At 71.1% G+C, this 55,334-nt stretch carries 54 protein-coding genes, 1 tRNA gene and 1 pseudogene (2 of these 56 running past the window's edge); 24 read left to right on the top strand and 32 right to left on the bottom strand.

The features are described 5' to 3' along the window. The 3 genes from FHP06_RS05520 to FHP06_RS05530 all read right to left on the bottom strand — a co-directional run. Positions 1-393, bottom strand: partial view of an NAD-dependent epimerase/dehydratase family protein gene (locus FHP06_RS05520; protein ID WP_147684581.1) — the 5' end (the start) only. It extends 492 nt beyond the left edge of the window; the window shows 393 of its 885 coding nt (coding positions 1-393); its start codon is at positions 391-393; the stop codon falls past the left edge of the window. Positions 394-461: 68 nt separating this feature from the next. Further along, positions 462-1,259: an HAD-IIA family hydrolase gene (locus FHP06_RS05525; protein ID WP_147684583.1), complete on the bottom strand. Its 798-nt coding sequence runs from the start codon at positions 1,257-1,259 to the stop codon at positions 462-464. Further along, complete coding sequence (locus tag FHP06_RS05530; RefSeq protein WP_147684585.1) at positions 1,256-2,218, bottom strand: alpha/beta hydrolase family esterase; 963 nt, start codon at positions 2,216-2,218, stop codon at positions 1,256-1,258. The genes FHP06_RS05525 and FHP06_RS05530 overlap by 4 nt, the downstream gene beginning before the upstream one ends. A gap of 40 nt (positions 2,219-2,258) precedes the next feature. Here FHP06_RS05530 and FHP06_RS05535 point away from each other — a divergent pair. From FHP06_RS05535 to FHP06_RS05545, 3 genes are all read left to right on the top strand, one after another. Then, positions 2,259-2,331, top strand: a tRNA-Arg gene (locus FHP06_RS05535). A gap of 60 nt (positions 2,332-2,391) precedes the next feature. After that, a complete protein-coding gene (locus FHP06_RS05540; RefSeq protein ID WP_222706372.1) occupies positions 2,392-3,105 on the top strand; it encodes an aquaporin in 714 nt (237 codons plus the stop codon). Beyond that, a complete protein-coding gene (locus FHP06_RS05545; protein WP_147684590.1) occupies positions 3,098-3,499 on the top strand; it encodes an arsenate reductase ArsC in 402 nt (133 codons plus the stop codon). The genes FHP06_RS05540 and FHP06_RS05545 overlap by 8 nt, the downstream gene beginning before the upstream one ends. On the opposite strand, the gene FHP06_RS05550 is transcribed toward FHP06_RS05545, so the two are convergent. Then, the gene (locus FHP06_RS05550; protein WP_147684592.1) at positions 3,496-3,843 is read right to left on the bottom strand and encodes an ArsR/SmtB family transcription factor; all 348 of its coding nucleotides are present in this window, start codon (positions 3,841-3,843) and stop codon (positions 3,496-3,498) included. The genes FHP06_RS05545 and FHP06_RS05550 overlap by 4 nt on opposite strands. 92 nt (positions 3,844-3,935) lie before the next feature. On the opposite strand from FHP06_RS05550, the gene FHP06_RS05555 reads away from it, so the two are divergent. Then, entirely contained in the window at positions 3,936-5,291 is a 1,356-nt protein-coding gene (locus FHP06_RS05555) for an FAD-dependent oxidoreductase (protein ID WP_147684593.1), read from the top strand. Continuing rightward, a complete protein-coding gene (locus FHP06_RS05560; protein WP_147684595.1) occupies positions 5,288-6,529 on the top strand; it encodes an MFS transporter in 1,242 nt (413 codons plus the stop codon). Before FHP06_RS05555 ends, FHP06_RS05560 begins: the two co-directional genes overlap by 4 nt. Here the strand turns inward: FHP06_RS05560 and FHP06_RS05565 are convergent. Next, a complete protein-coding gene (locus FHP06_RS05565; RefSeq protein WP_147684597.1) occupies positions 6,519-6,956 on the bottom strand; it encodes a MarR family winged helix-turn-helix transcriptional regulator in 438 nt (145 codons plus the stop codon). The genes FHP06_RS05560 and FHP06_RS05565 overlap by 11 nt on opposite strands. A gap of 29 nt (positions 6,957-6,985) precedes the next feature. On the opposite strand from FHP06_RS05565, the gene FHP06_RS05570 reads away from it, so the two are divergent. Both FHP06_RS05570 and FHP06_RS05575 read left to right on the top strand, forming a co-directional pair. Beyond that, complete coding sequence (locus FHP06_RS05570; protein WP_147684599.1) at positions 6,986-7,468, top strand: cupin domain-containing protein; 483 nt, start codon at positions 6,986-6,988, stop codon at positions 7,466-7,468. Positions 7,469-7,490: 22 nt separating this feature from the next. Next, positions 7,491-8,009, top strand: coding sequence for a maleylpyruvate isomerase family mycothiol-dependent enzyme (locus tag FHP06_RS05575; protein ID WP_147684601.1), 519 nt, complete (start codon positions 7,491-7,493; stop codon positions 8,007-8,009). Here the strand turns inward: FHP06_RS05575 and FHP06_RS05580 are convergent. Beyond that, positions 7,984-8,310: a TfoX/Sxy family protein gene (locus tag FHP06_RS05580; protein WP_147684603.1), complete on the bottom strand. Its 327-nt coding sequence runs from the start codon at positions 8,308-8,310 to the stop codon at positions 7,984-7,986. The two genes, FHP06_RS05575 and FHP06_RS05580, sit on opposite strands and share 26 nt — an antisense overlap. A 49-nt stretch (positions 8,311-8,359) precedes the next feature. Here FHP06_RS05580 and FHP06_RS05585 point away from each other — a divergent pair, with 49 nt between their 5' ends. After that, positions 8,360-9,352, top strand: coding sequence for a DNA topoisomerase IB (locus FHP06_RS05585; protein WP_147684605.1), 993 nt, complete (start codon positions 8,360-8,362; stop codon positions 9,350-9,352). On the opposite strand, the gene FHP06_RS05590 is transcribed toward FHP06_RS05585, so the two are convergent. Beyond that, positions 9,339-10,694 carry a dihydrolipoyl dehydrogenase family protein gene (locus FHP06_RS05590; RefSeq protein ID WP_147684607.1) on the bottom strand — a complete coding sequence of 452 codons (1,356 nt, stop codon included), beginning with the start codon at positions 10,692-10,694 and terminating at the stop codon, positions 9,339-9,341. The genes FHP06_RS05585 and FHP06_RS05590 overlap by 14 nt on opposite strands. Then, positions 10,691-11,185 carry a PGPGW domain-containing protein gene (locus tag FHP06_RS05595; protein WP_147684609.1) on the bottom strand — a complete coding sequence of 165 codons (495 nt, stop codon included), beginning with the start codon at positions 11,183-11,185 and terminating at the stop codon, positions 10,691-10,693. The genes FHP06_RS05590 and FHP06_RS05595 overlap by 4 nt, the downstream gene beginning before the upstream one ends. A gap of 69 nt (positions 11,186-11,254) precedes the next feature. Here FHP06_RS05595 and FHP06_RS05600 point away from each other — a divergent pair, with 69 nt between their 5' ends. From FHP06_RS05600 to FHP06_RS05610, 3 genes are read left to right on the top strand one after another with little or no spacing between them, the layout of a single operon-like run. Continuing rightward, positions 11,255-12,562, top strand: coding sequence for an SAM-dependent methyltransferase (locus FHP06_RS05600; protein WP_222706374.1), 1,308 nt, complete (start codon positions 11,255-11,257; stop codon positions 12,560-12,562). Beyond that, complete coding sequence (locus FHP06_RS05605) at positions 12,559-13,365, top strand: DUF1295 domain-containing protein (protein WP_147684613.1); 807 nt, start codon at positions 12,559-12,561, stop codon at positions 13,363-13,365. Before FHP06_RS05600 ends, FHP06_RS05605 begins: the two co-directional genes overlap by 4 nt. 3 nt (positions 13,366-13,368) lie before the next feature. Then, positions 13,369-13,839, top strand: coding sequence for an SRPBCC family protein (locus tag FHP06_RS05610; protein ID WP_147684615.1), 471 nt, complete (start codon positions 13,369-13,371; stop codon positions 13,837-13,839). On the opposite strand, the gene FHP06_RS05615 is transcribed toward FHP06_RS05610, so the two are convergent. After that, positions 13,836-14,522 carry a metal-dependent transcriptional regulator gene (locus FHP06_RS05615; protein ID WP_147684617.1) on the bottom strand — a complete coding sequence of 229 codons (687 nt, stop codon included), beginning with the start codon at positions 14,520-14,522 and terminating at the stop codon, positions 13,836-13,838. The genes FHP06_RS05610 and FHP06_RS05615 overlap by 4 nt on opposite strands. A 46-nt stretch (positions 14,523-14,568) precedes the next feature. Here FHP06_RS05615 and FHP06_RS05620 point away from each other — a divergent pair, with 46 nt between their 5' ends. Together FHP06_RS05620 and FHP06_RS05625 are read left to right on the top strand one after the other, a co-directional pair. Beyond that, complete coding sequence (locus tag FHP06_RS05620; RefSeq protein WP_147685056.1) at positions 14,569-15,912, top strand: cryptochrome/photolyase family protein; 1,344 nt, start codon at positions 14,569-14,571, stop codon at positions 15,910-15,912. Positions 15,913-15,921: 9 nt separating this feature from the next. Further along, on the top strand, positions 15,922-16,602 hold the full coding sequence (locus FHP06_RS05625; protein ID WP_147684619.1) for a hypothetical protein: 681 nt from the start codon (positions 15,922-15,924) through the stop codon (positions 16,600-16,602). On the opposite strand, the gene FHP06_RS05630 is transcribed toward FHP06_RS05625, so the two are convergent. Further along, the gene (locus tag FHP06_RS05630) at positions 16,592-17,860 is read right to left on the bottom strand and encodes an MFS transporter (RefSeq protein ID WP_222706375.1); all 1,269 of its coding nucleotides are present in this window, start codon (positions 17,858-17,860) and stop codon (positions 16,592-16,594) included. The genes FHP06_RS05625 and FHP06_RS05630 overlap by 11 nt on opposite strands. A 93-nt stretch (positions 17,861-17,953) precedes the next feature. On the opposite strand from FHP06_RS05630, the gene FHP06_RS05635 reads away from it, so the two are divergent. Beyond that, positions 17,954-20,887 (top strand): efflux RND transporter permease subunit, encoded by a 2,934-nt coding sequence (locus FHP06_RS05635; RefSeq protein ID WP_187271801.1) that lies wholly within the window; start codon positions 17,954-17,956, stop codon positions 20,885-20,887. A gap of 5 nt (positions 20,888-20,892) precedes the next feature. Next, a complete protein-coding gene (locus FHP06_RS05640; RefSeq protein ID WP_147684621.1) occupies positions 20,893-21,192 on the top strand; it encodes a hypothetical protein in 300 nt (99 codons plus the stop codon). Here the strand turns inward: FHP06_RS05640 and pdxH are convergent. Further along, a complete protein-coding gene (pdxH, locus tag FHP06_RS05645; RefSeq protein WP_147684622.1) occupies positions 21,189-21,821 on the bottom strand; it encodes a pyridoxamine 5'-phosphate oxidase in 633 nt (210 codons plus the stop codon). The two genes, FHP06_RS05640 and pdxH, sit on opposite strands and share 4 nt — an antisense overlap. Positions 21,822-21,848: 27 nt before the next feature. Between pdxH and FHP06_RS05650 the strand changes: the two genes are divergently transcribed. Together FHP06_RS05650 and FHP06_RS05655 are read left to right on the top strand one after the other, a co-directional pair. After that, complete coding sequence (locus FHP06_RS05650) at positions 21,849-22,976, top strand: citrate synthase 2 (protein ID WP_407921274.1); 1,128 nt, start codon at positions 21,849-21,851, stop codon at positions 22,974-22,976. Positions 22,977-23,012: 36 nt separating this feature from the next. Beyond that, on the top strand, positions 23,013-23,837 hold the full coding sequence (locus FHP06_RS05655; protein ID WP_147684626.1) for an aldo/keto reductase: 825 nt from the start codon (positions 23,013-23,015) through the stop codon (positions 23,835-23,837). Positions 23,838-24,049: 212 nt separating this feature from the next. Here the strand turns inward: FHP06_RS05655 and FHP06_RS05660 are convergent, their stop codons facing one another. The 3 genes from FHP06_RS05660 to meaB all read right to left on the bottom strand — a co-directional run bounded on the left by FHP06_RS05660 (position 24,050) and on the right by meaB (position 27,136). After that, entirely contained in the window at positions 24,050-25,012 is a 963-nt protein-coding gene (locus FHP06_RS05660) for a trypsin-like serine peptidase (protein ID WP_147684627.1), read from the bottom strand. A 62-nt stretch (positions 25,013-25,074) separates the two neighbouring features. Further along, positions 25,075-26,076, bottom strand: coding sequence for a trypsin-like serine peptidase (locus FHP06_RS05665; protein WP_147684629.1), 1,002 nt, complete (start codon positions 26,074-26,076; stop codon positions 25,075-25,077). 85 nt (positions 26,077-26,161) lie between these two features. Further along, positions 26,162-27,136, bottom strand: a complete 975-nt coding sequence (gene meaB / locus FHP06_RS05670) for a methylmalonyl Co-A mutase-associated GTPase MeaB (protein WP_147684631.1) — start codon at positions 27,134-27,136, stop codon at positions 26,162-26,164. 83 nt (positions 27,137-27,219) lie between these two features. On the opposite strand from meaB, the gene FHP06_RS05675 reads away from it, so the two are divergent. Next, on the top strand, positions 27,220-27,570 hold the full coding sequence (locus tag FHP06_RS05675; RefSeq protein WP_147684633.1) for a PadR family transcriptional regulator: 351 nt from the start codon (positions 27,220-27,222) through the stop codon (positions 27,568-27,570). Then, entirely contained in the window at positions 27,570-28,907 is a 1,338-nt protein-coding gene (locus FHP06_RS05680; protein WP_147684635.1) for a permease prefix domain 1-containing protein, read from the top strand. Before FHP06_RS05675 ends, FHP06_RS05680 begins: the two co-directional genes overlap by 1 nt. Positions 28,908-28,910: 3 nt before the next feature. Here FHP06_RS05680 and scpA read toward each other — a convergent pair. Together scpA and FHP06_RS05690 are read right to left on the bottom strand one after the other, a co-directional pair. Further along, positions 28,911-30,986, bottom strand: a pseudogene (gene scpA, locus FHP06_RS05685) (methylmalonyl-CoA mutase); the annotation flags it as partial. A 23-nt stretch (positions 30,987-31,009) separates the two neighbouring features. Next, the gene (locus FHP06_RS05690; protein WP_147684638.1) at positions 31,010-32,782 is read right to left on the bottom strand and encodes a methylmalonyl-CoA mutase family protein; all 1,773 of its coding nucleotides are present in this window, start codon (positions 32,780-32,782) and stop codon (positions 31,010-31,012) included. 270 nt (positions 32,783-33,052) lie between these two features. On the opposite strand from FHP06_RS05690, the gene FHP06_RS05695 reads away from it, so the two are divergent. Continuing rightward, a complete protein-coding gene (locus tag FHP06_RS05695) occupies positions 33,053-33,565 on the top strand; it encodes a gamma carbonic anhydrase family protein (protein WP_147684640.1) in 513 nt (170 codons plus the stop codon). Positions 33,566-33,690: 125 nt separating this feature from the next. Here FHP06_RS05695 and FHP06_RS05700 read toward each other — a convergent pair whose 3' ends face one another. After that, positions 33,691-35,142 (bottom strand): NCS2 family permease, encoded by a 1,452-nt coding sequence (locus FHP06_RS05700; protein ID WP_147684642.1) that lies wholly within the window; start codon positions 35,140-35,142, stop codon positions 33,691-33,693. 22 nt (positions 35,143-35,164) lie between these two features. Then, positions 35,165-36,166, bottom strand: a complete 1,002-nt coding sequence (locus FHP06_RS05705) for an esterase-like activity of phytase family protein (RefSeq protein WP_147684644.1) — start codon at positions 36,164-36,166, stop codon at positions 35,165-35,167. Positions 36,167-36,225: 59 nt separating this feature from the next. On the opposite strand from FHP06_RS05705, the gene FHP06_RS16190 reads away from it, so the two are divergent. After that, complete coding sequence (locus FHP06_RS16190) at positions 36,226-36,630, top strand: DUF2530 domain-containing protein (protein ID WP_230973417.1); 405 nt, start codon at positions 36,226-36,228, stop codon at positions 36,628-36,630. Here the strand turns inward: FHP06_RS16190 and FHP06_RS05715 are convergent, their stop codons facing one another. Further along, positions 36,631-38,163 (bottom strand): MDR family MFS transporter, encoded by a 1,533-nt coding sequence (locus FHP06_RS05715; RefSeq protein ID WP_230973418.1) that lies wholly within the window; start codon positions 38,161-38,163, stop codon positions 36,631-36,633. Between the two features lie 93 nt (positions 38,164-38,256). Further along, entirely contained in the window at positions 38,257-39,000 is a 744-nt protein-coding gene (locus FHP06_RS05720) for a DUF3027 domain-containing protein (RefSeq protein ID WP_147684647.1), read from the bottom strand. Between the two features lie 59 nt (positions 39,001-39,059). Here FHP06_RS05720 and FHP06_RS05725 point away from each other — a divergent pair, with 59 nt between their 5' ends. After that, positions 39,060-40,427, top strand: coding sequence for an MFS transporter (locus tag FHP06_RS05725; RefSeq protein ID WP_147684649.1), 1,368 nt, complete (start codon positions 39,060-39,062; stop codon positions 40,425-40,427). On the opposite strand, the gene FHP06_RS05730 is transcribed toward FHP06_RS05725, so the two are convergent. The 12 genes from FHP06_RS05730 to FHP06_RS05785 all read right to left on the bottom strand — a co-directional run bounded on the left by FHP06_RS05730 (position 40,424) and on the right by FHP06_RS05785 (position 52,797). Next, the gene (locus FHP06_RS05730; protein WP_147684651.1) at positions 40,424-41,254 is read right to left on the bottom strand and encodes a dioxygenase family protein; all 831 of its coding nucleotides are present in this window, start codon (positions 41,252-41,254) and stop codon (positions 40,424-40,426) included. The two genes, FHP06_RS05725 and FHP06_RS05730, sit on opposite strands and share 4 nt — an antisense overlap. A gap of 15 nt (positions 41,255-41,269) precedes the next feature. Beyond that, entirely contained in the window at positions 41,270-41,665 is a 396-nt protein-coding gene (locus tag FHP06_RS05735; protein WP_147684653.1) for a cold-shock protein, read from the bottom strand. A gap of 37 nt (positions 41,666-41,702) precedes the next feature. Further along, positions 41,703-42,713 (bottom strand): YihY/virulence factor BrkB family protein, encoded by a 1,011-nt coding sequence (locus tag FHP06_RS05740; protein ID WP_147684655.1) that lies wholly within the window; start codon positions 42,711-42,713, stop codon positions 41,703-41,705. A gap of 7 nt (positions 42,714-42,720) precedes the next feature. Beyond that, entirely contained in the window at positions 42,721-43,722 is a 1,002-nt protein-coding gene (locus tag FHP06_RS05745) for a class I SAM-dependent methyltransferase (RefSeq protein WP_147684656.1), read from the bottom strand. Between the two features lie 13 nt (positions 43,723-43,735). Continuing rightward, the gene (locus tag FHP06_RS05750; protein ID WP_187271802.1) at positions 43,736-45,322 is read right to left on the bottom strand and encodes an AMP-binding protein; all 1,587 of its coding nucleotides are present in this window, start codon (positions 45,320-45,322) and stop codon (positions 43,736-43,738) included. A 45-nt stretch (positions 45,323-45,367) separates the two neighbouring features. Beyond that, positions 45,368-46,177 carry an ABC transporter permease gene (locus tag FHP06_RS05755; RefSeq protein ID WP_147684660.1) on the bottom strand — a complete coding sequence of 270 codons (810 nt, stop codon included), beginning with the start codon at positions 46,175-46,177 and terminating at the stop codon, positions 45,368-45,370. Next, entirely contained in the window at positions 46,174-47,088 is a 915-nt protein-coding gene (locus FHP06_RS05760) for an ATP-binding cassette domain-containing protein (protein ID WP_222706376.1), read from the bottom strand. Before FHP06_RS05760 ends, FHP06_RS05755 begins: the two co-directional genes overlap by 4 nt. A gap of 19 nt (positions 47,089-47,107) precedes the next feature. Next, a complete protein-coding gene (locus FHP06_RS05765; RefSeq protein WP_147684662.1) occupies positions 47,108-48,292 on the bottom strand; it encodes an ROK family protein in 1,185 nt (394 codons plus the stop codon). A 2-nt stretch (positions 48,293-48,294) separates the two neighbouring features. Beyond that, a complete protein-coding gene (locus FHP06_RS05770) occupies positions 48,295-49,569 on the bottom strand; it encodes a sugar ABC transporter permease (RefSeq protein ID WP_147684664.1) in 1,275 nt (424 codons plus the stop codon). Beyond that, the gene (locus FHP06_RS05775; RefSeq protein WP_147684666.1) at positions 49,566-50,339 is read right to left on the bottom strand and encodes an ATP-binding cassette domain-containing protein; all 774 of its coding nucleotides are present in this window, start codon (positions 50,337-50,339) and stop codon (positions 49,566-49,568) included. Before FHP06_RS05775 ends, FHP06_RS05770 begins: the two co-directional genes overlap by 4 nt. Before the next feature lie 70 nt (positions 50,340-50,409). After that, on the bottom strand, positions 50,410-51,492 hold the full coding sequence (locus FHP06_RS05780) for a sugar ABC transporter substrate-binding protein (RefSeq protein ID WP_147684668.1): 1,083 nt from the start codon (positions 51,490-51,492) through the stop codon (positions 50,410-50,412). A gap of 126 nt (positions 51,493-51,618) precedes the next feature. Continuing rightward, entirely contained in the window at positions 51,619-52,797 is a 1,179-nt protein-coding gene (locus FHP06_RS05785) for an ROK family transcriptional regulator (RefSeq protein ID WP_147684669.1), read from the bottom strand. A 68-nt stretch (positions 52,798-52,865) separates the two neighbouring features. Between FHP06_RS05785 and xylA the strand changes: the two genes are divergently transcribed. Together xylA and xylB are read left to right on the top strand one after the other, a co-directional pair. Further along, positions 52,866-54,047 (top strand): xylose isomerase, encoded by a 1,182-nt coding sequence (gene xylA, locus FHP06_RS05790; protein WP_147684671.1) that lies wholly within the window; start codon positions 52,866-52,868, stop codon positions 54,045-54,047. Continuing rightward, positions 54,047-55,334 carry the 5' portion of a xylulokinase gene (xylB, locus tag FHP06_RS05795; RefSeq protein WP_330999606.1) on the top strand. 125 nt of this gene lie beyond the right edge of the window, so 1,288 of the gene's 1,413 nt are visible here — the first part of the coding sequence; the start codon lies at positions 54,047-54,049; its stop codon lies off the right edge, out of view. The genes xylA and xylB overlap by 1 nt, the downstream gene beginning before the upstream one ends.

The following is a 55,334-nucleotide window of genomic DNA, read 5'->3' on the forward strand; positions in this document are numbered from 1 at the left end:
CGAGCTGTGCTCGTCGACCCAGTCGTCGCCGTGGTCGGCGTAGACGAAGCTCAGGCTCTGGTGCACCAACCGGGGGACGCCGGCGTCACGCGCGGCGGCCGCGACGACGGCCGTGCCGTGGGTGCGGATGCGGTCGTTGGCGCGCCAAGCCCCCGGGCGGAGGGCCGACGTGCCGACCGGGACCCGCGTGGCGAGGTTCAGCACTGCGTCGCAGCCCTGCATGCCGGCGGTCATGCTCTCGCGGTCGAACAAGTGTCCGTCGTGCGGCTGGGCCCCGCGGGCCGTGACCACCTCGGCGGCACGCGCGGAGCGGGCGAGGCCGACGACCTCGTGTCCGGCGGCGTGGAGAGCGGAGATCGCCGAGCGGCCCATCACGCCGCTGGCTCCGGTCACGAAGACCTTCACACGGCACTCCGGGGGGCGAGCATCCGGTCATCATGCCACGGCTGCGATTCCAGCGGTTACGTTCCCTCGGCCAGCTCGTCGACCAGCGGAACCACGTCCGCGATCGAGTCCAGCACCCGCGTCGGGCGGAACGGGAAGCGGTCGACCTGGGCCGCCGGCGTGGACCCGGTGAGCACCAGGATCGAGCGGAGTCCGGCCTCGAGCCCGGACAGGATGTCGGTGTCCATCCGGTCGCCGATCATGATCGTGGTCTCGGAGTGCGCCTCGATCTGGTTGAGCGCGCTGCGCATCATCAGCGGGTTGGGCTTGCCGACGAAGTAGGGCTCGACGCCGGTGGCCTTCGTGATGAGCGCGGCCACCGAGCCGGTGGCCGGCAGCGAGCCCTCGGGCGACGGACCGGTGGCGTCGGGGTTGGTGGCGATGAACCGGGCGCCGCCCTCGACCAGCTGGATCGCACGCGTGATGGCCTCGAACGAGTAGGTGCGGGTCTCCCCCAGCACCACGTACTCGGGGTCGCGGTTCGTGAGCACGTAGCCCACCTCGTGCAGCGCCGTCGTCATGCCGGCCTCGCCGATGACGTACGCCGTGCCCTCCGGCCGCTGCTCGCTGAGGAACTTCGCGGTGGCGAGGGCCGACGTCCAGATGGCGTCCTCGGGCACGTCGAGCCCGGCGGCGTGGAGGCGGGCGCGCAGGTCGCGGGGCGTGAAGATCGAGTTGTTGGTGAGCACCAGGAACCGGCGACCGGTGTCGCGGAGCCGGGTGATGAACTCGGCGGCGCCGGGGATCGCCCGCTCCTCGTGCACGAGCACGCCGTCCATGTCGGTGAGCCAGCTCTCCACGGGCTTGGTCGTCATGGTCCCAGTCTGCCGTCCCGGTGCATCCGCACGAAGTCCCAGATGAGCTTCGACGCGTCGATCTCCTGCGTCATGATCCCCTGGTTCGGGTTGCGCCGGTTCGACGACCCCGGCGTCGGCACGTCGACGCCGCCCGGCCAGCGGTGACCGCCGTTCGTGATGACGTACGACTCGACCGTGCTCCCCGCGGCACAGCCGAACCAGCGGTCGTGCCGGACGTGCTCCGCCGCGCGCGTCGTGACAGCCGGCCGGACGCAGCGGTCGTGATCGGCCCAGGACTCCAGCGTGTCGGTCACTCCCGGAAGCGGGCCGATGACGGTCTTCTTCGCCCCGTTGAACGGGACGACGACGTCGCGGAGGCCGTGGAAGTAGAGGATCGGCCGCGGCGGCGCCTCCGCGCACTTCGGCTCGTAGTACGGACCGGAGACGGCGGCGAACGCGGCGAAGTCGCGGGACTTCTCGCAGGCCAGCGCGAGCGTGAGCACGGAACCGTTGGAGAAGCCCGCGGCGTAGACGCGGTTCTTGTCGACGCAGGCCTCCTGCTCGACCTTGCGCAGCAGCTCATGCGTGAACGTGATGTCGGCGGACGGCTGGCCGTCGCGGTCCTCGAACTGCCAGGACGGGATCAGCCCGGCACCCTGCGGCGCGACGACGGCGAAGTCCTCGTCGTCGGCGACGTCGGTCATCTTCGTGGTGTCGAGCAGCGTCTTCGGGTCGCCGCCGAAGCCGTGGAACAGGAACATCACCGGGATGGGCTCGGCACCGTCGTAGTCCTCCGGCAGGTGCATCACGTAGGTGCGCGCGCGCCCGTCGACGTCGATGGTGTGCTCCGTGGTGCCGGTCTCGAGCGAGCGCACCGGGTCGCACACGTCGTCGGCCGTCTTGAGGACGGTGGTGCGGCCGCAGGAGACGAGGGTCGCCGAGATGAGAAGGAGGGCGACCGCCAGGACGCGGCGCATGACCACGACCCTATGTGCGATGGGATGATGGCTCGGTGCCGCCCCCGTAGCTCAGGGGATAGAGCGTCGGTTTCCTAAACCGTGCGTCGCAGGTTCGAATCCTGCCGGGGGCACTGTCCCGGACTGTCGACGTCGTTCACCTGCTGTACACGCGCAGACGCCATGATGTGCCCGTGACTCAACCACTGCCCCGCAGGCTCCTGTCGGAGTTCCTGGGGACCGCGCTCCTGCTGGCGGTGGTCGTGGGATCCGGAATCGCGGCCAGTGACCTGTCCCCGGACGACGTCGGGCTCCAGCTGCTCGAGAACAGCACCGCGACGGCGCTGGGGCTGGCTGTCCTGATCCTGGTCCTCGGGCCGGTGTCGGGCGCGCACTTCAACCCGATCGTCACCCTCGCGGACTGGTACCTGTCACGTCGGGATCCGGAGGGCTTCAGCGCGCGCCATGTCGCGCCGTACGTGGCCGTCCAGGTGGCCGGCGCGGTGGCCGGGACCCTGCTGGCGAACGCGATGTTCGACGTCGGGACGACGTTCTCTGAGCACGAGCGGGCGAGTGGCGGACACCTGGTGGGTGAGGTGGTCGCAACCGCCGGGCTGGTCCTGGTGATCTTCAGCCTGATGCGCTCGAACCGTGCACCGCTCGCGGCACCGGCAGTCGGGGCCTACATCGGGGCGGCGTACTGGTTCACCAGCTCCACGTCGTTCGCCAACCCGGCGGTTGCGGTCGGGCGGATGTTCTCCGACACCTTTGCGGGCATCGCCCCCAGCTCGGTGCCGGCATTCGTGTCCGCAGAGATCGCGGGGATGGTCATCGGCGCCGTCCTGGTCCTCGCGCTCTACCCCGCGATCCCTGTTCATCACCGACACCAAGGAGAAGGCCGTGCCTGACCGTCCCACTGTCCTGTTCGTCTGCGTCCACAACGCCGGCCGCTCCCAGATGGCCGCCGGCTTCCTCACGGCATTGGCCGGCGACGACATCGACGTCCGTTCCGCGGGCTCAATGCCCGGTGACCAGATCAACCCCGTCGCGGTCGAGGCCATGGCCGAGGTCGGCATCGACATCGCCGGCGAGCAGCCGAAGAGGCTCACCGAGGACTCCATCCGAACCGCTGACGTCGTCATCACGATGGGATGCGGCGACGAGTGCCCGTACTTCCCCGGCAAGCGCTACGAGGACTGGGTACTCGACGATCCCGCCGGGCAGGATCTCGAGACCGTCCGGCCGATCCGGGACGAGATCAAGCGCCGCGTCGAGACGCTGATCGCGTCGCTCGGGCGCTAGACCTGCAGCGTGTCCGCGAGCGCGGGCAGCGCACCCGGCACCAGGGCGTAGTAGGACCAGACGCCGCGCTTGCTGCGGGTCAGCAGGCCGGCGTCGACCAGGAGCTTGAGGTGGTGAGAGACCGTCGGCTGCGACAGGTCGAGCTGGTCGTTGAGATCGCAGACGCACGCCTCGCCGCCCTCGGACGCTGCCACGAGTGAGAGCAGGCGAAGCCGGGTCGGGTCGCCCATCGCCTTGAACTTCGCCGCCAGCGACGTCGCCTCGGAGTCGTTCATGACGCCGCCGGTGATCGGCGAGCAGCACCCCGCGACCGCGGTGTCGAGAACTGGGAGCTCGGTGGGCATGTACCCAGCCTAGCCCATTCATTGACATTCTTCGATGTCTGGGTAGAGTCATATCCATCGACAAACGTCTATGAAACGAAGAAGGGCCGAACATGCCTGCGTCAGAACCGACCACCATTCTCCCCGTCGTCGTCATCGGAGCCGGGCCCAGCGGTCTCGCCGCCGCCGCGCACCTGCGCAGCCGCGACGTCGACGTCCTCGTGCTGGAGAAGGGTCCGACCGCCGGCGCTGCCGTAGCCGAGTGGGGGCACGTTCGCTTGTTCTCGGCGTGGTCCGAGCTCGTCGACCCGGCCGCCGAGCAGCTCCTGTCCCAGACGGGTTGGAGCTCCCCCGACCCGAGCACCTACCCCACGGGCGCTGAGTGGGTGACCGGCTACCTCCAGCCACTGGCCGACGCCTTGGGCGAGTCGGTCCGCTACGACTCCGCGGTCACGTCGGTGGCGAAGCAGTCCCGTGACCGGTTGGTCAGCTCCGGTCGCGACGAGGCGCCGTTCACCGTCCACGTGAGCACCCCCGACGGCCCAGCTCACGTGATGGCGCGCGCGGTGATCGACGCGTCCGGGACCTGGAGCGGCCCGAACCCGCTCGGCGGCGACGGCGTTCCGGCGATCGGCGAGCGCGAGGCAGGGGCGCAGGTCAGCTACCGCGTGCCCGACCTGCGCGACGAGGCCACCCGCGCCCGCTACGCCGGCAAGCACGTCGTTGTGGCCGGGACCGGCGCCTCAGCCAAGACGGCACTCATCGCCCTGACCAACCTGGCCAGGGACGAGCCGTCGACGCGGATCAGCTGGCTGGTCCGGCGCGGCTCCGTCGGCGAGGCGTTCGCCGGCAGCGGCCAGGACGAGCTCCCCCAGCGCGGCGCCCTCGGCCAGCAGGCCCAGCAGGCCGTCACTCAGGGGCCAGTCACGACCCTGAACGGCTTTCGCACCGCCACGATCGACCGGAACGACAAGGGTCGGTTGACGATCGGGTCCTTCGACGGCCAGACGGTCACCGACGTCGATGAAGTCGTCGCCCTCACCGGGTTCCGCCCTGACCTGGATCTCCTGTCGGAGATCCGGCTCGACCTGGACCCGGTCCTGCAGTCGCCGCGCGAGCTGGCGCCGCTGATCGACCCGAACGTCCACTCGTGCGGCACCGTGTACCCCCACGGGGCCAAGGAGCTCGCCCAGCCGGAAGCCGGGTTCTACCTCGTCGGCATGAAGTCCTACGGCCGGGCCACGTCGTTCCTCGCGCTGACCGGCTTCGAGCAGACCCGCTCCGTGGCCGCGGCGATCGCCGGCGACCACGAGGCCGCCGCTCGGGTCGAGCTGACGCTGCCCGACACCGGCGTGTGCGGCGGCACCGGGTTGTTCGACGAGGAGTCCGCCACAGGCGGCGGTGGGTGCTGCGGTGGCGTGGACGTGGCGCCGGTGCTGCTCACCATCGGCCGCCCGTCCGACCGGTGACGACACCGACGCAGCCCGGGTCGCTCGACGGGCCCGGGCTGCGTCGTGCCGTCACGACGCTCTGCATCACCGAGATCGTCAGCTGGGGCATCCTCTACTACGCCTTCGCCGTGCTCTCCTCCGACATCGTCGACGACACCGGCTGGAGCCAGACGGCCGTGACCGCCGCCTTCTCGCTGAGCCTCGTGGTCTCGGGCCTGGTCGGCATCGTCGTCGGTCGGCGACTCGACCGGTTCGGCCCGCGACGGATCATGACCGCAGGCTCGGTCCTGGGCGTGGCTGCCGTGGTCGTCATCGGCACCGCTCCCACCTACCCGGTCTTCGTCCTGGGCTGGCTGGTCGCCGGTGTCGCGATGGCCGGCACCCTCTACCCACCGGCCTTCGCCGCGCTCACCCGGTGGGCAGGCGCCGAGCGTGTCGGAGCCCTCACCACCCTCACGCTCGTCGCCGGGCTCGCCAGCACCGTGTTCGCCCCGCTCGCGGCCGGCCTCCAGGCGATCACCGACTGGCGCACCGCCTACCTGTGGCTCGCCGTCTTGCTTGCCGGCGTCACTATCCCTCTGCACTGGTGGGGCCTCGACCACGCCTGGGAGCCGGCGACCGAGCCCACCCATGAAGACAAGGCGCTCGCTCGCGAAGTTCGGTCCGTTCCTTTCATCGCGCTGATGGCGACCGCGACGATCTCCGCGTTCGTCGTCTACGCCGCCGTCGTCAATCTCGTCCCGATGTTCGTCGAGCGCGGCCTGACCACGACCGAGGCCGCCATCGGCCTTGGCATCGGCGGCATCGGGCAGGTCGCGGGACGTCTCGGCTACGCGCGCTTCTCCCGAGCCACCACGTCGGTCTCACGACTCGCCATCACCATCGTCGCCGTCAGCCTCACCACGACGCTCGCGGCCGTTGCTCCGGCCGAGGTCGCCATCCTGTTCGCGGTGTCCGCCGCCATGGGCGTGGCGCGCGGCATCTTCACCCTCATCCAGGCCACCGCCGTCAGCGACCGGTGGGGCATCGCCCGCTTCGGACACCTCAACGGCGTCCTCACCGCACCCGTCCTCATTGCATCTGCCCTCGCACCCTTCGCCGGTGCCGCCCTCGCCGACGGCCTCGGCGGCCAGCAAGAGGCCTTCGTCGCATTGGCCGTGCTCGCGCTCGTGGCGGTCCTCCCGGCGCTCGCGACCGGCACGTCGCTCAGCAAGTCTGCTCCACCTCCCGCCGGCGCACCACGACTCAGAGGGTGAGGTCGGCTTGCCGGATCTTCTCGAGGTCGGCTCGCATCGCCTTGGTGCGCTGAGCACCGATGATGCTGGTCACGAGTCCCTCGACGTCGGGTACGAGCGACTGCGCGATGTCCAGCACCTCGCGTCCTCGGGACGTGACGACGACGAGCTTGGCGCGACGGTCACCCGGGTCCGGGACGCGCTCGACGTACTGATGGCTCTCCAGGTGCTCGACGAGCTGGGCCATCGCCTGCTTGGTCATCCGCGCGCGCTGCGCGAGCGTGCTGACGGTGGTGCCGTCGTCGTCGAGGAACTGGAAGACCGCGGCGTGGGCCGGCCGGACATCGGCGTGCCCGGCCTCCTCCAGCCGGGTGACGACCAGGTCGTTGAGCCGGAGGTACGCCTCGCGGAGCAGCAGGACGACGTTGCTCGGCCGCGTCTTTGACATTAGACAGGTTCCTTGTCTATCTTTCTCGCATGGACAAGATACCTGTCGATATTGCCACAGCCGAGCGGATCCGACTGGGCACCGAGGACATCGCCGTGCTCGCGTCGAGCGCGGACACCGGTGGCGCGCTCTTCGCCGTGCAGACCACGATGCGTCCCGGCGGCGGTCCCCCGGTCATGCACCGGCACGGACCGGGCGAGGTCTACTACGTGACCGAGGGCGAGTTCACCTTCTACCTCGGCGAGGGCGGGGAGGCCCGCAGGATCGTCGCACGGGCCGGCGAGGTGGTGCCGCTCGCCGGTGACACCCCGCACACGATCCGCAACGAGTCGCAAACCGACGCTGTCGCGTTCGTGGTGCACGCTCCCGGGGCGCCGATGGAGGGCTTCACCCGCGCCGTCGCCGCGCTGGCAGCACAGGACGCACCCGCGATCGAGGACGTGCTCGCGGTCGCCGAGGCGCACGGCATCGAGCTGCTCGGACCGATCCCCTCACACGCTGCGCGCGTCTGACGCCTCCGGTAGACAGGGAGTCATGAGCGACGCCGACCAGATCGACCTGCTGTCCCGTGCCCTCGACCAGACCGCGACGCTCGTGGCGTCGGTGCGGTCCGAGCACCTGGACGCGCCCACGCCGTGCCGCGACTGGACCGTCCGCCAGCTCCTGGAGCACGTGTGCTCGGACCCGCGGAACTTCATCACGATGACGCAGGGCGGCGACGTCGACTGGTCGGCCCAGGTGCCGCTCCCCGACGACCCGGGCCGGGCGTTCCGGGAGGACGCCGACGAGCTGCTCGACGCCGTCAGCGAGGCGCCGGGCACGATCTCCATCCAGCTCCCGGAGTTCACCGTGCACTCCTGGGACCTGGCTCAGGCGCTCGGAGGCACCGAAGAGCTCGACGACGAGCTCGCCGAGGCGTCGCTCCGCATCATGACGCCCATGCTCAAGCCGGAGATGCGCGGCGGCGCGTTCGACCCGGAGATCGACGTCGCGGACGACGCGTCCGCCTACGAGCGGCTGGCCGCCTTCACCGGGCGGCGGCCGCTGCTCTGAGGCCGCGGTCGACCCACTGGTGCAGGGCGTCGTCGTCGGCGCAGCCCGCCGGGTCGACGCGGATCCAGCCGTTCATGTCACGGCCTCGCATCTCCATCGGGCGGGTGTGCTCCAGTGCGAGGAGCGCCTCGGTCTCGTCCGGACGGACGCGCAGCATCAGGCCGCCCTGGCCGCTGACGACGACGGCCATGCGGCCGCCCGCCATGAACGCGAGACCGCCGAACATGGCCTTCTCGGTGATGTCCGCCTCGCCCGCGAGCTGAGCCCGGACGTCGGCGGCGAGGTCGTGGTCGTATGCCATGAGCCGATGCTGACAGGCGGCACCGACAGATCGCCCGTACCTTTCCTGCATGGTCCGACTGCGCAGGGTGTCCGCGAGCATGCCCGGCTGGAGCCGCGTCGCGCACGGCAAGGGGTTCCGGTACCTCGACGAGGACGGCGCGCCGCTGCCCCCGCTCGACCGCGAGCGCTGCATCAACCTCGTCATCCCGCCGGCGTGGCGGGACGTCTGGATCTGCCCGGCGGAGAACGGGCACCTGCAGGCCGTCGGCACCGACGACGCGGGGCGGCGTCAGTACCTCTACCACCCGGCCTGGCGGGAGCGGCGCGACGCGGAGAAGTTCGAGCACATGGAGCGGTTCGCGCGGTCGCTCATCCGGAACCGCCAGGTTGCCCGACGGGAGATCGGTGACGAGCCCGACCTCACCACCGTCTCGGCCGTCGCGTTCTCGCTGCTCGACCTCGGCATGTTCCGCGTCGGGTCCGACCGGTACGTCGACGAGAACGGCAGCCACGGCCTCACCACCGTCGAGCGCGACCACGTCACGCGCGAGGGGCGCGGCGTCACGTTCTGCTACCCGGCGAAGTCCGGGCAGGAGGTCGAGGTGACGGTGCGCGACGACCGGGTGAACGCCGTGCTCGACATGCTGCGCCGGCGCCGGAGCGGCGGGGACCGCCTGTTCTCCTACAAGCACGCGGGCCGCTGGCGCCACCTCACCGCCGACGACGTGAACCTCTACGCCAAGGACACCCTCGGCCCGGAGTTCACCGCGAAGGACTTCCGGACCTGGCGCGGCACGGTCATCGCGGCTCACGCGCTCGCCCTGTCCGACGCATCGTCGAAGACCGCACGCAAGCGGTCGATCACCGGTGCCATGCGCGAGGTGAGCGAGCACCTGGGCAACACGCCGGCCGTCGCGCGGAGCTCGTACGTCGACCCCCGCGTCGTCGACCTGTTCCAGGACGGCATCACGGTGGCGGCCGGGAACCGGCGGATCAGTCCGGGGTCGCCGGTCAGCCGGACGCTGGAGCGTCAGGTGCTGCGGCTGCTCAAGAAGGCTTAGGCAGCGTGGACTCGATCGCGCGCCAGAACGTCGGGTAGGCGTAGATCGAGTTGCGCAGGGTGCTCACCGGCACCTCCGCGCGGACGGCGACGGCGAGCCCGGACACGGTCTCGCCACCGGACGGGCCGACGACGGTGGCGCCGACGACGACGTCGCGGTCGGTGTCGACGACGAGCTTGACCAGGCCCTCGTGGCCGGGCCCGTGGACGAAGCCACGGCTGCTCGCCGCGATGTCCGAGGTGGTGACCTCGACGTTCATGCCGCGGTCGCGCGCCTGCTGCTCGGTGAGGCCGACGGCGCCGACCTCCGGGTCGGTGAACGTGACGCGCGGGAAGGTCGGGTCGTAGGGCGGCTGGTCCTCCCCCAGGATCGACCGGGCGGCCCGCTCGGCCTGGTACATCGAGACGTGGGTGAAGGCGCCCCGGCCGGCGATGTCGCCGATCGCCCAGAGGCCGTCGGCGACGCGCTGGTCGTCGTCGACCTCGAGCGACCGGCCCGACCCGTCGACGCCGATGGTGTCGAGACCGATGTCGGCGATGCGCGGCTTGCGGCCGGCGGCCACCAGCAGCTGCTCGGCCTCGAACGTCTGGTCGCCGCAGGTGACGTGGAAGCGGTCGCCGTCGTGGGCGACGCCGTCGATGGAGATGCCGGCGTGCACGGTGAGACCCTCGGACGTGAGGAGGTCGGTGAGCAGCACGGAGGCCTCCGGCTCCTCAGGGCCGAGGATGCGCGGCGCGACCTCGAGCACCACGACGTCGGACCCGAACCGGGCGAACGTCTGCGCGAGCTCCAGCCCGATGGCCCCGCCGCCGATGACGACGAGGGACGACGGCGCCTCGGTGGCCGAGACCGCCTCGCGGTTGGTCCAGAACGGGGTGTCGGCGAGGCCGTCGATCGGTGGGACGGCCGCCGTGGTGCCGGTGTTGAGCACGACGCCGCGCGAGGCGACGTACCGGTCGCCGTCCACCTCGACCGTGCGATCGGCCACGATCCGGCCGCGGCCGCGCACGAACGTGACGTTCGCCTTGAGCAGCCGCTCGACGGCGACGGTGTCGTCCCAGTCGTCGGTGGCCTCCTCGCGGATGCGCTTGGCCACCGGCGCGAAGTCGGCCTGCACGTCGGCATGGCCGGCGACCTGGTCGACCCGCCGCGCCTCGGCCAGGGCGTTGGCCGCGCGGATCATCATCTTGGACGGGATGCAGCCCCAGTACGGGCACTCGCCGCCGACCAGCTCGGCCTCCACGGCCACGACCGACAGACCGGCGCCGGCCAGCCGGGTGGCCAGTGCCTCACCTCCGGGCCCGAGGCCCACCACCACGACGTCGCACGAAGTCTCGCTCATGAGGACATCGTCGTCTTGCTCGGCTCGGCCGCCGGCTCCGGGTCCGGGTGGCGCCACCGGATGATGCTGTACAGCAGCAGGCCCCACGCCGCGGCCGCCGAGGCCAGCAGACCCAAGGCCGTGCCCCAGCCGGCGGCCGGGAGGTGCGGACCGAAGCCGACGCCGAGCACGTCGAACTCCGGGATCTCCGGCGACTGCCACCAGATGACGGCCAGGACGACGAGCCAGACGCCGCCGAGGAAGCTGACGGTGATGCGCGGCCAGGTGGCGACGCCGTACTTGGCCGCCTCGATGGCCTGCTTGCGGAGGGGGTCGAGGATGCGCTGGGCCCACGCGTGGTGCGGGGCCAGCAGGGCGACGCCGGCCACGAGGACGAGGGTGCCGGGGCCGGGCGCGGGCATCATCACGATGCCGACCGGGATCAGGATCCACCCGAGGATCTCGCTGCCCGTGCGCTTGAACCAACGCCTCAGTCGCTCGCCGACCGCCATGTGGAAATCATGCCAGGCTGCGCCCACATTCAGATGGCGTACCGAAGACAGCACCGGGACACTGGACCGGTGAATCTCGCCGCCCGCCTCCTCGCGCTGGCCGAGGACGCCCTGAACCTCAGGCTCCCGGTCCGGCTCCGGGCCTGGGACGGCAGCGTCGCCGGACCGGCCGGCGCCCCGACCCTGGTCATCGCCGACCGGCGCGCCATCCGGCACGTCCTGTGGTCGCCCGGCGAGCTCGGGGTGGCCCGTGCGTACGTGCAGGGCTACCTCGACGTCGAGGGCGACCTGTCCGACGGGTTGCGCGCGATGTGGGAGGCCGTCCGGGTCGCCCGCGCCGCCGATCCCGACGCCGCCCGGCCGCGGATCACCCCGCGCCTGGCCCTGCGTGCGGCCCGCCTGGCCGTCCGGACCCGTGCCCTCGGGCGTCGTCCTGCGATCCCGGCCGCCGAGGCCACGCTCACCGGCGGGCTGCACACCCGCGAACGCGACCGCGCCGCGATCTCGCACCACTACGACCTGTCGAACGACTTCTACGAGCTGATCCTGGACCCGCAGATGGCCTACTCCAGCGCCTTCTTCGCCCGGCCGGACATGACGCTCGAGGAGGCGCAGACCGCGAAGCTCGACCTCGTCTGCCGCAAGCTCGGCCTGCAGCCCGGGATGCGGATGCTCGACATCGGCTCCGGCTGGGGCTCGCTGACCCTGCACGCCGCCGAGCACTACGGCGTCCACGTCACCGGCGTGACGCTCTCGTCGGAGCAGCGCGACTTCGTGCTGAAGCGGGCCGCCGAGCGCGGTCTCCAAGGCCGGGTCGACGTCAGCCTCCGGCACTTCCGCGATCTCGCCGGTGCCGGCGTCGCCGACGGCACCGTCGACGCGGTCGCGTCCATCGAGATGGGCGAGCACGTGGGCGACGCCGAGTACGTCGACTTCACCCAGGCCATCGCGCGCTACCTGCGGCCCGGCGGTCGGGTCCTGATCCAGCAGATGTCCCGGAGCAACAGCGCCAAGGGCGACCGGCCGGGCGGCGGCCCGTTCATCGAGACGTACATCGCGCCGGACATGCACATGAAGCCGCTGGCCAAGACGATCGGCCTGATCGCCGACGCCGGCATCGAGATCCGCGACGTCCAGGCGATGCGCGAGCACTACCCGCTGACGGTCGCCGGCTGGGCCGCGAACCTCGAGGAGCACTGGTCGACGGCCGTCGCCCTCGTCGGCGAGGAGCAGGCGCGCGTGTGGCGGCTCTACCTCGCCGGTGGTTCGCTGGCGTTCGAGGAGAACCGCATGGGCGTTGACCAGATCCTCGGCGTGAAGCCCTCAGCGTCCGGTGTCGCCGGGATGCCCCTGACCCCGATGGATTGGTTGGCATGAACACGAACGACGTCTCGCACAGCTTCATCACGCTGGGCTTCGGCCTCGCCACGGTCGTGGTGGTGATGGCCGTCTGCATGTGGATCTCGGTGCGACAGCAGAAGCTCACCGTCGTCGACACCGCGTGGGGCCTCGGCTTCGCCGCGGTCGCGATCGTCTCGGTGTTCGTGACGCAGCGCGGCGACGGCATGCCGGGCACGCAGACCCTCCTGCTGGTCCTCGTGGTCCTCTGGGGCGTCCGGCTCGCGCTGCACCTGCACGCCCGCAACTCCAAGCTGCCCGAGGACCCTCGCTACAAGGCGATGGCCGAGGCCGACGGCCGCTCGTTCGCGCAGGTCGCGCTGAACCGGGTGTTCCTGCCGCAGGGCATCGCGATGTTCCTCGTCGCCACCCCGGTGATGGTCGGCATGAACAACGTCGGCACCAAGCCGGTCCTCGGCTGGATCGGCGCCCTCGTGTGGCTGGTCGGGATGTTCTTCGAGACCGTCGGCGACCTCCAGCTCGCCCGGTTCAAGGCCGACCCCCAGAACCAGGGCAAGCTGATGGACCAGGGCCTGTGGAAGTACACGCGCCACCCCAACTACTTCGGCGACGCCTGCGTGTGGATCGGCATCTGGATCGTCGCGGCGTCGTCGTGGTTCGGCCTGCTCACCGTCATCAGCCCGATCGCGATGACGATCTTCCTCACCAAGGTCACCGGCGCGGCCCTGAACGAGAAGGGGATGCGCGAGACCAAGCCGGGCTACGACGACTACGTTCGTCGCACGAGCGGGTTCATCCCGCTGCTGCCGAAGAAGGGCTGACCGTTGGCTGAGTACGAGGCCGTCCTGGAGCAGAGCATCGACGTCGCGGCCCCGCCGGCCGCCGTCTGGGAGCTCGTCCGGGACGTCACCCGGATGTCGGAGTGGAGCCCGCAGGTCGTCTCGACCCGGCTGCGCAGCGGCTTCGACGAGGTCGCCCAGGGCGCCGAGTTCACGAACAAGAACCAGCAGGGCGAGATGGAGTGGGTCACCCACGGCGAGGTCGTGCGGTTCGAGCCCGAGCGGGAGCTGGCGTTCCGCATCCAGGAGAACTGGGTCGTGTGGTCGTTCCGCCTCGACCCCACGGACGCCGGCACGCGGCTCACCCAACGTCGCGACACCCCGGACGGCATCTCCGACCTGTCGCTCGAGCTGACCGACGGGTTCCTCGGCGGGCAGGAGGCGTTCACGCAGTCCTTGCGCGACGGGATGCGGCAGACGCTGGAGCGGATCCGCGACGCGGCGGAAGGCGCCTAGACCGAGACGAAGATGTGCGCCGCGGCGTCGGAGTCGATCTCCGCGGTCTCGGCCTGACGCGCGACGACCACGCCTTCGGGGCCCCGCGAGACCAGCACGTCGTTGCCCGGGAGGGCGCCGACGCGACGGAGCACGGACATGACCTGCGTGTCCTTCTGCAGCTCCTCGGCGATGCGGCGGACGGTGCGGCGCACCGGGTCGCCGGTGCCGACGGACGCCGTCAGCGGCTCCAGGCCGGCGAGGAAGTCGGTGGCGTCGTCGGCCTCGCCGAGCTCGGCCAGGCCGGGGATCGGGTTGCCGTAGGGCGACTCGGTGGGGTGCTCGAGCAGCTCGACGAGCCGGCGCTCGACCTGCTCGGACATGACGTGCTCCCACCGGCACGCCTCCTCGTGGACGTACTCGATCTCGAGCCCGATGACATCGGTGAGCAGCCGCTCGGCGAGCCGGTGCTTGCGCATGACGCGGGTGGCGAGCTGCCGCCCCTTGGGCGAGAGCTCGAGGTGCCGGTCGCCCTCGACGGTGAGCAGGCCGTCGCGCTCCATGCGGGCCACTGTCTGGCTGACCGTGGGCCCGCTCTGGTGCAGGCGCTCGGCGATGCGCGCGCGCAGCGGGACGATGCCCTCTTCCTCGAGCTCGTACACGGTGCGCAGGTACATCTCGGTGGTGTCGATCAGGTCACTCACGGGTCAAGTGTCCCACGAGGTGCCGAGCCGACGCGCCGCCTCGACAATGGGTCGCGTGCCGACGTCCGTGATGTGGTTCCGCCGCGACCTCAGGCTCGCCGACCACCCGGCACTCCGGGCTGCCGTGGACGCCGGCCCGGACGGTGTCGTCCCGCTGTTCGTGCTCGACCCGCACCTGTTCGACGCGGCCGGGACTCCGCGCCAGGCCTACCTCGCCGGATCGCTCGCGGACCTGTCCGAACGGGTCGGCGGGATGCACGTGACGCACGGCGACCCTGTCGACGAGGTCGTGCGCGTCGCCCGGCAGGCGGAGGCGTCCACCGTGCACGTCTCCGGGGACCGCGGCCCGTACGGGTCGGCGCGGGACGAGCGCGTGACCCGTCGCCTGGCCGAGCACGACATCGAGCTCGTGCGGACCGGATCGCCCTACGCCGTGGCGCCCGGACGCGTCACCAAGGACGACGGCAGCGGGTTCAAGGTCTTCTCGCCGTTCTACCGGGCGTGGCTCGAGCACGGGTGGCGCGACCCGGCTCCCGCGGTACGTGACGTGCCGTGGTTCTCCCCCGGCGGCCGCACCCATCGGCTGCCCGAGGTCAGCTCCGACGCCGACTTGCCCACGCCCGGAGAGGCGTCGGCCCGCGCGCGGTGGCGCGACTTCCTCGACGAGGACGTCGCCGACTACGGCGAGGAACGCGATCGGCCCGACCACGACCGCACTTCCCGGATGTCCGTCCACCTGAAGTGGGGCGAGATCCACCCGCGGACGATGCTCGCCGACCTCGGCCGATCAGCCGGGGCGGAGGCGTACCGCCGGGAGCTGGGGTTTCGCGAGTTCTACGCCGACGTGCTCCACCAGCGGCCCGACTCCGCGTGGGACTACTACGACCACCGGTTCGCCGCGATGGACTACGACGAGCCCGGCGACGACCTCGAGGCCTGGAAGGCGGGCCGCACCGGCATCCCGATCGTCGACGCCGGGATGCGCCAGCTGCTCGGCGAGGGCTGGATGCACAACCGGGTGCGGATGATCGTCGCCAGCTTCCTGGTGAAGGACCTGCACGTCGAGTGGCAGCACGGCGCGCGGCACTTCGCCGAGCACCTCGTCGACTTCGACCTCGCGTCCAACCAGCACGGCTGGCAGTGGGTCGCCGGCTGCGGCACGGACGCCGCCCCGTACTTTCGGGTCTTCAACCCGATGACGCAGGGCAAGAAGTTCGACCCCGACGGCACGTACGTCCGGCGCTGGGTGCCCGAGCTCGCCGACGTGCCGGTCAAGCACGTGCACGAGCCCTGGGAGATGGACGACCCGCCGGCCGACTACCCGGCACCGATCGTCGACCACGCCGAGGAGCGCCGCGAGGCGCTGCGGCGCTACGAGGCTCTTCGTTAGGTTGCTCCCATGGTGACCGTCCCGCGGCAGTTCAACGGCCCCGAACACTCCGGCAACGGCGGGTACGTCAGCGGCATGCTCGCGGTCGAGGTCGGTGCCGGGTGCGTGACGGCGACGCTGCGGCAGCCGCCCCCGCTCGACACCCCGCTCACGTGGGAGCACGACGGAAACGAGGTCCGCCTGGTCACCGCTGGTGGCGGTGTGATCGGCGAGGCGACGCCCGGCACGTTCACCCGCGACCCCGTGCCGTGCCCGACCGTCGACGAGGCCGAGGCGGCCGCCGCGAGGTTCCAGGGTCACGAGGTGCACCCGTACCCGCGCTGCTTCACGTGCGGCACCGACCGCACGGAGGGCGACGGCTTCCGGCTGTTCGCGGGGCCGACGGGCGACGGTCGCACCGCGACGCCGTGGACCCCGGACCCGTCGTTCGGCGACCTCGACGTGCCGCTCACCTGGGCGGCGCTCGACTGCCCCGGAGCCTGGACGATCGACCTCTCCGAGCGCGTCCTGCTGCTCGGCCGCATGACCGGTGAGGTCCTGCGCCCGCCGGCCGCCCACGAGCCGCTGCTGTCCACCGGCCGGTTCGACGGCGAGGACGGCCGCAAGGTCTACGCGTCCACCGCGCTCTACACGCGCGAGGGCGAGCTGCTCGGCCGGGCCGAGCAGACCTGGATCGCCGTCACGGCGTAGGCGTCCGGGCGTCGTACGTGAGGAACCGGCGCTGGAGCACAGTGGCCGTCAGCACGCCGACGACGCAGAGCGTCCCGCCGATGACCATCGCCCACTCCTCGTTCGTCAGGGCGGAGAGCAGGCCGATGACGAAGTCGCCCAGGCGCGGGCCGCCGGCGACCACCACGATGAAGACGCCCTGGAGCCGACCGCGCAGCTCGTCGGGCGCGGCGGTCTGCAGCATCGTCGAGCGGTAGGCGGCGCTGATCATGTCGGCCGCGCCGGAGCCGGCCAGGAACGCGACGGCCAGCCAGAGCCCGCCGGAGAAGCTCAGCGCGCCTACGCCCACCATCAGCACCGAGGCCCCGTACGCGACCACCGCGATGACGATCGCGACACCGTGCCGATGGATGCGCGAGATCCAGCCGGACACCGCGAACGCGATGAGCGACCCGATCGCGGGGGCCGCCTGCAGCAGGCCGAGCGTCGAGGCCGAGCCGGCGAAGACCGTCAGGGCCAGCGCCGGGAACAGGGCGCGCGGCTGGGCGAGCACCATCGCGCAGAGGTCGATGATGAACGTCATGCGCAGGTTCGGCGCGTTCTTGAGGAAGTGCAGGCCCTCGACCACGGACCGCAGTCCCGGCGCGCGGCCGCTGCTCTGCGCGGGTGGCATCGAGGGCAGCCGGACGACGGCGTAGAGCGCGGCGGTGAAGGTGATGACGTCGAACGTGTAGGCCGCCTCCACCCCGTGCCAGCCGATGATGACGCCGCCGAGCAGCGGGCCGATGGTGAAGCCGAGGTTGAACGACGCCATGCTCAGCGCGTTGGCCGCGGGCAGCAGCGGCGCCGACACCAGGCGCGGCAGCATGGCCGACCGCGCCGGGTTGTTGACCGCGAACAGCGCCGCCTGGACGGCCACGACGCCGTAGAGCAGGCCGACCGACTCGACGTCCGCCCACGCCTGCAGGACGAGCACGCCGGAGCAGGCCCACAGCCCGAGCGCCGACCACAGCGAGACCAGCCGGCGGTCGAACGCGTCGACCAGGGCGCCGCCGTACAGCCCGCCGAGCACGAGCGGCAGCAGCCCGCACAGGCCCACCAGGCCGACGGAGAACGATGACTCGGTGAGCACGTAGACCTGGTACGCGACGGCGATGACCGACATCTGCTGGCCGAGCTGGGAGATGGTCTGCCCGAACCAGAGCCGGCGGAACGCGGGCGACTCCCGCAGCGGCCGGATGTCCGTGAGCACCGCTCCGAGGGCGCGCCGTCTGCTCACCCGAGGATCATGCCAGCCCTCCGACCAGGGTCGGAGACCCGTTCCGACCGCAGAACGAGGTCCGCCGCGCACCGGTTCACATACTCTCGGTAGGTGAATCTCTCCGGCCTGGCCCGCTTCGCCGTCACCCGTGTCCGCTGGGTGACCCTGGCGTGGGTCGTCGTCGTGCTGGCGCTGACGACGCTGGTGCCGACCCTCGAGGAGGTCGTCTCCCGCGACAGCACGCCGTTTGTGCCGTCGTCGGCCCCGTCCATCCGCAGCGAGCAGCAGATGGACGACACGTTCGGCAACGGGAAGAGCTCGAGCTACATCGTCGTCGTGGCCGAGCGCGACGGCGGGCTGAAGGCTTCCGACCGCGCCTACGTCGACGCCCTCCAGGACCGGCTGCGCCGCGACACCGAGCACGTGACCTACGTGCAGGACCTGGGCGACACGAAGGAGCTGCGCGACGCCCTCACCAGCCGGGACGGCGAGGCGCTCTACTTCCAGGTCGGCCTGCCCGGCGAGACGGGCGCGCCCACGTCCAACGCCCAGGTCGAGGCCGTCCGCGACGCCACCGATCACGACCGGCCGGCCGGTCTCGACGTCGCGGTCACCGGCGCCTCGGCCACGATCACCGACATGGTGAACGTGGTGGAGCACAACATCCTCCGCATCACGATCGTCACCGTCGTGCTGATCGCGATCATCCTGTTCGTCATCTACCGCTCGGTCTCGATCACCGCGTTCGTGCTGTCGATCATCGGGCTGTCGCTGCTCGCCGCCCGCGGCACGGTGGCGCTGCTCGGCCTGCACACGTTCTCGGTCTCGACGTTCACCGGCTCGTTCCTCACCGGCGTGGTGCTGGGCGCGACGACCGACTACGCGATCTTCCTGGTCAGCCGGTACCACGAGCACCGCCGCGCCGGCCTGGAGCCGCGGGAGGCGGCCACGGCGGCGTCGAGCAAGGTCTCGGCGGTCGTCATCGGCTCGGCGTTCACCGTCATGCTCGCCAACGCCTGCATGCTGCTGGCCGACGTCGGGCTGTTCCGCACGACCGGCCCGGCGATGGCGGTCGGCGTGGGCGCGGCGCTCGCCATCTCCATCACGCTGACCCCGGCCCTCCTCGGCCTGCTGGGCTCGCGCGGATACCTGGAGCAGAAGCGCTTCCCCCGCGACGAGCACGGCTGGCAGCGGACGGCCGAGCGCGTCGTCAACCGCCCCGTCCGAGCGCTCACGATCGGCCTGATCCCGCTGATCCTGCTGGCGGCGTTCGCCCCGGCCCTGCGGCCCAGCTTCGACGAGCGCAGCACCCAGCCGGACGACACCGAGAGCAACCACGGCTACCGGCTCATGGCCGCCCACTTCCCGACCAACGAGGCGACGCCCGACTACCTCCTCGTCCGCGCCGACCACGACCTGCGGACGCCGGAGGACCTCGCGGCGCTCGAGCAGGCGTCGGCCGCGATGGCCCGCACTCCCGGCGTCGTGTCGGTCCGCGGGGTCACCCGGCCGCTCGGGACCACGATCACCGAGGCGTCGCTCGGGAAGCAGGCCGGCATCGTCGGCGACCGGCTGGCCGAGGCCAACGACGAGCTGGCCGGCGGCACCGACGGGGCGGAGGCCCTCGCGGACGGCGCCGGACGGCTGGCGTCCGGCGCCGGGTCCGCCGCCACCGGCGCGACGCAGCTGCTCGACGGCATCGACACGCTCCATGCCGGCGTCGAGCGGCTCGCGGACGGCAGCGACGACGCGGTCGGCGGGAGCGCGAAGCTCCGGTCCGGCGCCCAAGCGCTCGCGTCCGGGCTCGACAGCGCGATCAGCCAGACCCAGGTCGCCGTCGACGGCCTCGGCCTCGCGTACACGGCGCTCAAGCGGAGCCTGACCTGCGGGATCGACCCGTACTGCAAGCAGGCCCGTGACGGCATCCGGCAGATCTACGAGGGCGAGCGCGACGAGCTGATCCCCGGCCTCCGCAAGGCTGCGGCCGGGGCGCACCAGCTGGCCGACGGCAGTGCCGACCTCGACGCCGGTCTGCGCCGCATCCGCGACGGCCTGCGCGACGCCGACGGCGGCGCCGCGCGCCTGGCGGCCGGCCAGCGCGACCTCAGCGACGGGCTGCAGGACCTGGCCGACGGCTCCGACCAGGTGAAGGGCGGCACCGACAAGGTCGCGTCGTCGCTCGGCGAGCTGGAGTCCGGCCTGGACGAGGCCGCCACGTACCTCCAGCAGACCGGCGAGGCGACGAAAGGCACGTCGATGGGCGGCTTCTACCTGCCGCCGTCGGCGCTGAAGGACTCCCGGTTCCTGCTGTCGAGCGGGGCGTTCATCTCCGAGGACGGACGGACCGCCCGCCTGATCGTCCTCGGCGGCAGCGACGCGTTCGGCCGCGCCGCCGCGCACCGGGTCGGCGACGTCGTCGACGCGATGCACACCGGCCTGCGCGGCACGAGCCTGGAGGACGCCGACGTCTCGGCGACCGGCATGGCGCCGACCAACGCCGACATCGAGACGCTGTCCGCGCAGGACCTCCGCCTCGTCGCGGCCGTCGCGCTCCTGGCCGTCTTCCTCGTCCTGCTGCTCCTGCTCCGCAGCCTCGTCGCGGCCACGTTCCTGCTGGCCAGCGTCGCCCTCTCGTACGCAGCGGCGATCGGGCTGTCGGTGCTCACCTGGCAGCTGCTCTTCGACAAGCCGATCGAGTGGACCGTGCCCTGCATCGCGTTCGTGCTGCTCGTCGCCGTCGGCGCCGACTACAACCTGCTGCTGATGAAGCGGGTGCAGGAGGAGGCGCCCGACGGGTCCCGTGAGGGCATCGCGCGAGCGGTCGCGCTCACCGGCGGCGTGATCACCTCGGCGGGAGTCATCTTCGCGGCGAGCATGTTCGCGTTCATGTCCGCGAGCGTCATCACGATCGTGCAGCTGGGCTTCGCGGTCGGCACCGGGTTGCTGCTCGACACGTTCGTCGTGCGGACGTTCGTGGTGCCCGCCGTGGCCGCCCTGCTCGGACCTCGGCTCTGGTGGCCGCGCCACCCGAGCGGCGCATACTAGGGAGCATGGTCTCCCTGAGCCGTCGGCTGACCGATCTCTCGATCGAGCAGGTGCAGCGGTGGGTGATGTCCCTGCTGGTGCTGGCGGTCGCCTCGTTCCCCATCGGGGCGCTCGCCGCGACGTCGATCGTGCTCGACCAGGACGGCCGTCAGGACAAGGCCGTGCTGATCGTGATCATGATGGCCGCGCTCGGCTGCGTCGCCGTCGGCATCGTGCGGAAGATCCACGAGCGGTCGCCGCTGTCCGCCTGGCTGATCGTCGGGATCGCGCCCGCGGTCACCACGGCGTTCTTCGTCCTCGGCTAGGGCTGGAGGCGCTCGCAGGTCCAGCCGGCGTCGGACCGGGAGTAGCGCAGCCGGTCGTGCAGGCGGTTCGGGCGGCCCTGCCAGAACTCCATGACGTCGAGCGCGATGCGGTAGCCGCCCCAGTCGTCCGGCCGCACCAACGCCTCCGCCGACGCCTCGGCGAAGCGCTGCTCCAGCGCGGTGCGGCTCTCGACCGGGCGGGACTGGTCCGACGCGATGGCCGCCGCCCGCGCCCCCTCGGGCCGCGAGTCGAAGTAGCGGTCCGACTCCGCGGGGCCGACGCGCGAGACGCGACCCTCGATCCGCACCTGCCGCTGGAGCGGGTGCCACAGCAGCACGGCCGCCGCGCGCGGGTTGGTCTCGAGCTCGTCGCCCTTGCGCGAGGCGTAGTTGGTGTAGAACACGGCACCGTCGGCGTCCAGGGCCTTCAGCAGCACCAGCCGGACCGACGGGGCGCCGTCGGGCGTGGCCGTGGCCAGCGCCATCGCGTTCGGCTCGTGCAGCCCGGCCTCGATGGCCTGCGTCGTCCAGCGGCCGAGCAGAGCGACGGGGTCGTCGCCGGCGTCGCCCTCGTCGAGACCGGCGTCGGCGTACTCGGCGCGGATGGCGGCCAGGTCGGGGGACTCCATGCTTGAAGACTAGGTGTGCAGGGCAGAATGGCGAACATGACTGATGGCGTAGAGGTGCACCACGGGCTCGAGGGAGTCGTCGCGTTCGCGAGCGAGATCGCCGAGCCCGACAAGGAAGGATCCGCGCTCCGGTACCGCGGCGTCGACATCGACGACCTCGTGGGTCGCGTGCCGTTCGAGAAGATCTGGGGCCTGCTCGTCGACGGCGAGTACGAGCCGGGTCTCCCGCCCGCCGAGCCGTACCCGATCCCGGTGCACTCCGGCGACATCCGCGCCGACGTGCAGAGCGCCATCGCACTGATGGCGCCGGTCTGGGGCCTGCGCCAGCTGTACGACATCTCCGACCCCGAAGAGGTCCGGCACGACCTTGCCCGCACGGCCGTCATGGTGCTGTCGTACGTCGCCCAGGCGGCCCGTGGTCTCGGCAAGCCGATGGTCCCGCAGGCCGATATCGACACCTGCGACACGATCATCGACCGCATGCTCATGCGCTGGCGCGGTGAGGTGAACCCCGACCACGCCAAGGCCATCGACGCCTATCTGGTCTCCGCCGCCGAGCACGGCATGAACGCCTCCACGTTCACCGCCCGCGTCATCGCCTCCACCGGCGCGGACGTCGCCGCCGCCCTCTCCGGTGCGGTCGGCGCCATGTCCGGACCGCTGCACGGCGGCGCGCCGTCCCGCGTGCTGCACATGATCGAGCAGGTCGAGAAGACCGGCGACGCCGAGGCGTACGTCAAGCAGGTGCTCGACTCCGGCGAGCGGCTGATGGGCTTCGGTCACCGCGTCTACCGCGCCGAGGACCCGCGCGCCCGCACGCTGCGTCGTACGGCCCGTGAGCTCAAGGCGCCGCGTGCCGAGGTCGCCGAGGCGCTCGAGCAGGCCGCGCTGAAGGAGCTGCGCGAGCGTCGCCCGGACCGCGTCCTGGAGACGAACGTCGAGTTCTGGGCCGCCATCGTCCTCGACTTCGCCGAGGTCCCGTCCAACATGTTCACTGCGATGTTCACCTCCGCCCGCACCGCCGGCTGGAGCGCCCACATCCTCGAGCAGTACAAGACCGGCCGCCTGATCCGCCCGTCGGCGGTCTACACCGGCCCGTCCGAGCGCGCGGCCGACGAGGTCGCCGGCTGGAACCCCGCCTGGGCCACCTCCTGAGACGCAGCCGTTGACCGGCGGTCCTAGGTTGGGGACATGACTGTTCCCGCGCTCGAGCTGCACGACGGCACCTCCATCCCCCAGCTGGGCTTCGGGGTGTTCCAGGTGCCCCCGGAGGACACCGAGAAGGTCACCGCCCAGGCGCTCGAGGCCGGCTACCGGCACATCGACACCGCCCGGGCCTACCGCAACGAGCGCGGCGTCGGCGCCGCCATCGCCGCGTCCGGCCTCCCCCGCGACGACGTCTTCGTCACCACCAAGCTCTGGAACGACGACCAGGGCGCCGACTCGGCCGAGCGCGCGTTCGACGCCAGCCTGGAGCGGCTCGGCCTCGACGTCGTCGACCTCTACCTCATCCACTGGCCCGCCCCTCAGCGCGACCTCTACGTCGACACCTGGAAGGTCTTCGAGAAGCTGCGCGCCGACGGCCGCGTCCGCTCGATCGGCGTGTCCAACTTCCGGCTCGAGGACCTCCAGCGTCTTCTCGACCTGGGCCTCTCCGTGCCCTCGGTCAACCAGATCGAGCTGCACCCGTACCTCACGCAGCACGACCTGCGCGAGTTCCACGCCGCCCACGAGATCGCCACCGAGGCCTGGAGCCCGCTGGCGCAGGGCGCCGTGCTGGACGACCCCGTGATCGTCGACGTGGCCAAGAGCCACGACGCCACGGCCGCTCAGGTCGTGCTCGCGTGGCACCTCGCCCTGGGCAACGTCGTGATCCCGAAGTCCGTCACCCCCGAGCGCATCGCCGAGAACTTCGGTGCGACGTCGCTCACACTCGACGACAGCGAGGTGGAGGCGATCACCGCCCTCGACCGCGGCGAACGCACCGGCCCGGATCCCGCCGTCTTCCCTGGTTAGCAGGGGAAGGGCCCGGCCGTGACGGCCGGGCCCTTCTGACTCCCTTTGACATGAATCTCGACCACCCCCCCGAGATGGTCGAGCCCCACGTCTTGTCTGACCCTATCCCATGAGATAGTCATTTAGTACTAGATGGACCTAGTTATTGCGAGTTACTCCCTCACTGTGGCAAGGCCCATTGGGCGCGGGGGCACTCCCAGCCCCCGCGCCACCTACTTCTTCTGCATCGAGGAGTAGAGCGACTGCGCCACGGAGCCGAAGTACGGCCCGTAGAGCCATCGCTTCGCGCCGGCCCCGGTCACGTACCGGAAGCTGGAGACCGACGTGATCACGCCGGCTCCGGTGGACGGGTTGAAGTCGGCGAGCCACGGCCCGCCCGACGTGCCGCCCGACAGGTTGCAGTCGATGCCCTGATCGCCGCTGCCGCGTCGGTCCTGGATCACCGCGCCGCGACAGATGGCCAGCCGATTCCCGTCGTACAGCGACTCGGCCGGGTAGCCGAACACGTCGACGGAGCCGCCCCGCGGACGGTTGAACGCGATGCCCTGCGCGCCGACGGTGTCGGACAGGGACTTCTTCTTGGCCTTGACCCGGATGTAGCCCACGTCGTAGGTGAGGTCGCCACGCGTGCGCCACTCCGTGGTGGTGGCGAGCTTCGTCGCGGCCCAGCGCCCGTACGGGGCCTTGCCGTCCTTGTACCCGGGGACGAAGACGACGTTCTTCGCGTAGCCGCCTGGACCCTTGTTGACGCAGTGCCCGGCGGTCTGGACGAGGTTCTCGTTCTTGGCGCGCACCGAGCTGCCGGAGCAGGCGAAGCCCGTGCCGCCGATCGTGAAGAACACGCGGCCGGTGGTGCGCACGACCGTGCCGCTGCCGTCGTAGAGGGCGCCCCGGTCGGCGCGCCCGCCGGAACCACCGAGGAGACCGCCCAGGAGTCCGCCGAGCAGCCCGCTGGACGCCGTGCGGGAGGTCAGGACCTGGACCGCACGCCGGAGCAGGTCGTCCGCGGGGCGGGCGGCGCGCATGCGGTCGGCCGTCCAGTACCGGGCCGCCGCGTCCTGCGCGGCCGCGCTCACCACGACGACATCGGGCCGGTCGGCCGCCGACGCCGGAGCGCCCAGGCCCAGGCTGGCGGCGGTGACGACGCCGAGGCCGACGGCGAGGAGGGACTTCATGGGAGATCTCCTGCGGGAGGGTTCGCGATGACCCATCGTAGGCCCTCCTCGCCGCCTAGGCGTCAGCCCTGTGCTGCGTTGTAGACCCCCTGGATGACGGAACCGAAGTACGGGCCGAACATCCGGTTCGCCTGCGGTCCGCCGTTGTACTTGAAGGAGTTCAGCGAGTTCAACGTCCCGACGCCGCTGGACGTCGAGTAGTTGATGAACCAGGGACCGCCCGACGAGCCGCCGGTCATGTTGCAGACCATGCCCTGGTCGGAGCTGCCGCCCCAGGTGTCGGCGGCGACGACGCCGTTGCACCAGGCGAGCCGCTGGCCGCTGTACGGCGAGGCAGCCGGGTAGCCGAACGAGTACATCGTGGCGCCGCGGGCGAGGTTGAACCCGACGCCCTGCGCGCCGACGGCAGCGGTGAGCGTGCGCCCACCGGAGGTGCCGACCTTGGCGTAGCCGATGTCGTAGTTCAGGTCACCGCTGTTGGCCCACTGCGACGACGTGTACAGGTTCGTCGCGGCGAACTGGCCGTACGGCGCGGAGCCGTCGCGGTAGGCGGGGACGAACGTGAACTTCGTGGCGAAGGAGCCGGGGCCCTCGTTCAGGCAGTGCCCGGCGGTCTGCACCAGGCTCTGGTTGGCCGCGGTGGTCGAGCTGCCGGAGCAGACGTAGTCCGTGCCGCCGAGCGTGAAGAACACCTTGCCCGTCGTGGCGACGACCTTGCCGCCGCCGGTGTAGTAGCCGCCGCCGTACGCCTTGTTCGGCTTGCTGGCGGGCGCCTTGGCGGCCGTGCCCTGGTGGATCACCGGCGACCCCTGGGCGACGGTGCGGCCGGCGTGGACCTTGCTGCGGTCGCGGACCAGCAGGCTGCCGTCCTTGGCCGCCTTCATCCGGCTGCTGGTCCAGTAGTCCTTGGCCTTCTCCTGCGCGGCCTTGCTCACCGTCGTGCTGACGGCCGACCCTGACTTCTCTGCTGCGGCATCGGACGACGCGGTGGCGCTGCCCACGGACAGGGCGAGCGCGATGGTGGCACCCACTCCTGTCGCCGAGACGAGAGCTCGTCTGAACATGCATTTCCCCCTTGATAGGCCGACGGGTCGTCGGCGTTGAGAGGAACGTAGTTCGATGGAACTACCTCGGTCTAGTCCTTTCGGACTACTTCTTGTCGTAGGCGGCCAGGATGAGGTCGGCCGCGGTGGCCGCAGGCATCTCCCCGTTCAGCACCGCCTCGCGCACCTCGGCTCGAACGGCGGCGACGTCCTCGTCGTGCCGCAGGCGCTGGTCGAGCTCGTCACGGACGAGCGCCCAGGTGAAGTCGAGCTGCTGCTGGGCGCGCTTCTCGTGGAGCCCGCGCTTCCCGAGGAACTCGCGGTGCCGGATGACGCGCGACCACACGGTGTCGATGCCGCGGCCCTCCAGCGCCGAGCACGTGAGCACCGGCGGCACCCACTCCTGCGTCCCGGCGTAGACGAGCCGCAGGGCGCCGGCGAGGTCCTTGGCCGTGGCCTCGGCCTCGCGCTCGCGGTCGCCGTCGGCCTTGTTGACGGCGATGACGTCGGCGATCTCGACGATGCCCTTCTTGATGCCCTGGAGCTGGTCACCGGTGCGCGACAGCGTGAGGTACAGGAACGTGTCGACCATGCCGGCCACGGTGATCTCGGACTGGCCGACGCCGACCGTCTCGACGAGCACGACGTCGTAGCCGGCCGCCTCGAGCACCGTCATGGCCTGGGTGGTGGCGCGCGCGACGCCGCCGAGCGTGCCGGCGCTGGGCGACGGGCGGATGTAGGCGTCGGGGCTGATGGCGAGCTCGGCCATGCGCGTCTTGTCGCCGAGCACGGAGCCGCCGGTGCGGACGCTCGACGGGTCGACCGCGAGCACGCCGACCTTGTGCCCCTCGCCCACGAGCCAGGTGCCGAGCGCCTCGATGAACGTGGACTTCCCGACGCCGGGGACGCCCGAGATGCCGATGCGCACGGCGTTGCCGGCCTCGGGCGTGAGCGTGGACAGCAGCTCGCGGGCGGCCGCCCGGTGGTCCTGCCGGCTCGACTCCACCAGCGTGATCGCACGTGAGACCGCCGCGCGCTTCCGCGCGAGCACGTCCTGGGCGAGGGCGTCGACGTCGGTCACGCGCCGAGTCTAGTGACGATCGTTTGGATACCTAGCACCATGAGGTATGGTTACCTTGCACCTCTAGGTATGGGAGAACGATCGTGCGCATCGACAAGGACCTCGTGGCGGCGTCGGCCACGCCGCTCGTCCTCGGCATCCTCGCCGAGGGCGAGTCCTACGGCTACGCCATCCTCAAGCAGGTCAACGAGCTGTCCGGCGGCCGGATGGAGTGGACCGACGGCATGCTCTACCCCCTGCTCCACCGGCTGGAGCGGCTCGGCCACATCACGGCGTCGTGGTCGACGTCGGAGCAGGGCCGGCGGCGCAAGCACTACGCCATCACGCAGGACGGCCTCGCCGCGCTCGCCGAGCGACGCAGCCAGTGGGCCGTCGTGAGCGAGGCGCTGGAGAAGGCGTGGTCGCGCCAGCCGATGCCGCGGGCGGCGTTCTGATGACGACCGACGTGGAGACCCAGATCAGCGAGTGGCGCCAGTACGTGCAGGCGCACCCCGCCATCGTCGAGGCCGACGTCGACGAGATGGAGGAGCACCTCCGCGAGCAGATCGCCGACCTCACCGAGACCGGCCTGGGTGAGGACGAGGCGTTCCTCATCGCCGTGAAGCGGATGGGCAACCTCGACGCCATCTCGCACGAGTTCGCGCGCGAGCACTCCGAGCGACTCTGGAAGCAGCTGGTCCTGCTGCCCGACGAGAGCACCACCGGCGGCGGACGGCGGACCGAGCTGTGGGTCGCCCTGGGGCTCGGCGTCGGTGCGGCGATCTCGGCCCGGCTCGGCATCGCCCTGCTCGACGAGGAGCGGGCGGCCGCGAACGCCGGGCTGCTGGTGCTGCCGTTCCTCGCCGCGTTCTTCGTCTGGAAGCGCCAGGTCCCGGCCCGGGTTGCTGGTGGCATCGCGCTCGGCCTCGCCGTGCTCGCCGTGGTCGTCAACGTCTTCCCGTTCGACGAGGGCGGCTCGACGCAGGTGCTCACCGTCATCCACGCGCCGATCGTCGCCTGGTTCCTGGTCGGCGTGGCGTACGTCGGCGGCGACTGGACGTCGCACCGCCGCCGCATGGACTTCGTCCGGTTCACCGGCGAGTGGTTCGTCTACTACGTGCTGCTCGCGCTGGGCGGCGGCGTGCTCGTCGGCCTCACCGTCGGCGCGTTCTCGACCCTCGGCCACGACCCGGAGACGGTCATCGGCGAGTGGGTGATCCCGTTCGGCGCGGCCGGCGCGGTCCTGGTGGCGGCCTGGCTGGTCGAGGCCAAGCAGGCCGTCGTCGAGAACATCGCGCCGGTGCTCACGCGCATCTTCACGCCGCTCTCCGTCCTCATGCTGCTCGCCGTGCTCGGCGCGTTCGTGTCCGACGGCAGCGTCCTGCACGTCGACCGCGACCTGCTGATCCTGATGGCGCTGATCCTCGTGCTCGTGCTGGGGCTGCTGCTCTACGCGATCTCGGCGCGCGACCCCCGCTCCCCCGTCGACGCCTTCGACTGGCTGCAGCTCGCGCTCGTCGTCAGCGCGATCCTGGTCGACGCGGTCGTGCTCGTGGCGATGCTGAGCCGGATCGCCGAGTTCGGCGCCTCCGCCAACAAGGTGGCCGCACTCGGGCTCAACCTGCTGCTGCTCGGCAACCTGCTGCGGGCGACGGTCCTGGGCTTCGGGTTCACCGGTGGCCGCGAGCCGTTCGGCGCGGTCGAGCGCTGGCAGACCACCTACCTGCCGCTGTACGCGGCGTGGGCCGCGGCCGTGGTCGTCGTGCTCCCGCCCGCCTTCGGATGGGAGTGACGTTCAGGAGCGCAGCGACGCGAGCAGGCTGAGCGCCGAGTCGGCGATGACCGTGCCCGGGAGGAAGACCTCCGCGGCACCCATCTCCTTCAGGGTCGGGACGTCGTCCGGCGGGATGACGCCGCCCACGACGACCACGATGTCCTCGCGGCCGAGGTCCTTCAGCGCCTGCTTCAGCTCGGGCACCAGCGTGAGGTGGCCGGCCGCGAGGCTGGAGATGCCGACGATGTGCACGTCCGCGTCGACCGCCTGCTGGGCGACCTCCTCGGGCGTGGAGAACAGCGGGCCGACGTCGACGTCGAAGCCCATGTCTGCGAAGGCCGTGACGATGACCTTCTGGCCGCGGTCGTGACCGTCCTGGCCCATCTTGGCCACGAGGATGCGCGGCCGACGTCCCTCGGCCTTCTCGAACTCCTCGGTGGCCTCGATGACCTTGGCGACGTTGCCGCCCTGGCCGGCCTCGCTCCGGTACACACCGGAGATCGTACGGATGACGGCCTGGTGGCGCCCGTAGACCTTCTCGAGGGCGTCGGAGATCTCGCCGACCGTGGCCTTGGCGCGGGCCGCGTCGATGGCGAGGGCGAGCAGGTTCCCGTCGAGCGAGCCGTCCTTGGCGGATCCACGCTCGGCGCTCTTCGTGAGCGCGTCGAGGGTGCGGTCGACCTCGTCCTGGTCGCGCTCCGCGCGCAGTCGCTCGAGCTTGGCCACCTGCTGCTGGTAGACGGACGCGTTGTCGACCTTGAGGACCTCGAACGGCTCCTCCTGGTCGACGCGGTAGGTGTTCACGCCGATGACCGCCTGCTGGCCGGAGTCGATGCGCGCCTGGGTGCGGGCGGCGGCCTCCTCGATGCGCATCTTCGGGATGCCGGCCTCGATGGCCTTGGCCATGCCGCCGGCCTCCTCGACCTCCTGGATGTGCGCCCAGGCGCGGTTCGCGAGGTCGTGGGTGAGGCGCTCGATGTAGTACGAGCCGGCCCACGGGTCGATGACGCCCGTGGTGCCGGACTCCTGCTGGAGCAGCAGCTGCGTGTTGCGCGCGATGCGGGCGCTGAAGTCCGTCGGCAGCGCGATGGCCTCGTCGAGCGCGTTGGTGTGCAGACTCTGCGTGTGGCCCTGCGTCGCGGCCATCGCCTCGATGCACGTGCGCGCCACGTTGTTGTAGACGTCCTGCGCGGTGAGCGACCAGCCCGACGTCTGGCTGTGCGTGCGCAGGCTCTGCGACTTCGGGTTCTTGGGGTCGAAGTCGGCCACGAGCCGCGACCAGAGCGCGCGGGCGGCGCGGAGCTTGGCGACCTCCATCGCGAAGTTCATGCCGATGGCCCAGAAGAAGCTCAGGCGTGGCGCGAACGCGTCGATGTCGAGCCCGACGTCCAGGCCGGCGCGGATGTACTCGACGCCGTCGGCCAGCGTGTACGCGAGCTCGAGGTCGTTCGTCGCCCCGGCCTCCTGGATGTGGTACCCGGAGATCGAGATGGAGTTGAACCGCGGCATCCGCTCGGCGGTGAACGCGAAGATGTCGGAGATGATCCGCATCGACGGGGCCGGCGGGTAGATGTAGGTGTTCCGGACCATGAACTCCTTGAGGATGTCGTTCTGGATGGTCCCTGAGAGCTGCTCCGGCTTCACCCCCTGCTCCTCGGCCGCGACGATGTAGAGCGCGAGCACCGGCAGCACCGCGCCGTTCATCGTCATCGAGACGCTCATCTCGTCGAGCGGGATGCCGTCGAAGAGCTGACGGGCGTCGTAGATGGAGTCGATCGCGACGCCGGCCATGCCGACGTCGCCCTTCACGCGCGGGTGGTCGGAGTCGTACCCGCGGTGGGTGGCGAGGTCGAACGCGACGGACAGGCCCTTCTGGCCGGCCGCGAGGTTGCGGCGGTAGAAGGCGTTGGACTCCTCCGCGGTGGAGAAGCCGGCGTACTGGCGGATCGTCCACGGCTGCGTCGTGTACATCGCCGGGTACGGGCCCCGCAGGAACGGTGCGAGGCCCGGATACGTGTCCAGCGCGTCGAGGCCCTTGAGGTCGTCGGCGGTGTAGAGCCGCTTGATCTCGATGCCCTCGGGAGCCTCCCAAGGCTCGCCGGCGAACGACTCGGGGATGCTCATGAGGCCAGCTCCTGACGGGTGCGGCGCAGGAAGTCCAGCGCGTCGACGCCCATCGCGGCGGAGTCGTCCGCGCCGACGTCGTTCTTCCCGGCGACGATCACGTGCTTGGCCCCGGCCTCGCGCAGGGCCCCGACGACGTCCTCGCCCCACTCGGCATAGAGGGCGTCGGGCCCGGCGAGACAGGCGACGGCGGGCGTGCCGGCGTCGCGGTAGGCGCTGACGACGTCGTCGACGCCCTCGGTGGCGCCGGCGACGACGGTCTCGATGCCGCCGGCGGCGAACAGGTTGGCGGCGAACGTGGCGCGCGCCGTGTGCTGCGCGACGCGACCGAGCGTGGCCAGGAAGACCGGGGCCTTCGCGGGGTCGTCGCGGAGGGCCTCGAACGAGGCTCCGTACCGGTGCACCACCGGGGCGCGCCCGTAGGGGCGGCGCTCGGGACGCGTCTCCTGCAGGTTCGGGAACTCGGTGAGGCCGGTGATCGGGCGCTGGCGGACGGCGATCTGCTGCTCGCGGGCGGCCACCCTCTCCTCGATGCGTGCCTGCAGGGAGTCGGGATCTTCCTCGAGATCGCCGAACAGGGTCCACGCGGCCTGGGCGAGCTCGGCGGTGAGCTTCTCGACCGCGTACGACCCTCCGGCGATGTCGACGACCTTGCCGAGGTGGGACTCGTGGATCAGCAGGCTCGACTGGTTGCGGGCGATGCGTCGGCTGAACGCCTCGGGCAGGCCGAGCGGCTCGTCGAACGGCAGGACGGTGACGGCCTCGGCACCGCCGACGCCGGCGGAGAACGCGGCGATCGTCGTGCGGAGCATGTTCACGTACGGGTCGTAGGCCGACATCATCGGGCGCGACGTGACCGCGTGCTGGCGCTGGCCGCGCTGCTCGGCCGGGACGTCGCTGAGCTCGAGCATCCGGCTCCACAGCAGCCGGGCGGCGCGCAGCTTGGCAATGGTGGTGAGCTGCTCGTCGGTGGCGGCGTAGCGGACGTCGATCTGGGCGGCGGCGTCCTCGACGCTCAGCCCGGCCTCGACGAGGGCGCGCAGGTAGCGGGCGCCGGTGGCCAGCGAGTAGGCCAGCTCCTGCACCTCGGACGCCCCGGCGTCGTGCACGGTGGTGGCGTCGACGACGACGCCGCGCACGCCGCGGGCCCGGGCGAGCTCGACGACCGCGAGTCCGTCCGGCGTGGTGGGGTCGGCGCCGTAGCTGGTGTCTGGGTGCGGCTGGACGGCCTTGTCCTCGATGACGGCGTCGAGGGCGCGAGCGGCGGCCAACGGGTCGTCGAGGGCGTCGAGCACGACGGGCGCGAGATCGAGGAAGACCGGCTCGAGGATGCGCGCCAGGGCGTCGGCCGGGACGGCGCCGTCGCCGACGGTGATCCAGAGCGAGTTGACGCCGTTCTCCAGGTCGGTGACGACGTGCTGCGCGGTGACGTCGACGTCGGGGTCGGTGAACCAGCCGCGGACGTCCCAGCCCTCGAGCTCGCGGGTGGCGGTGGTGCCGCGCGTGAACGGCGCCTCGCCGGGGAGTCCCGGGTCGTCGAGGTCGGCCACCAGCGACGGCGTGCCGAGCGGGGTGATGCTGAGGCCGTCGAGGGTCTCCTGCGTGAGCAGGCCCCAGACGTCGTGGTCGGGCGCGTCGTCAGCCAGCTTCCTGGACTTCCGGAGCACGGCCGCGGTGGCCTTCTCCCAGTCGGCGACGTCGACGTCGATGCCCTCCGCTAGTGGGACCCGGACAGCGCCGACGTCCTCAGGGACCTGCGCAGAAGCCATACGGGGCATCGTATGAGCGCTTGCTTACCTCCCGCCACCCGGTGTGACCAAACCGACCGCTGACGAGAGACTCCCGGCCCGCTGACGAGAGAGTTCCGGCCCGCTGACGAGAGAGTTCCGGCCCGTCGACGAGAGAGTTCCGGCCCGTCGACGAGAGAGTTCCGGCCCGTCGACGAGAGAGTTCCGGCCCGTCGACGAGAGAGTTCCGGCCCGTCGACGAGAGAGTTCCGGCCCGTCGACGAGAAGATGGGACCGGCTACTTTGGACACCATGGAGATCTCCCTCGACGGCCACAGCCCGACCATCGCCGACGACGCCTGGGTGTCGCCCACCGCCGTCCTCGCCGGTCGCGTGACGCTGGAGGCCGGGGCGAGCGTCTGGTTCGGCGCCGTCCTCCGGGCCGACAACGAGCCCATCACCATCGGCGCCCGGTCGAACGTCCAGGACAACGCGGCGTTCCACGTCGACACCGGCCGGCCCGTGACCCTCGGCGAGGGCGTCTCCGTCGGCCACGGCGCGATCGTCCACGGCGCCACCGTCGGCGACCACGTGCTCATCGGCATGGGCGCCATCGTCATGAACGGCGCCGTCATCGGCGACGAGACCCTGATCGCCGCAGGTGCGCTGGTGCCGGAGGGCATGCAGGTCCCGCCTCGGTCGCTCGTCGCGGGCGTACCTGGGAAGGTGCGACGAGAGCTCAGCGAGGACGAGGTCGAGAAGCTGCACGACAACGCAAGGATCTACGAGGAGCACCGCGAGCTCTACCGTCGCTCGACGGACTGAACTCTCTCCTCACCGGGCCGGAACTCTCTCCTCAGCGGGCCGGAACCCTCTCCTCAGCGGGCCGGAACCCTCTCCTCAGCGGGCCGGAACTCTCTCCTCAGCGGGCCGGAACCCTCTCGTCAGCGTCAGGTGAGCCAGCGGGTCACCGGGTCGATGGCGAAGTAGAGGACGAACAGCGCCGAGATCAGCCACAGCAGGGCGTGCACCTCGGCCGCCTTGCCGCGCACCGCCTTGAGCACCGTGTAGGCGATGAAGCCCGCGCCGATGCCCGCCGTGATCGAGTACGTGAACGGCATCAGCACGATCGTCAGGAACGCCGGGATGGCGATGTCGTTGTCGTCCCAGGTGATGTTCTTGATCTGGCTCATCATGAGGAAGCCGACGACCACGAGCGCGGGCACCGCGGCCTCGCTCGGGATGTGCTCGACGAGCGGGGCGGCGAACGTCGACAGCAGGAACAGCACGCCGGTCACGACCGAGGCGAGACCAGTGCGGGCACCGTCGCCCACGCCGGCCGCCGACTCGATGTACGACGTGTTGCTCGAGATGCCCGCGGCGCCACCAGCGGCCGCGGCGAGCGAGTCGACGACCAGGATCTTCTGCGCGCCCTCCGGCGTGCCGTCCTCGTCGTTGAGCCCTGCCTCCGCGCCGATGGCGGTCATCGTGCCCATCGTGTCGAAGAAGTCGGCGAGCAGGAGCGTGAAGACCAGCAGCACGGCCGTCACGAAGCCGGCCCGGTCGAAGCCGCCGAGCAGGTTGAAGTCGCCCAGCAGGCCGAAGTCGGGCTTGGCGAAGATCTTGTCCGGCCACTCCGGGACGTTGAGGTTCCAGCCCTTCGACGTCGGGTCCCCGCCGCCGGCGCCCGTGTCGGTGATCGCCTGGACGATGCCGGCCAGGATGGTGGTGGCCACGATGCCGATGAGGATCGCGCCGGGGATGCCGCGCGAGTAGAGCGTGATCATCAGCAGCAGGCCGATGCAGAACACCAGGACCGGCCAGCCGGCCAGGTTGCCGCCGATGCCCAGGCCGACGGGCGGGGCAGCGATGCCGGACGTGCGCACGAAGCCGGCGTCCACGAGACCGATGAACGTGATGAACAGGCCGATGCCCACGGCGATCGCGGTCTTCAGCTGGCGCGGGATCGCGTCGAAGACGAGCTTCCGGAAGCCGGTGAGCACCAGCACCAGGATGATCAGGCCCTCGAGCACGACGAGGCCCATGGCGTCGGCCCACGTCATCTCGCTCGCGACGGAGTACGCGACGAACGCGTTCAGGCCGAGGCCGGTGGCCAGCGCGAGCGGGAAGTTCGCGACGACCCCCATGAGGATCGTGATCACGCCGGCGACCAGCGCCGTGACGACGGCGATGGTGGCGAAGCCGGAGCCCGGCTCGCTGCCGCCACCCAGGAACTTGCCGTCCGCGTCGGCGACGCCGGCGAGGATGATCGGGTTCAGGACGATGATGTAGGCCATCGTCAGGAACGTGACGACACCGCCACGTACCTCCTGAGCGACGGACGATCCGCGGCTGCTGATCTTGAAGTAGCTGTCGAGCCCCGAGGTGATGGTCGTGGTCATGCTCGGCAGCATGCCAGAGGTCTCAGCGGCGTCGGGTGATCCACGCCGCAGCGCCGGCGAGGACGATCACGCCACCGAGAGCGCTCCCCCACACCGCCCACGGCGGCGTTCCGCCCGTGGTGTCCCGATCGGCCTTCGGCTCGGCCACGGACGGCGTGCTCGTGGGCGCGGGCGTGGGGTCCGCGGCGGCGGTGAGGCCGAGCCGCAGCAGTGCCGAGTCGGCGCCCTCGCTGCCGATCAGGTACGACTTCCCGGACGGCTCCGGCGCGATGGTCTCGCCCTGGGCCTGCTCCGGCAGCTCGTCGGTGTGCAGGAGCTTCCACGTCCGGGCGTCGCGCACCTGCGCGACGGTGTAGTTCCGCACCAGCACGTAGCGGCCGTCCGGCGTGGTGGCCGAGTCGGTGGTGAGCACCGGGGTGGTCCAGTCCAGCTCCTCCGCCCGGTTCGGCCGGTCCTCGCGCAGCGTCTTCGGGAGCCGGTAGACGCGCCCGCCGGTCAGGCCCTTGCCCATCAGCAGGAAGCGTCCGGTGCTCGGCTGCAGTGCGATGCCCTCGACGTCCTCCGGGCCGGTGGGCAGCGAGTAGCCGTACCGCTTCGGCCGGACGACGTGGTCGCCGGTGCCGGGCTCCGGCATCGAGTACAGGGCGACGTCCTGGCGCACGCCGAAGTTGTCGCCGGTGTCGCCGACCCAGAGCGTGCCGTCCGGCGTCAGGGCCATGGACTCGGTGTCGCGCCAGCGCACGCCCTCGGCCCGGGTGGTGCCGACGACGGCGCCGGTGGAGATCCGGACGGCGAAGACGATCGGCCCGTGCCCGGAGTCGTTCACGGTGTAGGCGAGGTCCGGGTGGCGGCGGCTCACGGCGAGCCCGCTCGACTCGGTGATCCGCGGGTCGCTCATGCGGCTGACCACGGTCGAGTCGGCCGTGGCGCCGTCGGCGCGGCGCGCGATCGAGGCCACGACCACGACCACCAGGAGGGCCACCAGGAGTCCCGGGATCAGGAGCCGGCGGAAGCGCGGATTCATCGTCGCCCAGCATGCCAGGACACCGAAGGTCACCCGCCCCCGACGGGTAGGCTGACGCCGTGAGTGACGAGGACTGGACGCCGCGCGACGGTGACGGCCCGGAGACCATCGAGCGCAAGCTCGGTCACCGGGAGCTTGCCCGTCTGGAGCGCGTCGCCCGTCGCCACGAGTTCGGCCGTCCGGAGGTCACCGAGCTCGAGATCGGCAGCACCACGCACCGCGTCGCGGAGGTCGAGCCGATGGACGTCGACGGCGTCCGCACCATGACCGTCGGCACCATCATCTGGGGCGTCGTCGCGGTCGCGCTCCTGCCGTTCCTCGGCACGCTCGAGGACGACGGCCGCATGTGGTGGATGTGGACCGCCCTCGCCGGCCTCGGCCTCGGCCTGATCGGCATCGAGTACTGCCGCCGTCGCCGCAACGCGCTGCGGATGCAGCCGGGCCGGCGCCGCAAGACCGACTAGTCAGTCCTTCTTGCGCACCGTGGTGCGCAGCGGCACCTCGCGGATCAGCAGGGCCGCGACGAGACTGATGACGGCCACGCCGGCAGCGACCGCGAAGATCGTGCCGGTCGCGTCGCCGTAGGCCGACCGCACGATCTCGGCAACGGGCGTCGGAAGGTGGTTCACGTCGAGCAACGAGCCCCCGGCCTTGCCGCCGGTGTCGATCCCGAGGTCCTGCAGCTTGGGCGTGACGTCGTCGCGCACCTGGACGGCGAGGATCGCGCCGAGCACGGAGACGCCGATGGTGCCGCCGAGCGACCGGAAGAACGAGACCGTCGCACTGGCCGCGCCGACCTGCGTGACGTCGACGGTGTTCTGCACCGCCAGAACGTAGTTCTGCAGGAGCATGCCCATGCCGAGGCCGAGCAGACCCATGAAGACCATCGCGTGCCACTCCGGCGTCGTGTGGTCGATCGTCGCGAGCAGCGCGAGGCCGATGACGAGGAGGGTCGAGCCGAGGACGAGGTAGCGCTTCCAGAAGCCGGTGCGGGTGATGAGCTGGCCGGAGGCCGTGGTGCCGACGAGCGAGCCGAGCATCAGCGGCATGCTGAGCAGACCGGCCTCGGTCGGCGTCCGTCCGCCGGCGACCTGGAAGTACTGGCCGAGGAACACCGAGCCGCCGAACATCGCGGTGCCGACCGCGATGCTGCCGATGATCGCCAGCGACGTCGTGCGCTCGCGGACGACCGAGATCGGCACGAGCGGCTCGGGGTGGCGCAGCTCGACCCGGACCGCGAGCAGCCAGGCCAGCGACGCACCGCCGAGGAACGCGGCCGACGTCCAGGAGATCCAGTCGTAGTGCTCACCGGCGAACGTCACCCAGAGCAGCGGGAGCGAGGCGCCGATCGCGATGAGGACCGCACCGACGTAGTCGATCTTCACTGGTCGGCGGATCGTCGCGATGCGGAGGTAGCGCTGCAGCACGATCAGGCTGATGACCGCGAGCGGCACGCAGACGTAGAAGCACCAGCGCCAGCCCAGACCGGGGGTGTCGACGATGACGCCGCCGACGAGCGGGCCGGTGACGGTGCCGACGGCCATCGTCGCGCCCATGTAGCCGCTGTACCGGCCGCGGTCGCGCGGCGGGATGATCGAGCCGATGATCGCCTGGGCGTTGGCGACGAGGCCGCCCATCGCGAGGCCCTGCACGGCGCGCATCGCGATCAGCTCGGGGACGTTCCGCGAGAGCCCGGCGAGCACCGATCCGAGGACGAAGATCACGAGGGAGAGCTGCACCAGCAGCTTCTTGCTGAACAGGTCGGCGAGCTTGCCCCAGACCGGCGTGGAGACCGTCATCGCCAGCAGCGACGCCGTGACGACCCAGGTGTACTGGGTCTGGCTGCCGTCGAGGTCGGCGATGATCGTCGGCAGCGCGTTCGACACGATCGTCGAGCTGATGATCGCCGTGAACATGCCGGAGAGCAGGCCGAACAGCACCTCGAGGATCTCGCGGTGCGTCAGCGGGGCCGGATCGTCCACCACGGTGGTCGGCATGGCGGGAGAACCGGGAGAAGATTGCATAAGACAACGATATGTTGTTCGACGCGGCTGCGCCACGTGACGCCACTCACGGTCGGGACGGTTCGGCTAGATCGCGTCGATCTCGTCCACCGCGACGGTGTCGAGGACCGGCGGCGGGAGCTCCTGCGGGGCCGCGGAGCGGCTCAGGCGGGCGTCGGAGTGGGCGCCGCAGCCGTGGGTGAACGCGACGACCTTGCCGTCGTCGTTGGCCATGCCGTTGGCGCAGACGCCGAACGTGTCGGACAGCGGGCCGGCGAGGCTCACGAGGAAGCCGCACCCGGCACAGGTGCCGGGAGCCTGCTGGGCCAGCGGGGTGTCCGGGCCCTGGTCGCCGTCGTGCCAGCGCTGGGCGGCGAGGTCGCGGCCTGCGAACGAGAGGACCCACTCGCGTCCGAGGCCGACCTCGCGGGCGTACGCGCGGTCGACGGTGTCCTGGTCGTCGCCGGCCGACCAGGCCGGGACGAGGCGGATGTCGTCCTCGTCGGGCGGGAGGACGTCGCCGGGGGCGAGGTCGCCGGGCTGGATGCGCTCGCGGTACGGGGTCCAGGCAGGAGCGACGATCGCGCCCTCGCCCGGGAGCAGCACGACGTCGTTGACGGTGACCTTCTCGTCGTCCGGCGCTCGCGTGATGCTGACCGCCCAGTACCAGCCGGTGTAGCCGGGCTGCGTGCTGGCGAAGTGGTGGGCGACCGAACCGTCGCCCTCGTCGACGGCGCCGAGGTGATCGCCGACGGCGTCGGCGTCCGCGGCGTCCAGCAGGACGGCTCGCGCGGCGTCGACGGCCGAGAGGAGCAAGGCGTCGGAGGTCATGCATCGATTGTCGCCCATGTCCGGTCGGCGTGGTCCGACGGGTGAGGCAGGATGAACCCATGGAGGATTTCGACCGGCCCACGCCTCCAGCTCCTTCTGATCCGGCACAGCCCGCTCCGGCCGGGCCACCGCCCCTTCGACGCGCCGGCCGCCTGATCGCGCGGGGCAGCACGTCGGCGTTTCTCGGCGCCCGGCGGTTCACCCACGCCGGCGGTGCCGGCGAGAGCGGGCTGTCCCGCCTGCTCGAGATGCACGCGTTCAACACGGCCGGCGACGCCGCGTTCGCCGTCTCGCTGGCCGGCACGCTCTTCTTCACCGTCCCCACCGAGCAGGCCAGCGGCCAGGTCGCCCTGTTCCTGGTGCTCACGATGCTGCCGTTCGCCGTGGTGGCGCCGCTGATCGGCCCGTTCCTCGACCGGTTCCGGCGCGGCCGGCGGTGGGCCATCGGCGCCACGCTCGCGATCCGCGCGTTCTGCTGCTGGGTGCTGGCCGGCGCGGTGGAGGACGAGTCGTCGGCGTTCTACCTCGCCGCCCTCGGGTGCCTCGTGGCGTCCAAGGCGTACGGCGTCACCAAGGCGGCCGCCGTCCCGCGCCTGCTGCCGGTCGAGTTCACCCTGGTGAAGGCCAATTCCCGCATCTCGCTCACCGGCACGGCCGCGGCCGCCATCTCGGCGCCGCTGGCGATCGGTGCGGCGGCCATCGGCGCCCCGTGGGCCCTGCGCTACGCCGCGCTGCTGTTCGCCGTCGGCACCATCCTCGCGATCCTGCTCCCCGAGCGCGTCGACTCCAGCGTCGGCGAGGAGAAGGCCAGCGTCACCCAGCGCGGCCGCGGCATCGTGGTCCCCCGCGACGTCGTCAACGGACTGCGCAGCAACGCGGGCCTCCGCATGATCACCGGGTTCCTCACCATCTTCATGGCGTTCACGCTGCGCGAGCCCCCGGACTCCATGGGGTGGAGCGGCAACAACACCATCCTCATGGGCCTGGTGATCGGTGCGGCCGGCGCGGGCAACACCCTGGGCATCGTCATCGGCTCCTGGACCAAGTCACGGGCTCCCCAGCGCGTGGTGCTCGCCGTCCTGGTGCTCGACGTCGCCGTCCTCATCGTGGCCGCGGCGTTCTTCAAGTGGCCGGTCGCGGCGCTGCTGGGCCTCAACGTCGGCATGTGCCAGTCGCTCGGCAAGCTGAGCCTCGACGCCCTGATCCAGCGCGACGTCGCCGAGGAGGTGCGCACGAGCATGTTCGCCCGGTCGGAGACGCTGCTCCAGCTCGGCTGGGTGCTCGGCGGGCTGCTCGGCATCGGGCTGTTCACCCTCGACGTCTCCGCGCCGCTCGGCATGGTGATCACGGCGGCGATCCTGCTGGGCTGGGTGACGTTCGTGTTCGCGCGGGTGCTCAACCCGCGGGAGTCCGAGGCGACTGCCTAGGCGCTGATGAAGGAGCGCATGCCCACCGAGCCGAGGTCGATCGACTCGTTGAAGAAGCGGATGTCCTCGTCGTCGTGGAGCAGGCTCAGGGCGGCGACCATCGGGCGGTAGTGGTCGTCGGTGGGCACGGCGATCCGCGCCTCGGCCCAGGTGCCGTAGGGGTCGAGGAGCTGGTCGACGCGGCGCTCGCTGAGGGCCGAGGCGGTGTCGGTGTCGAACTGCTCGGCCCAGTCCCAGGCGTCGCCGCCCTCCCACTTCACGCGGTTCAGGGCGTGGACGATGTTGCCGCTCCCGATGAACAGGACGCCGCGGTCGCGCAGTGCGCGCAGCCGGCCGTAGAGCTCGAAGAGCTGGGGCAGCGGCATCGCGTAGTCGATGCTGACCTGCAGGACGGGAACGGTCGGCTCCGGCGCGAGGTGCTTGAGCACCGACCAGGTGCCGTGATCCAGGCCCCACTGGGAGTCGAGCGCCGCCTCGTACTCGACGAGCTGCTGCGCGAGCACGCGGGCGACCTCCGGGTCGCCGACCGTGTCGTACGGGACGTGGTACAGCTCGTCGGGGAAGCCGCCGAAGTCGTAGATGACGCGGTTGCGCGGGGCGTCGGTGATGCGGGTCTCCCCCGGCGTCAGCCAGTGCGCGCTGACCACGACGATGGCCTGCGGTGCCGCGTCGCCGGAGTCCAGCACGTCGTGCCCGAGCCGGCTCCACGTGCGCGTGTACTCGTTGTCGCTGATCGCGTTCATCGGAGTGCCGTGGCCCACGAAGAGCACCGGCATCCGCGGGCTCGGCACCAGCCGGGCCTCGAGGTCAGCGAGAGAGTAGTTCACGCTTCAACTATATCCCTAGCCATCAAGCTCAGCGGCGAGCGCGCGGAGCAGCTGCGCGACCGGCTTCGCGGCCTTGCGGTCGGGGTGGCGGCCGTGGCGGTAGCCCTCTCCGAGACCGTCGAGCAGGCGGATGAGGTCCTCGACGATCGTGACCATCTCCTCCGGCGGCTTGCGGCGGGCCTGGGCCTGGGACCGGGAGACGGACGGCGTGGGATCGAGCACGCGGACCTGGAGCGCTTGGTCGCCACGACGCCCCTGCGCGATGCCGAACTCCACGCGGGTGCCCGACTTCAGCGTCTCGGTGCCCTCGGGCAGCGCGTCGGAGCGCACGTAGACGTCACCGCCGTCGTCCTGGGTCAGGAACCCGAACCCCTTCTCGGCGTCGTACCACTTCACTTTGCCCGTGGGCATGGCGCTTCCTCACGTTCTCGTCGCTGGGAGGTCAAGCCTAGTGGGGACGGCCGTCCGCGGGTGGCTCGATGCCATCACCGTTCGGCGTGAACGTGGTCTCGATCGACTGGAAGCCCTTGTGCCGCTGCGACTTCGCGTAGCTCGTGTACGCCTTGATGTCGGCCGGCGTGGGCGAGACGTTGTCGGTGAACGGCGTGAGCAGCGCGCGCGGGTACAGCCGGCGCCGCAGCACGACGTTGATCTCCAGACCGAGCACCGCCACCACGCCGGCCAGGTACAGGAAGGCCATCAGCCCGAGCACCAGGGCGAACGTCTTGTTCATCTGGCTGGCCGACCGGATGACGTTGTCGACGTAGCTGCTGCCCACGAGCTGGAGGACCTGCCACAGCACCGACGCCGTCAAGGCTCCAGGAAGCACTGAGCGCGTTCCGGCCCGGTGGCGGCTGACGAGCCGGAACAGGCCGATGAAGATGACCGACGTCAGCACGAAACCGGCCACGCGGGCGACCCAGCCGTACGCCGGCTCGACGGTGTCGCCCAGGGCGTCCGGATTGGCCAGCAGCGACGTGGCGACGGCCAGCGCCAGGATCCCGAGACCCGCGATCGCCAGGAACACCAGGCTCTTGACCCGCTGGAGCACGGCGTTGGTGCGGCTGTTCCGCGGGACCGCCCAGGTGATGTTGGCCGCGTTCTGCGCCGCCTGACCCAGGCCGAGCGCGCCGTAGACGGCCGCGATCGCACCGACGACGATCGCCGTCGTGCTGCCGCGCAGCCCGCCCGGCCGGCCGAGCTGGTCGCCGACGATCGGGAACTGGCTCAGCGCGGAGTCGAGCAGCCGGTCGCGCAGGTCGGGGTCGTCCTGCAGGAAGAAGCCGAGGATCGACGTGGAGATGAGCAGCAGCGGGAAGATCGCGATGAATGCGTAGAACGTGATGATCGCCGCGAGGTACGGTCCCTGGTCGTCGAAGTACTTGTAGATCACGGCGAGCGGAAAACCGACCACCGGGTGCCGCCGTTGAAAGGCGTCGGCGCGCTCGACGACGTTCACGGACGGGTCAGGCCGGCTTCTCGAGGACGCAGAGGAAGAAGTCTCGCTCCAGGTCCGTGCGCGGGATGCGGCCCAGGATGTCGTGGAAGCGCTGGTAGAACTCCTCGTCCCACTCGCACGTCTGGAACTGGACCTTGCGGAGCCGGAACCCGACGTCGTGGATGTAGCGCTCGTAGTGGTTCCAGGTCAGCTTGTTGACCCACCACGACCCTTCCGGCTCCCGCCCGTTCTTGCGGTCCCACTCGTTGATCACGTCGTCGCTGAAGAGGTGGTGGGGCCACGGGAAGTAGATGTCGCGGTAGCGGTGAGAGGCGCGCGGCCCGGCCCACAGGTTGGCGCGCAGCCACTGCAGGCCACCCGGCTTGAGGATCTTGTAGGTCTCCTCCAGCAGCTTGTGCGGATGGACCACGTGCTCCCAGACGGTGTACGAGATGATCCGGTCGAACGTGTTCTCCTCGTAGATGTTCTTCTCCGTCAGGTCCGCCTCGGCGAAGTGGACCCGCTCCCCCTCCAGCTGGGACCAGGACTCCTGCGCGGTGATGTCGACGCCGTACGCGTCGGACCCCAGGTTGTGGGCGATGGACCAGGTCTCGTAGCCGCCACCACACCCCACCTCGAGCACGGTCTGGTTGCTCAGGTCGACCATGTTGTGGGCCCAGCGAACCCGCCGCTGCGCGTCGGCCGCCAGCGCCTCCTCGGAGAACTCTCGCGGCGCGGCCACCAGGGGCTTGTCGCGGTACTCCTCGTTGAGCTGCTCCAGCAGCTCCAGGTCGTAGCTGCGCGGCCGGACCCGGTCGGTCAGGTCGACGTGGCCCGGCGTGGGTGCCACGGGCGGGTGGATCCACGGGTCGTCGGGAGAGAGCGTGTTCTCCACCGGCGGGAGCGGCGGGCCAGGGACGGTGCCGTAGGGCTTGCGACGGGGAGCGGGACGCGGCGGCTCGGGCGCGAGTCGACGGCCTCGAACGAGCCGGCGAGCGATCCTCCTGATGAGCTGACCTCCTCTGTCCATCCGGCGATCCTAGCTAGTCGAAGTCGGGGAGCTCGCGCTTCATGACCTTTCCCGTGGGATTGCGGGGCAGCTCGTCGAGGAACTTCGTCTTGCGCGGCACGGCGAACCGGGCGACGTGCTCCTTGGCGTACGCGACGATGTCGTCGTGCTCGAGCGAGGCACCGTTCTTGACGACCACGTACGCCGCGAGCGCCTGGCCCCAGTCCTTGTCGTCGATGCCGGTGACGACGACGTCGGCGATGTCCTCGTGCTTGATGAGGGCGTCCTCGAGCTCGCGCGGGAAGACGTTCTCGCCGCCGGAGACGATCATGTCGTCGTCGCGGCCGGAGACGAACAGGCGGCCGTCCTCGTCGAAGTGCCCGAGGTCGCCGGTGCTCATCAGGTCCTCGGCGAACTCCTTGGTGTTGCCGTCGGTGTACCCGCCGAACGGCATGTCGTTGGCGACGTAGATGGTGCCGGTCTCGCCCTGCGGCACCTCCTTGCCGTCCTTGAGGATGCGCACGGTGGTGTGCCACGGCGGGCGGCCGGCGGTGCCGGGCGCCTCGCGCAGGTCCTTCGGCGACGCGACGGTGACCCAGCCGGTCTCCGTGGCCCCGTAGAAGTTGTAGACCGAGTCGGTGAACGTGTCCATGTACTGCGTGGCGAGCTCGCCGGCGAGGGCCGAGCCGCTGACCGCCGTGATGCGCAGGCTGGAGACGTCGGTCTTCTTCACCAGCTCGGGGTCGGCGTCGACGAGGCGCTGCATCATCAGCGGCACGACGACGAGGGCCTCGGCCTGGTGCTCCTCGATGTCCTGCAGCACCTGCTCGGGCTTGAAGCGCCGGCGCAGGACGTACGTGGGCGCCGTGGAGAGACCGAAGCCGAAGTTGATGAGGCCCCAGGAGTGGAACAGCGGCGCCGCGAGCACCATCGTGCGGTTGCCGCGGTACGGGATGGCGCCGAAGAACGCGACGAGTGGATCGAGGCCCTCGGGCTCCTCGCGCTTCGCGCCCTTGGGCAGGCCGGTGGTGCCGGAGGTGAAGATGACGACCGATCCGCGCCGCGACGGCTTGGGCGGCTGCTTCGTGGACTGGCCCTTCGAGATCTCGGCCAGGGTGGGGACGTCCTGGTCGCCGTCGGACCAGGCGAGCAGCAGCTGGTCGCGGTCGACCTTCTCGGCGACCTTGAGGAACTCCTCGTCGAGGATGATGAACTTCGCGCCCTCGCGGGTGGCGAGCTCGGTCAGCTGGGACCCGCTCGCCATCGTGTTGAGCAGCAGGACGCGGGCGCCGACCTGCATGATCGCGACCATCGCCGTCACGATGTAGCGGTGGTTGCGCGCGAGCAGCGCGATCGAGTCGCCCGGCTCGACGCCGCGCTCCTTGAGCGCGTGCGACAGCTGGTTGACCTCGTCGCGGAGCTCGGCCCAGGTGAGCTCACCGAGGTCGTCGACGATGGCCTTCTGCTTCGGGAAGCGCGCCGCAGCCGCGGCGACGGCCGCCGGGAACCCGGGGCCCCACTTGACCAGCTGGTAGCCGGCGTACGCGATCCGGTGCGGGAGCTGGGGAGCGATCAGGCCGATGCGGCGGAAGACCTTGAGGCGGTAGGCGGCGTCCAACACGCCCGTCACTGTAACAGCGGGTGACGGGACGTTCTCGTCGAGATTTCAGGCGTCCCGGCGCAGGAACAAATAGCTCCCGACAGCCAGCAGCAGGGCGACGAAGGTGCCCATCACGAGACCGCCGCCGACCGGGCCGAACGGCACGACGCCGAAGATCTCGAGCAGGTCCTCCAGTGACCGGCGCGTGTACATCTGGCCGCCGGAGTCGTACGGCAGGTACTTGATCAGCCAGACGCCGCCGCCCTTGCCGGTGGGGTCGTCGGAGGCGGCGTGGATGGCGAGGATGACGGACTTGATGATGCCCTCGAGGATCGTCGGCACCAGGAGCAGCAGCGCGACGGCGGCGGTCTGGTTGCGGGTGATCGTGGCGTAGGCGAGGCCGGACAGCGAGAACAGGACCGCGAAGATCGTCGTGCCGGAGGAGATGGCGAGGACCTCGCCCCAGCCCGGCAGCTCGATGGAGAAGATCGTGGCGCTGAGCAGCGCGATCAGCACGCAGGCCAGGGCACAGGCCGCCGAGACGGCCACGATGAGCAGCACCTTCGCCGCGAGGACGGCCCACCGCTGCGGCACGGCGGTCAACGTCGCGCGGATCATCCCGTGCCGGTACTCGTGGCCCATCGAGAAGACGCCCATCAGGCCGATCACGTAGGCGATGAACAGCGGCGCGAAACCGGTGGACGCACCGATGGTGACCAGGATGGCGAAGCTGTCGGTGCCGCCGGCGTCGTCGCCCGCGAGCGCGCCGATGAGGAAGGACATCGCCAGCTGGAAGCCGAGCGCGATGCCGATGATCCAGTACGTGGAGCGGATGGTGCGCAGGCGGACCCACTCGTAGCGCAGGGCGTCCATCATGACTGGTCACCCCCGCGGAACTCCTCGTCCAGCCCGGTGGCAGCGAGGAACGCCTCCTCCAGCGACGCCTGGCGGGTGGTGAGCTGGTGCAGGCGCGCGCCGGACTCGTGCGCCGCGTCGCCGATCGCCGCGGCGTCGAGCCCCGAGACCGTGGTGGCGTCACCGGGACCGGCGACGAGCGTCGCGCCACGGGACTCGAGCTCCGGCCCGAGCGTGGCCATGTCGGGCGACACGACCTCGACGGTGCCCAACCCGCTGGAGGTGACGAAGTCGGCGACGGCGCCGTTGGCGAGCAGCTTGCCGCGGCCGATGACGACGAGCTCGTCGGCCAGGACGGCCATCTCCTGCAGCAGGTGGCTGGAGACGAAGACCGAGCGGCCTTCACCGGCGAGGTGCTTGAGGAGCTGCCGCAGCCAGGTGATGCCCTGCGGGTCGAGACCGTTGCTGGGCTCGTCGAGCAGCAGGGTGTGCGGGTCACCCAGCAGCGCCGCGGCGATGCCGAGGCGCTGTCCCATCCCGAGGCTGAACTTGCGCGGTCTGCCGCGCGCGACGGACTCCAGGCCGACGAGGCGGATGACCTCGTCGACCCGCTGCGTCGAGACGTCGTTGGCGGCGGCCAGCATCCGGAGGTGGTCGCGTGCCCGGCGCGTGGGGTGGAACGGCTTGGCCTCCAGGAGCGCGCCCACGTGCCGCATCGGGTGACGCAGCTCGCCGAACGTCCTGCCGTCGAACGTCGTGGTGCCCTGGCCGGCGTCGAGGCTGAGCATCAGCCGCATGGTCGTGGACTTGCCCGACCCGTTGGGCCCCAGGAACCCCGTGACGCTGCCCGGCTTGACCGTGAAGGAGAGGTCGTCGACCGCGCGCTTGGAGCCATAGGACTTGCCGAGCCCCCGCGCCTCGATCAGTGCCATGCCGGCAAGCCTGCCATGCTCAGGCCAGCACCCCGACGGGGTCCGCGAGCAGGGCCTCGAACGCGAGCTCGGCCGCGCCGAGCAGGACCGAGTTCTGGCCCAGTCCGGGCGTGCAGATCTTCACCATCCGGCCGGGGGCCTGCATCGCCGCGTCGTGCATCTCGCGCACGATGTCGGCGCCCACCAGCCTGTGCAGCGAGGCCAGGAAGCCGCCGAGCACGACGACCTGGGGGTTCAGCATGTTGACGATCGTCGCGAGCCCGCGGCCGACGTCGGCCGCGATGGCGTCCAGGGCGCCCGCGTCGTCGACGTAGGCGTCGAGCACCGCCCCCAAGGTGGCCACGCTGTCGGCCGGCGCGCCGATCGCGCGCGCGATCGCGTCGGCGCCGATCTTCGTCTCCCAACACCCGCGGTTGCCGCAGTGGCAGGTCAGGCCCTCGGGGTCGACGGCCATGTGGCCGACCTCCCCGGCGAACCCGCCGGCGCCGCCCAAGGGTGCGCCGCCGCTGATCACGCCGGCGCCGATGCCGACGTCACCGGAGATGTAGACGAGGTGGTCGACCCCGAGCCCCGCGCCGCGGAAGTGCTCCGCCCGGGCACCGAGGTCGGCGTCGTTGCCGAGGGCGATCGGGACGTCGCGGCCGATCCGGTCGGCGACGACCTGGGCGAACCCGACGTCGTGCCATCCCAGGTTGGGCGCGAACTGCACGATGCCCTCGGTGCGCCGGACGACGCCCGGGACGCTGACGCCGATGCCGACCAGCGGACCCCCGGGCCGCTGGTGCGTCTCCTCGACCAGCTCGGCGATCACGTCGCCGACGTCGCGCGGGTCGGGCGAGACCGGCAGCTGGCGTTGCGCCCGCTCGAGCACGCGGCCGCCGAGACCCACCCGGCCGACGACGACGCGGTCGACGCCGACGTCGATCGCGATCACGTCGGGGCCGCCCTCCACGACCTCGATCCCCGCCGACGGCCGCCCGGCCCGGGGCGCGGTCGCGACCGGGTCGGCGTGCCGGAGGACTCCCAAGGCCTCCAGCTCCGACGCGAGGTCGGCGATCGTGCTCCGGTTGAGCGCCATCGTCGTGGTCAGGTGCGCCCGGGACGTGCGCCCGACCTGGTGCACGGAGCGCAGCATCGTGGCCAGGTTGTGCCGCCGCACGGCCTCCTGGTTCGTGCCGGTGCCCGCGCGGGTGGAGACCGGCATGATCAGCCCACGCCGGCCGCGGACCGACGACGCCGCGACACCGCGTCGACGCCGGCGGCGAGGAGCAGCACCCCTCCAGTCACCACGAAGTTGATCCAGCTGGCCTGGTTCAGCAGGCCGAGGCCGTTGGCGATGGTCGCGATGACGACGCCGCCGATGACGGCGTCGCTCGGCTTGCCCTTGCCGCCGAAGAGGCTGGTGCCGCCGATGACGGCCGCCCCGACGGCGTACAGCAGGGTGTTGCCGCCGCCGGAGGAGGCCGAGACCTTGCCGGCGTAGGACGACGCGATGATGCCGCTGACGGCCGCCATCGAGGTGCAGATCACGAACACCGACACCCGGATCCGGTCGACGTTGATGCCGGCGCGTCGGGCCGCCTCGCGGTTGCCACCGACGGCGTAGACGTGACGGCCGTAGCGGGTGCGGTTGAAGACGAAGGTCCAGAACACGAGCAGCACCGCCACGAGCGGCAGCACGTAGGGAATGCCCTCGATCGGGAAGTTGGGGTTGCGGCTGCGGTTCACGTTGAGCACTGCCGTGACGGTGATCGCGATCGCCGCGATGCCCGCGATCTTGATGAGCACGACGCTCAGCGGCGCGTGCTGGAGTCCGCGGCTGACCTGGATCCGGTGACGGCGCAGCGAGACCGCGGCGTACCCGATCGACAGCACGACGGCCAGGATCCAGCCGGCCGCGACCGACATGTTGTCGATCGTGATGCCGCGGATCACGTCGTCGGCCACGCGGACGGAGCCGCCCTCACCGATCATCTTGAGGATGACGCCCTGCAGCCCGAGGAAGAACGCGAGCGTCACGACGAACGAGGGGATGCCCAGCTTCGCCACGAACAGGCCGATGACGAAGCCCATGACGGCGCCGGCGAGCACACCGGCCGCGACCGCGACGGCCCAGTTGAGGTCGTGGTCCACGATCGCGAGGGCGGTGATCGCCGCCGACAGACCGCCCGCGACGCCCGCGGAGAGGTCGATGTCGCCCAGCAGCAGGACGGGCACGAGACCCATCGCGAGCACGCAGATGGCGCCCGCCTGCGTGATCAGGTTGGCGAGGTTCAGGGCGATGAGGAATCGGTCGCTGGCGATGCTGAACACCACGAACAGGACCGCGAGGCCGAGGACGGCGGGCAGCGAGCCCATGTCGCCGCCGCGGATGCGGTTGCGGTACGCCTGGACGGCCTCACCCAGGCCGGCGGCCTGGTGCGCGTCGATGGCGAAGTCGGAGTCCGCGAGCTCGGGCTCGGGAGCGGATGTCTGCGTCATGCGATGGCCCCTGAGGAGGTGATGCCGAGGTCCCCGGAGCGTCCGGCGGTGATGAGCTCGACGACCTGGCTGTGGGTGACGTCCTTCGCGGCGACGTCGGCCGCGACGCGTCCGAGGTACAGCGCGGTGATGCGGTCGGCGACCTCGAGGACGTCGTTCATGTTGTGCGAGATGAGGACGACGCCGAGACCTTGGTCGGCCAGGCGTCGGACCAGGTCGAGGACCTGGCGGGTCTGGGCGACGCCGAGCGCCGCCGTGGGCTCGTCCAGCAGGACGACCTTGGAGTTCCAGAGGACCGACTTGGCGATCGCGACCGTCTGGCGCTGACCGCCGGACAGGCTGGCGACGCTCTGCCGGACCGACTTCACGGTGCGCACGGACAGCGACGCGAGCGTCTCGCGGGCCCGCGCCTCCATCGACGCCTCGTCGAGGATGAAGCCGTTGCGCTTCTCGCGGCCCAGGAACATGTTCTGGACGATGTCGAGGTTGTCGCAGAGGGCGAGGTCCTGGTAGACGACCTCGATGCCCAGGTCGGACGCGTCCTTCGGGTTGGACACGTGGACCGGGCGGCCCTCGAAGAAGCTCTCGCCGGAGTCGGCGCCGTAGATGCCGGCGACGACCTTCACCAGCGTCGACTTGCCGGCACCGTTGTCGCCGACCAGTGCGGTGACCTGGCCCGGCCACACCGCGAAGTCGACGTCGTGCAGCACGTGCACCGCGCCGAAGCTCTTGTTGATGCCGCGCAGCTCGAGCAGCGGGGTCTCGCTCATGCTCGTCCCTTCATGTCGGACGACCAGGGCTCGGTGGCGGTCCCCCGAGGGACCGCCACCGAGCATCCGGTCAGGAGATGCCGGCGTCTGCGCAGAGCTTCTCGAACGAGCCCGTGCAGATGTCCGACGCCTTGGCGCCGCCGTCGTCGACCACGTCCTTGACGTTGTCCTTGGTGATCGACTTCGGGGTCAGGAGGATGGACGGAACCTGACGGTTGCCGGTCTTGTCCTCGGTGGTGCCGTTGGTGTCGGCCTTCTCACCCTTCGCGAGGGCGATCGCGGCGTCGGCGAGCGCGCCCGCCTCTTCCTTGGCGGACTTGTAGACCGACATGCACTGCGTGCCGGCGAGGATGTTCTGCAGACCCTCGACCGTCGCGTCCTGGCCCGTCACCGGGACCTTCCCGTCCTGCCCGTTCTTCTGCAGGATCGAGATGACCGAGCCGGCCAGTCCGTCGTTGGCGGCGTAGACGCCCTGCACGTCACCGTCGACCTTCGTGTACAGCTGCTCGAAGATCGTCACGGCCTTCTCGTTGTCCCAGTCCGGCACGGCCTGCTCGCCGACCTTCTTGTAGGCGCTGACCTTGTCGAGGACGGAGTGCGCACCCTGGCTGAACAGCGTCGCGTTGTTGTCCGTCGGCGAGCCGTTCAGGTAGATGATGTTGGCGTCCTTGCCGGCGAGGCACTTGTCGAGCCCCTGGCCCTGCAGCTCGCCGACCTTGGTGTTGTCGAACGAGACGTAGTAGTCGGCCGAGCCGCCGAGCGTGAGGCGGTCGTAGTCGATGGTCTTGACGCCCTGCTTGCCGGCCTTCTCCTCGATGGAGGCGCCGGAGTCGGAGTCGAGGTTGACGATGGCGAGGACGGTGACGCCGTCCGCGATCATGCTGTCCGCGATCGTCGCCATCTTGTCGGCGTCGCCCTCGGCGTTCTGGATGTCGTAGTCGACACCGGCGGCCTTGAAGGCTGCCTCGAGTGCCGGCCGGTCTGCGCTCTCCCAACGGACGGACGACTTGGTGTCCGGGAGGATGACGCCGATCTTGCCCTCGGCCTTCTTGCCGGAGTCCCCGCTGCCTCCGTCGGAGTCGCTGCCACAGCCTGCGAGCGTCAGAGAGAGCCCCAGGACTGCCGCCGTGATCATGCCTAGCGTTCGCTTCACGCGAATCGCCTCCTGTTCCGGTTTCTGCGACCAGGCCCCCTGACCGCCGCGTTTGTTGTTCGGGACAACATATGGGGGTGACAGGGGTCACGTCCAGTGTTTCGCGCAGATTTCCCAGAAGATCATTCAGAGCCAGGCGGACGGCTGCCGGATGACGTTCTCGAGAACGCGGTAGGCCGCGCCGTCGGCGGGCGAGGCCGGGGTGTCCCCGGCCGCCCGCAGCTGGACCGGGGCCCATCGCGCCCCCAGCACGCGGGCGCCGAGCTGCTCGCCGAGGGTGTGGCTGAGGGCCGGCTCGAGGCGTCCGAGGTGACCGCCGAGCACCACCGAGGAGATGCCCACGACGTTCACGACGCTTCCGAGCGCGACGCTCAGGGCCCGCGTCAGGTCCCGGACGGCGGCGGCGCACCGGTGGTCGCCGGCGAGTGCCCGGTCGCCGATCGTGTCGACGTCGGACGGCGCGACCCCGGCCGCGCGCGCCAGGGCCTCGCGGCCCGCGTAGCGCTCCAGGCAGCCCCGCGACCCGCATCGGCAGGCCGGCCCGTCCGGGTCGACGCAGACGTGGCCGATCTCGCCGGCGCCGCCGTGCTCCCCCACCACGACGCGGCCGCGCGACACGATGGCGCCGCCGACGCCGACCGTGCCGGAGACGAACAGGAAGTCGGGCCAGGTGCCCATCCGTCCGGGGGCGTCGTGGAGGACGGTCAGCGCGGAGAGGTCGGCCTCGTTGCCGGCCTCGGCCAGGTGCCCGGCGGACCCGAGCGGTCCGATGGCGTCGACGAGGTCGAGGTTCGACCAGCCGAGGTTCGGGGCGCGGACCAGCGTGCGTCCGTCCGCGACGACGCCGGGGATGGCGAGCGCGGCACCGACCACGCGGACCGACACCTGCTCGAGGGCCTGCTCGGCCGTCTCGCGGACCAGCGCGAGCCCGCCCTCCTGGTCGAGGGCTCCGAGGTCGACGTCCTGCCGCACCTCGGCGACGACCTCGCCGCGCAGGGTCAGGACGCGAGCGACGACGCGGTCGATGTCGGCCACCAGGCCGAGGGCGCACAGCCCGGCGCCCGGGAGGAGCAGCTTGGCGGGACGTCCGCGGCGCGGCTCGACCGGGTCGATCTCGTCGACGAGACCACCGTCGACGAGCTCGTCGACGAGGCGGGTGGCGGTCGCCCGCGTCACCATGAGCTGCGTGGCGAGGTCCGCCCGCGACGGCGGGGCGTCCGCGGCACAGACGGCCTGGAGCACGGTCGCGAGATTGGTCTCGCGCAGGGTGTGCTGCCCGACCGCAGAACCCGTGGTCACCGCCATGGCCGTTGACAGTACTGCAGGAAGGCTCTTATGTTCTACCATCAAACATAATTTTCTAGGAGCCCCGCATGACCGTCCGTCCGCCCCGTCCCGACGACAAGTTCTCCTTCGGCCTCTGGACGGTCGGCTGGATCGGCGTCGACCCGTTCGGCACCGCGACCCGGTCCCCGCTCACGCCGCGTGAGTACACCGAGAAGCTGGCCGAGCTCGGCGCCTGGGGCATCACGTTCCACGACGACGACGTCGTCCCGTTCGGCGCCGACGACGCCACCCGGGAGAAGGCGCTGCGCGACGTCAAGGACGCCGCCGACGGTGCCGGACTCGTCATCGAGATGGTCACCACCAACACGTTCACGCACCCGGTCTTCAAGGACGGCGGGCTGACCGCGAACGACCGTTCCGTCCGCCGGTTCGGCCTCCGCAAGATCCTGCGCAACGTCGACGTCGCCGCCGAGATGGGCGCGACCACGTTCGTCATGTGGGGCGGTCGCGAGGGCAGCGAGTACGACGGCTCGAAGGACGTCTACGCCGCGCACGAGCGCTACAAGGAGGGTCTCGACACGATCGCGGGCTACATCAAGGAGAAGGGCTACGACCTGCGCATCGGCCTGGAGCCCAAGCCGAACGAGCCCCGCGGCGACATCTTCCTGCCGACGGTCGGCCACGCCCTGGCCCTGATCTCCGAGCTCGAGCACGGCGACATCGTCGGCCTGAACCCCGAGACCGGCCACGAGCAGATGGCGAACCTCAACTACACGCACACGCTCGGCCAGGCGCTGTGGCACGGCAAGCTCTTCCACATCGACCTGAACGGCCAGCGCGGCCTGAAGTACGACCAGGACCTGGTGTTCGGCCACGGCGACCTGATGTCCGCGTTCTTCACCGTCGACCTGCTCGAGAACGGCTTCCCGGGCTACCCGGACGGCCCGCGCTACGAAGGACCGCGCCACTTCGACTACAAGCCGTCGCGCACCGAGGGCATGGAGGGCGTGTGGGCGTCCGCGGCCGCGAACATGGCCACCTACATCGCGCTCGCCGAGAAGGCCAAGGCGTTCCGTGCGGACCCGCGCGTCCAGGAGGCGATGACGGCGGCCGGCGTCCTCGAGCTCGCCCAGCCGACGCTCGCCGAGGGCGAGACCGCGGCCAGCATCCTGGCCGACGACGAGGGCTTCGACCCGGACGTCGCCGCGCAGCGGAACGGCGGCTTCGTGGCGCTGCAGCAGCTCGCCGTCGAGCACCTCATCGGCTGATGCTCGTCGCCGGCGTCGACTCCTCGACGCAGTCCTGCAAGGTGCTCGTCGTCGACGCGGACGACGGGACGGTCGTGCGGTCCGGGTCGGCGAAGCACCCCGCCGGCACCGAGGTCGATCCCGAGGCGTGGTGGACGGCCCTGCAAGAAGCCATCGAGGCCGCCGGCGGACTCGACGACGTCGAGGCCGTGTCGGTGGGCGGGCAGCAGCACGGGATGGTCGCCCTCGACGCCGACGGCCAGGTCGTCCGGCCGGCCCTGCTCTGGAACGACACCAGGTCGGCCCGGGCGGCGTCCGACCTCGTCGACGAGCTCGGTCCCGAGGAGTGGGCGCAGGCGACCGGCAGCGTCCTGGTGGCGTCGTTCACCGTCACGAAGCTGCGGTGGCTCGCCGACCACGAGCCGGACAACGCCGCGCGCGTCGCAGCCGTCGCCCTCCCCCACGACTGGCTGACCTGGCGGCTGCGCGGCACGGGCCGCCTCGCCGACCTGGTGACCGACCGGTCGGACGCGTCCGGCACGGGCTACTTCGACGCCGTCGCCGGTGAGTACCGTCGCGACCTGCTCGCCCGAGCGCTGCGACGCGACGCCGACGACGTCGTGCTGCCGACCGTCCTGGACCCGTCAGCCTCGGTCGACGGGCCGGGCCTCGCCCTCGGCCCTGGCTGCGGCGACAACGCGGGCGCGGCGCTCGGCCTCGGGCTGCGACCCGGCGAGACCTCGTTCTCGATCGGCACCTCGGGAGTCGTCGCCGCCGTGTCCACGACGCCCACCCACGACGCCTCCGGCCTCATCGCCGGTTTCGCGGACGCCACCGGCCACTACCTCCCGCTGGCCGCCACGCTGAACGGCGCGCGTGTGCTCGACATGATGGCCGCGCTGCTGCAGGTCGACCACGCCGGACTCGACGCGCTGGCCCTCGCCGCCGAGCCCGGCGCCGCCGGCATCGTCCACGTCCCGTACCTGGAGGGTGAGCGGACGCCCAACCGCCCGGACGCCACCGGCAGTCTCGCCGGTCTGACCCTGGCCGGCACGACGCGGGAGAACCTCGCGCGGGCCGCCGTCGAGGGGCTCTGGTGCCTGCTGGCCGACGCCCTCGACGCGATGCGGGACCAGGGCGTGGAGGTCACCAGCGCCCAGCTGGTCGGCGGCGGCGCCAGGTCGCGGGCCGTCCGCGAGATCGGCCCGACGGTGCTCGGCATCGACGTCGTCGTGCCGGAGCCGGCCGAGTACGTCGCGCTAGGGGCCGCCCGCCAGGCGGCGTGGGTCGCCGTCGGGACCGACGACG

Source organism: Aeromicrobium terrae, assembly GCF_008039565.1.
GTDB classification, from domain to species: domain Bacteria; phylum Actinomycetota; class Actinomycetes; order Propionibacteriales; family Nocardioidaceae; genus Aeromicrobium; species Aeromicrobium terrae.

What these genes read in the sequence shown, in the direction of transcription:
- FHP06_RS05765 (WP_147684662.1), bottom strand. Translation starts at nt 48,292, where the DNA reads ATGCCGGTCTCCACCCGCGCGGGCACCGGCACGAACCAGGAGGCCGTG.
- FHP06_RS05555 (WP_147684593.1), top strand. Translation starts at nt 3,936, where the DNA reads ATGCCTGCGTCAGAACCGACCACCATTCTCCCCGTCGTCGTCATCGGA.
- FHP06_RS05660 (WP_147684627.1), bottom strand. Translation starts at nt 25,012, where the DNA reads ATGAAGTCCCTCCTCGCCGTCGGCCTCGGCGTCGTCACCGCCGCCAGC.
- FHP06_RS05530 (WP_147684585.1), bottom strand. Translation starts at nt 2,218, where the DNA reads ATGCGCCGCGTCCTGGCGGTCGCCCTCCTTCTCATCTCGGCGACCCTC.
- FHP06_RS05770 (WP_147684664.1), bottom strand. Translation starts at nt 49,569, where the DNA reads ATGACGCAGACATCCGCTCCCGAGCCCGAGCTCGCGGACTCCGACTTC.
- FHP06_RS05725 (WP_147684649.1), top strand. Translation starts at nt 39,060, where the DNA reads ATGGAGGATTTCGACCGGCCCACGCCTCCAGCTCCTTCTGATCCGGCA.
- pdxH (WP_147684622.1), bottom strand. Translation starts at nt 21,821, where the DNA reads ATGGAGTCCCCCGACCTGGCCGCCATCCGCGCCGAGTACGCCGACGCC.
- FHP06_RS05650 (WP_407921274.1), top strand. Translation starts at nt 21,849, where the DNA reads ATGGCGAACATGACTGATGGCGTAGAGGTGCACCACGGGCTCGAGGGA.
- FHP06_RS05640 (WP_147684621.1), top strand. Translation starts at nt 20,893, where the DNA reads ATGGTCTCCCTGAGCCGTCGGCTGACCGATCTCTCGATCGAGCAGGTG.
- FHP06_RS05565 (WP_147684597.1), bottom strand. Translation starts at nt 6,956, where the DNA reads ATGTCAAAGACGCGGCCGAGCAACGTCGTCCTGCTGCTCCGCGAGGCG.
- FHP06_RS05690 (WP_147684638.1), bottom strand. Translation starts at nt 32,782, where the DNA reads ATGGCTTCTGCGCAGGTCCCTGAGGACGTCGGCGCTGTCCGGGTCCCA.
- FHP06_RS05785 (WP_147684669.1), bottom strand. Translation starts at nt 52,797, where the DNA reads ATGGCGGTGACCACGGGTTCTGCGGTCGGGCAGCACACCCTGCGCGAG.
- FHP06_RS05760 (WP_222706376.1), bottom strand. Translation starts at nt 47,088, where the DNA reads ATGGCACTGATCGAGGCGCGGGGGCTCGGCAAGTCCTATGGCTCCAAG.
- FHP06_RS05595 (WP_147684609.1), bottom strand. Translation starts at nt 11,185, where the DNA reads ATGGCGGTCGGCGAGCGACTGAGGCGTTGGTTCAAGCGCACGGGCAGC.
- FHP06_RS05585 (WP_147684605.1), top strand. Translation starts at nt 8,360, where the DNA reads ATGGTCCGACTGCGCAGGGTGTCCGCGAGCATGCCCGGCTGGAGCCGC.
- FHP06_RS05705 (WP_147684644.1), bottom strand. Translation starts at nt 36,166, where the DNA reads ATGAATCCGCGCTTCCGCCGGCTCCTGATCCCGGGACTCCTGGTGGCC.
- FHP06_RS05695 (WP_147684640.1), top strand. Translation starts at nt 33,053, where the DNA reads ATGGAGATCTCCCTCGACGGCCACAGCCCGACCATCGCCGACGACGCC.
- FHP06_RS05745 (WP_147684656.1), bottom strand. Translation starts at nt 43,722, where the DNA reads ATGGACAGAGGAGGTCAGCTCATCAGGAGGATCGCTCGCCGGCTCGTT.
- FHP06_RS05735 (WP_147684653.1), bottom strand. Translation starts at nt 41,665, where the DNA reads ATGCCCACGGGCAAAGTGAAGTGGTACGACGCCGAGAAGGGGTTCGGG.
- FHP06_RS05525 (WP_147684583.1), bottom strand. Translation starts at nt 1,259, where the DNA reads ATGACGACCAAGCCCGTGGAGAGCTGGCTCACCGACATGGACGGCGTG.
- FHP06_RS05550 (WP_147684592.1), bottom strand. Translation starts at nt 3,843, where the DNA reads ATGCCCACCGAGCTCCCAGTTCTCGACACCGCGGTCGCGGGGTGCTGC.
- FHP06_RS05570 (WP_147684599.1), top strand. Translation starts at nt 6,986, where the DNA reads ATGGACAAGATACCTGTCGATATTGCCACAGCCGAGCGGATCCGACTG.
- FHP06_RS05655 (WP_147684626.1), top strand. Translation starts at nt 23,013, where the DNA reads ATGACTGTTCCCGCGCTCGAGCTGCACGACGGCACCTCCATCCCCCAG.
- FHP06_RS05715 (WP_230973418.1), bottom strand. Translation starts at nt 38,163, where the DNA reads ATGCCGACCACCGTGGTGGACGATCCGGCCCCGCTGACGCACCGCGAG.
- FHP06_RS05605 (WP_147684613.1), top strand. Translation starts at nt 12,559, where the DNA reads ATGAACACGAACGACGTCTCGCACAGCTTCATCACGCTGGGCTTCGGC.
- xylA (WP_147684671.1), top strand. Translation starts at nt 52,866, where the DNA reads ATGACCGTCCGTCCGCCCCGTCCCGACGACAAGTTCTCCTTCGGCCTC.
- FHP06_RS05720 (WP_147684647.1), bottom strand. Translation starts at nt 39,000, where the DNA reads ATGACCTCCGACGCCTTGCTCCTCTCGGCCGTCGACGCCGCGCGAGCC.
- FHP06_RS05575 (WP_147684601.1), top strand. Translation starts at nt 7,491, where the DNA reads ATGAGCGACGCCGACCAGATCGACCTGCTGTCCCGTGCCCTCGACCAG.
- FHP06_RS05590 (WP_147684607.1), bottom strand. Translation starts at nt 10,694, where the DNA reads ATGAGCGAGACTTCGTGCGACGTCGTGGTGGTGGGCCTCGGGCCCGGA.
- FHP06_RS05620 (WP_147685056.1), top strand. Translation starts at nt 14,569, where the DNA reads ATGGGTCGCGTGCCGACGTCCGTGATGTGGTTCCGCCGCGACCTCAGG.
- FHP06_RS05755 (WP_147684660.1), bottom strand. Translation starts at nt 46,177, where the DNA reads ATGATGGACGCCCTGCGCTACGAGTGGGTCCGCCTGCGCACCATCCGC.
- FHP06_RS05700 (WP_147684642.1), bottom strand. Translation starts at nt 35,142, where the DNA reads ATGACCACGACCATCACCTCGGGGCTCGACAGCTACTTCAAGATCAGC.
- FHP06_RS05680 (WP_147684635.1), top strand. Translation starts at nt 27,570, where the DNA reads ATGACGACCGACGTGGAGACCCAGATCAGCGAGTGGCGCCAGTACGTG.
- FHP06_RS05625 (WP_147684619.1), top strand. Translation starts at nt 15,922, where the DNA reads ATGGTGACCGTCCCGCGGCAGTTCAACGGCCCCGAACACTCCGGCAAC.
- FHP06_RS05665 (WP_147684629.1), bottom strand. Translation starts at nt 26,076, where the DNA reads ATGTTCAGACGAGCTCTCGTCTCGGCGACAGGAGTGGGTGCCACCATC.
- FHP06_RS05775 (WP_147684666.1), bottom strand. Translation starts at nt 50,339, where the DNA reads ATGAGCGAGACCCCGCTGCTCGAGCTGCGCGGCATCAACAAGAGCTTC.
- FHP06_RS05580 (WP_147684603.1), bottom strand. Translation starts at nt 8,310, where the DNA reads ATGGCATACGACCACGACCTCGCCGCCGACGTCCGGGCTCAGCTCGCG.